The sequence below is a fragment of the Synechococcus sp. UW106 genome (assembly GCF_900474015.1).
In the GTDB taxonomy this organism is placed as follows: Bacteria; Cyanobacteriota; Cyanobacteriia; order PCC-6307; family Cyanobiaceae; genus Parasynechococcus.
Genome location: NZ_UCNV01000002.1, coordinates 1 through 57,671 on the forward strand (window position 1 = coordinate 1; position 57,671 = coordinate 57,671).

Consider the following 57,671-nt stretch of genomic DNA (forward strand, 5'->3'; position numbering starts at 1 on the left):
AAACCGAGCTGGCCATCCTCAAGGGTCGCGTTGACGGCCTCGAGGCCCGTGTTGGCGAACTGGAAGCAACTCAGTTCTCCACCACCACCAAACTGCGTGGTCAGGCTGACTTCTTCACTGGCGCAGTGAAGTATGCCGATCGCGACGAGTGCAACGAAAAATCGCCTGGTTCCTGCGAGAGCGATGGATTCAGCTTCTCCTATCGCTACACGCTGAACCTCGACACCTCCTTCACCGGCAAGGATCGCTTGTACACCCGTCTTCGCACGGGCAACATGAAGAACGTCTGGACCGAATCAGACTCTTATCTGGCTGATGCCAAGAGCGGCGACAACACCATCAAGGTGGACAAGCTCTGGTACAGCTTCCCGATCGGCAACGAGTTCAAGGTCACCGTTGGTGCGTTGATCGAGAACTACTACATGATCGAAACGCCAACCCGTTACAAGCCGATCCTCAAGGCATTCAAACTGGGTGGTTACGGCGCTGTTCTGGGTGCCAGCACAGGCCAAGGCTTTGGTGTGCAGTGGCGTCAGGATGTCGATCCTGGTGACGCAGCCTTCAACATTGCTGTGAACTACGTTGCCGACGGTGGTGACGGTGCGAAGAGCGGTTCTAAAAAGCAAATGTTCGGTGAAGACACCGATGCCTACCTGCTCAGCCAAGTTGGCTACGGCAACCGCAAGTGGCATGTTTCAGCGCTCTACGCTCTGAAGAATGCTCAGCAGGACAAGGTTTGTGTAACTGACGAGCTGGGTGTGAAAACCTGCACGATCAAGACAGAAGCCAAGGCGGCTATGGGTTACTCCACACCCACGGCAAAGGATCTGGCTCACCCCATCCACGCCGTTGGCCTTCGCGGCTACTGGTCACCTGAAGACAGCGGATTCATTCCCACCATCAGTGCGGGCCTGGACTTCGGTTGGGCTGATAGTGAATACCGCGGCAACTCTGAAGCCGTTAAGGGCTGGATGGTTGGCCTGAACTGGAATGACGCCTTCATGGAAGGCAACAAGCTGGGACTTGGCTTTGGTTCCTACTCCAGCTACGCCACCGAAGTTCAGGGGCAAAAGGCTGACGACCAGAACTTTGCAATCGAAGGTTATTACGACTTCCGTGTGACCGACAACATCACCATCACACCTGCTGTGTTCTGGGTTGATGATGCAAAGGGCAAAGATCAAGTGAATGGTGCCAACAAGTTTGGCGGTCTTGTCAAGACGACCTTCAAATTCTGATCCACATTTGATCAACAGACTGGCGCCCCTCGGGGCGCTTTTTTTTTTACATAAAAAAGAGGGGCGAATGCCCCTCAAATAATCTCAAAAGAATAGATTCACCAGCAGTTCTCGCCCTCACCGATGGGAACACAGACATCCTCTTGTTCTGCTTTTTTCTTTAAGGCGGCTGCATCAGAGTCCATGACGCTTTCTTCATCAACACCTTGGTCGGTATTCCATTCTTGAAGTCCACCAGCATTCTGAGCATGGACAACTGGAACAGCTGCAGAGGCAACGAGAAGCGAGGTGGCAGCTGCAAAAACAGAAATTGCGGATGGCTTGGCCATAAACAGACCCAAAATTCTATTATGCCAAATCTCAATCAGAAATAGTCATTAACGACGCAGCAAGCAAGATCAAAAGATACAAATCAGGAAGATAGGCGCCGGATAGCATTTGTATAACTTTGAAAAATCAAATCAAGTTCATCAGACCGACCATGACGGGCAAGCAAGCCGCGAGCACCAGCATCGAGATTAAAAAGCAAGGAACGGTCTTCCGCAGACTTCACATAGCTTTCAATCCAACCAACACAAACGAATCGTGTTCCAGCAATAACAGGTTGAACACAATGGAGAAGGGAGGAAGGATAGACAACAACATGGCCAGGAGACAACCTAAATTCTGTAGTCTTATCTCCACCACTTTGAATTGACAAAGAGCCTCCCTGGTAGGAGTCTTCATCACTTAAAAAGACTGTAAAAGACAGGTCACGTCGGCCATAACGAGAGAAAGGGTTATCGACATGCCAACCATAACCATCTCCAGAGTCAGATCTAGAAACCAGCAGGCTGTGAACCTTGCGAACAAGTGTAAAGCTCTTAATCAATGGATCGTTGGTAAGTGCTGTTGATATTCGGTTGGTAATCGAAAGAGTAAGGTCTGAATTTGGGTCAAGTTGATGATTCTTCTTGACTAACGATGCCTGATCGCCCGCTGTCAGACGACCATCGCGCCAAGGGAGGTTAGGGGCCAGGAGTCGTTGCTGAATATCTTGTATTTCATCAAAAGGCAACAATGGATGGGTAATAAATTCCATCGATCAAAGAGAAAACGACATTGAGTTGCACAGAGCTTTTGCTACATAAGCTGCGTTCATATAAGCTGACAATCCACAGGACCGCACTAATATAGAAGCGTATGTGATTCTAGACATGCTCAGATTCTTTGCCACCCTGCTTCTGGTGGCCCCGTTCGCCGCCATACCTTCAGCAGAGGCGAAAGAAGTAAGAGTTTACTCAGGCCGTCACTACAATACTGATAGAAACGCCTTCAAACAATTTAGCCAGCAAACTGGAATCAAAGTAAGACTGATCGAAGCGACAGGCATTTCACTTGTTGAAAGGCTTAAGAGAGAAGGCGCCAATTCAAAAGCAGATGTCATTTTATTGGTTGACTCGGCAAGAATCAACAACGCTGCTCAAGCAGGGCTGTTGCAACCAGTCAAGACGCAAAAGCTGATATCAAACGTCCCAGCACGTTTTCGAGATCCTTCCAATCGGTGGTTTGGTTTCACAAGACGCGTCAGAGCAATTATTGTTAATCCAAATATCGTCAATCCAAATACAATCAAGACCTATGCAGATTTATCGAATCCAGGCTTGAAAGGAAAGATTTGCCTACGTAAACGGAAGAATGTATATAACCAGTCGCTAGTGGCCGACAAAATTGTTCTAAAGGGCCAAGCGAAAGCAAGCGCATGGGTCAAGCAGATGGTCAGCAATGTAAGCCAGCCTTACTTCTCCGGTGATGTTTCACTAATTCGCGCAGTGGGGCAAGGGAAGTGTGGAGTTGCTCTAGTTAATCATTATTACTTGGCGAGAATGCAAGCAGGAGCTAGTGGAAAGAATGATCAGAAATTAACTTCAAACATAAAATTAATCATGCCAAATCCAGCGCATGTGAATATCAGTGCTGCTGGAGTCGCAAAATCAGCTAAAAACAAAAAAGAGGCGATTCAGTTTATTGAGTTCCTTTCATCTCCACAAGGAACTCGATTGATCGCAGGCCCAACGTATGAGTATCCTTTAAAAGGGTTTGGAACATCAAAAGAATTGAAAAAATTCGGTCGTTTCACACCTGACAATGTCTCAATAAGTGCTCTTGGTTCAACACAGAAAACTGCAATACAAGTGATGGCCAACGCTGGCTGGCGGTGATTTAGAATCAGGAGGTAGTCAAAAATATCAATCCAGCCTACATCTTTTGATAATGACTCTCATTTAACTTGGTGCATATGACACGCGCTGCCTGCAATTCGATTCGCCAGCGCGTATCATTTGATCAATTGCCCAATAGGAATGCTTTCAACATCACGTTCAAATGCCTCAGCTTCTATTGAAACTGGCCCTTCAGGTCGTGCAATCGCGGAAGCAATAAGTCCTGAACTTCTGAATGCCATCCAAGACCACCTCAACATGGAAAGGCAGGCACACGCCTCATATTTCGCCGCAGCGATCTGGTTTGCCGAAAGAACACTGAAGGGGTTTTCTCGGTTCTTCCGAGACGAATCAAGCAGTGAGCATGAGCATGCTGCACAATTCGCCGAATACATCATCGCTCGGGGGCAAAGCGTTGAACTGAAGACCGTTGAAGCTCCTTTGCAGAACTGGGAATCACCAGCCGATGTCATGGCATCAGCATTTCAAATGGAGGTTGATGTGACGGCCTCATTGCAACAGCTTTACTCCATGGCAGAGAGAGTAAGTGATACACGAACAACAGTATTTCTAGACCCAATGGTAGAGATGCAAACACAATCTGAATATGAATTCGCACACATGCTGGGGCGGGTCAAATTCGCTGATAATCAAGCGGCTGCCTTATTGCTCATCGACAGCGAGCTGGATCAAGGGAATAACAAACCAGCCTCTCTTCAGGCATAAGAGAAAAATTACTCCTAGAGATAGTATCAATTACGGACATCTTTTTCACGAAGATGCCCGTAATCCCTGTGGATCGATAATAAAACATTTTATGTCGCGCATCAGTGATTTGGGTGAGACCTCTAAATACTCAGCAATTAGCTTGTGCGTCCATCCTTGATTTCTTAGGGCCATAGCAATCTTCAGGCGTTTTTTCCGCCAACCGCTTGCATGTCCTAAATAATGAGAAATCTTCTCTGGTGATTGGTTGTCCATTTGTAAAATTTGCTTTTATAAAAAATACGCCATAGCCTTTCCTAAATTATTCCATAAAAATACCAACAAGAGTATTGCAAGGCTCATTGAATTAAACAAAAATGACACTACCCAAGAGGAGCCATACATGTAACCAATGAACATAACCATAGTAAAATTTAATCGAGCGATAAGCATACTAAAGTTATAGTGGATTTTATTTTCAAAGATGGCATCGTTCAAAATTGAATTGAGACTCCCTGATGGAACAAAACATTTTGAATGTCCCGATGATGAATATGTACTTGAGGCAGCAGAGCAAGCTGGGATTGATATGAGTTATTCCTGTAGAGCGGGAGCATGCAGCACTTGCGTGGGAAAAATCATTCAAGGAACAATTGACCAATCAGATCAGAGTTTTCTCGACGACGACCAAATGGAAAATGGTTATACACTGCTTTGCGTAGCATATGCAACATCAGATTTAGTCGTAAAGACAGATTGTGAAGACGAGCTTTGGTGAAGATAGAGATATTCATTTTATCGAGCAGACGAATGGGTAAAGTGCACAAAAACAAATCAAGTCTTGTGGAGCAATATCTACACATCGCATGTTTCAACAAAATCAGCGACAGTATCTTTAGAGATATGCTTGACTACGAAGCTAAAGCCGATCCCATCGAAAAAAAATTAATTAAGAGAATAAGGCATCAAGTAGAGCAAGGGAAAGTTTTGCTTTCTTAGCCCGATTCAAAAAAACTGTGACAACTCCACTTGTGATAAAGAATACAGTGATTTGTTTTTTCTGAGGAGGGGAGCAGGTCGATGTATAAGAGGATAACTAAAATAGAAACGCATGGAAAAAAGTAAAATAGTCTGGGTTGATCTTCAACCATCATTGTATTGTCTATTTAAACGTACGGCGCAGGCTTTAAGCCAACAATATGGTGTTAAGCGATGGTCATTCGAACATGACCTTGATGAATCATGTGATGTTGATATCATTCATGCTCTTTTAAAGCAAACGGTAGAGAATTCTTCTGAGCCAGTTCACCTTGTAGGCCATGGGATAAGTGGTTCAGTAGCCTATCTATACGCAAAAAAATATCCAAAGAATGTTTCCTCAGTTTCATTGTTGTCTGTAGATGCTCAATCAAGCAATCAATGGACATCCCACTATCAAGCGATGAGAAGTCAACTACCGTGCTCAAGATTTCATATATTGAGTCACTTAAGCCGTCTCCTCATAGACACCCATGCCGATCACGTACAAGTCATAATCGCAAGACTCTTGGCAAAATGCCTAGACAATGATTTCGTTAATGGATCAATTGTCGGACATACACAGATAGCAAATCTGGACCAAATCAAAATTCCAATTCTTATCATCAATGGCAGCAAGGATTTCGTAATTGATCAATGCAGCTACAAACGTTGGCAGCAGCATTTAAAACCAGGTGACTGTTATCAACAAATTAATAGTGGTCGACATTTTTTCCCATTCACAGAATGGAATCAAACCGCTAATATGATTGGATCTTTTATCGACATGGTACCCAACAAAAGTTCAGATATAGCTTCTGAAAATATTCAAGATCTGAGTATTATCAAAAGATTCTCATGACAGATATCAATAATGCAGATGTTGTAATCATCGGTGGGGGACCTGCAGGTTGTTCCTGTGCTTTGTATACAGCAAGATCAAATTTATCAACAATCATCCTGGATAAGAATCCAGCTGTTGGAGCACTAGCGATCACTCACAAAATTGCCAACTACCCTGGCGTTGCAGGTGATGCATCAGGAGAAGAGCTCCTGAAAACGATGAGAAATCAGGCAATCAGCTATGGGGCTGAATATAAACAAGCCCAAGTATATGGAATCAGTATGTCGGATACTGAAAAGGTCGTCTACACACCGGAGGGAACATTCGTCGGCAAGACCTTAGTGCTAGCGACGGGTGCGATGGGAAGAGCATCGACACTACCCGGGGAAAATGAGTTTCTCGGCAGAGGTGTTAGTTACTGCGCAACCTGTGATGGCGCATTCTACAAAAACCAAGAAGTTGTGGTCTATGGATCAAACCAAGAAGCAATCGATGAAGCACTTGTTCTAACAAAGTTCGCATCAACAGTACATTGGGTAACCAACAACAAGACAAACATAAATTCAGTTGAGGTTCAGATATTACTTGATTCCAGCAATGTCAAGCATTGGAAAAGAACACGATTAAGCTCTATTGAGGGGGACGAGAATGGAGTGTCTAGTGTCAAGGTTCAATCCTTTGGGCAGGATAATACTCAAGAAATATTTGTTCAAGGTGCATTTGTTTACTCCACTGGCTCATTACCGATCACCGACTACCTCCAAGAGCAAATACCAATCAATGCCAATGGTGGAGTTCGTGTCAACAATGACATGATGACGGATGTGGAAGGGGTTTGGGCAATCGGCGACATTCGCAACACTCCCTTCAAGCAGGCTGTTGTCGCTTGTTCAGATGGTTGCATTGCAGCGATGGCGATTGATAAGTATCTGAACCAGCGCAAGGACGTTCGTGTGGACTGGGTACACCGTTAAAGAAAAAGCGCCCTTAAGGGCGCTTTTGATTGAATTCAAATGCGAAACTTACGACTCGGCATTGATTTGCTGAACCCATGCCTGAAGTCGTTGGTCTGTTAACTCCGACTCATTATCTTCATCGATTGCGAGACCACAAAACTTACCATCAATTACACTTTTCGAATCATCATAGGTATAGCCTTCAGTAGGTACTTTACCAATCAATTTAGCTCCAGATTGAAGAAATGCTGTATACAGTTCTTCCATAGCATCACAGAAGAAATCTGAATAGCCAGAAGAGTCTCCCAAGCCGACAATGGCTACAGATTTCCCAGCAAAATCTTTGTCTGGGATTTCTTGAACCAAATCGTCCCAAGCCGTTCCAGAGCGTGCCTCGTCAGCACCAGTATTCCATGTCGGAACACAGCAAATCAACGACTCGGCAGAGACCAACTCATCAATTGAGTCAATGTTGTCGACATCCTTCGCTTCCGTTCCGGGGAGAAGCTCCTTCAGCCGATCAGCGACGTCTTCAGTTTTACCAGTTGACGTTGCAAAGAAGATTGTGAAAGCCATGCAATTCAAATCACCCCATAATTTTCTCAGAAGTTTTGCCAGCCAGTTTGAAGCTTGTTTCAGATCCAAGTGCTATCAGATACAACCAAGCAAATCATTGACCTTGATGTATCTGGCAAATGTTAGTCTCAAGCGTTTCTGAACAAATCAAACTTTCTCTATACTCTGAAAGTGCTTGATCAAAGCCTGACTCTCGGATGCGTTTAAGCCAACGCAAGCGAACGAAGTCATCTCGCTCAATGTGATCAATGAATTCTTCCAAAATCTGAGATCCAACAAGCATGATGGAAATAGCCTCGTTGTTCAAATTTAAAAAATCGTTCTAATGTTGAGCAAACAAATGATCAATGATCATTGATCATTGATCATTGATCATTGATCGAAAGGTGATACACATCCACTCAAACGGATGCAAACCAAGAGAAAAGCCCAGCCTGTAAGGCTGGGCATATCCAATAAACCTCCCCAATTTTGCCGATTCACCAACGACAAATTGGATTTAAATGAGGCTGTCGATCCCGTCCAAGGAAGACCCATTTATTATGGCCATACCAGACAACTAATTATGAACATTGCATGCTTGTCGTGGTGTCAAATGTAGCTCTAGAGGCACACTATTTGCCATGATCGGAATTCTGAAAATTGCAGACAAAAAATTGAGGCCAACACCTTATGTAGGCCTCATACAAGACAAGAGTTTTTATTCAATAGATTTGGTTCGCCGAGAGCCTATGCGATAAACATCGAAAGAGCAACTCCTCCAGTAAATATTTTTGAGCTGATTGAGGATCAAGATAATGTTTTATCTTTGCCAAGGAATCCTGTATCGCCAGACATCGATTGCGATGTAGGCATATCTCTGCGATAAGGCGCTCCTTGAGGCGCGGATGCTGACAGCGTTGAATGGAACGACTGACTGACTGCATGCGCTGCCATATCCACTCAGTTTCTTTGCAGAGGTCTCCAAGAACTCCGAATGTATTCACATTCACGGCGTTCAAAATTGCAGGGGTGATGAGTTGATGAGTTCAGGAGAGAGTCGCATCGTGACATCACCAGGTGCCATAGCAACCAAATCAGCTTGACGCCACTTCGAAAGAAGACGCGTAGTGGTGACGCGTGTTGCTCCAATCAGCTCACCAAAGCGATCGTGGGTGAGGCGAAAGGGAAGCTGATAGGTGTCGCTGCAACGGAGTCCGAGTCGGTTCACCAACAGGGCCAAAAGAGCATGAAGACGCTGCTCTGCTTGACCGAGATGACGCACACGCAGGAGCTGCAAGGTCCATTCATTCACTGCATCGATACCCATTTCGTCCGTGGAGACTGAATCACGACGAAACTTCAATGCCGTTAAGGCTTCGACGCAGGCACCTTCGCTGCACATGCGGTCGGTGCGGAGCCTGTCGCCAGACTGCAAAAACGCCAACGTCATCCCCTCGGTCTCTTCGCAAGGGCAATACACCCGACAGACGCCTTCCAAGACTTCAAGAACAGTGGCCTGATCTCGGCCAGCAGGATCCAACAAGACGGTCTGCAGCCTTGGCATCGACAAGGGTGCCGCCGGATCGTCCGGAAGGAAGCGGTAAGCGGAGGTCGTCACGAACTAACGCGAATGAGAATTACTCGCAAGAGTACAGAGACCTTGTCGATATTGCAAGTCATTCTCAACAAGGGGCTCGTATTGAGATCTTTTCTCAATACGCTCTGAGCAGGCCCTATCCGCATGAAGCAGCAATGAGCGGAGCAGCTGCGCATCCCCCTGAATCCGAAGCATTGGCGTGAGGTCTGGTCTGTGCACCAACTACAACGCGATCTTTGACTGCAGGTGAATCGGTTTCAACGGTGAGACGTTGTTATTGAGTGATTCCTCTGTATTTCCTTGTCATCACCACTCAGAAGACAAAGGTGGTTTTAATCAAGCCGCCCAGTTGTTGAAACGTTGAGCCATTGGGTGTGAGCTCACCGATGGGTCGTGAGAGATAGAACAGCGCAGGGGTGACGCTGATGTTGTCGGTGACCTGGAACTGATACCACCACTCCCAGATGAACTGACCATCGGCAGGGGCGTCACCTCCACGAAGATCCGTCGCGAAGACAGGCTGGCCCACAGCCATACCGGCGTTATTCCCCTCCATCAAGACATCGTTCCACTCCAGCCCCACAGTCCAGGACTGACTCGTGCTCACCTGGCCTTTGTACTGGGTCTCGGATTGATTGATGCCCCAACCGAGCGACAGAGAAGGAAGCCAGCCGCTCTCCAGCGGTTGCCAGAAACCACCAAGGGCATAGGCATGGGTCACACCCCGGGCACTGACGTGATCCTTGACGAAGGGTGTGGCGTAAACGATCAGGTCTTGACCGTTCTGAACCTTGGAATAGAGCGCAGCCACACCCCAGTTATCACCCTCCCAACCCAGCTGCAGCGTGCCGGTGCCCCCTGCCTTGTCGGTGGCGAAACCGCCAGTGCGAGTGTTGCTCGATGCACCATTGGCAGCCACGTAATTGGCCGACACACGGGCTCCGCTTTCCAGGGCCAAACTGATGCCCACACCCGCACCTTTGTTTTTGTTGTAGGCCCCCGGAGCTCCATTCACCGTGAGCACATCGAGAATCGGATCACTGGGATAGACACTCGGCCAGACCGCGAGCATGTCCTCCTGGCCAACAATCGGGCCCGTTGTGATGGTGATGTCGTTACCCAACGGGAAGGAATAAAACAGTTTGTCGATCGCCACCAGATTGGGGCGATCACCCTCCTGAAATGCTGTTTCCAGCGTTGCCAGACCCGAAGGCCCACCGCTACCGAAAACGTTGTCGTCGCCGTCGAAATTGCCGCCACGCAAAACCGTGGTCAACAAATCCTTTCCGCTGAAAGAGGTCGCCAACCCCAGCTGAAGGTCGTAATTGAACGTCGTTCCGCCGAATGTCTTGGTGCTCTCGGAACGAAGCCGTGAGGCGGATCCTTTGAAGCGGTTGGCTCCAAACACCCAGGTAGCTTGGCCCATGAGTTTGGTGGTGGTGGAGAACTGGGTTGCTTCCAGTTCGCCAACACGGGCCTCGAGGCCGTCAACGCGACCCTTGAGGATGGCCAGCTCGGTTTCGAATTCCTTGAGCAGGCGACGCAGCTCGTCGGTCACTTCAGTGATCCGGTCGAGGCAAGCGTTCAACAGGGCAGCCGCTTCGTAGCGGGTCATGGCCCGGTTGCCACGGAAGGTGCCGTTGGGGTAGCCGGCCACGCAGCCGTACTGCTCCACCAGGTTCGCCAGAGCCTGATAGGCCCAGTCGGTGGGGTAGACGTCGGAGAACTGGGTGACGCTGGTCACCTGATCAGCGGAAGAGGCGTAATCAGAAACGCCGTTGATGTTCAGCTCGGCGGCATTAGCGCCACTGGCCAGAAAGCCAAGGGCGGCAGGAGCCACCAGCAGTTGCTGGAGAAGCTTCATGGATAGGAAGAGACAAAAAAACCCCAGATGTGATCTCTGGGGTCAAAGGTTGCAAAAGGAATGCTTCCGATCAGTCGATCAGGGCCACCCAGGCAAAGGCCATGCCGATCCCCATCCAGATCCCAGCACCCAGCCGCTGGCCTTGGGAGCCAAGACGTTCCAGCAGCCCTTTGGACCATGCTGCCACCAGCAGAAGCAACGCTCCCTGCCCTAACAGCAGGCCAAGGAAATACGTCAGCAGAGGCGTGGCTTCAGCACCAACGATCGTGCTGCCCAGCAGAAAGCCATGGAGGGCGATCAATGGGCACAACCAGAATTGTGAGAGCACGGTGAGGGCAATCAATCCCTCCGCAACAAGGCTGAGAGACACCAGAGCTTCTGCCCAAGGCGCAATCGCATCAGGCAGCGGAATGAACTGCGAGAGCACACTGCCACCGAGGCCAAGGGCCAGAAGCGGTACCACCCAGGCCAGAGGGCGTTTCAGCCCGATCAAGGCGATCGCCAACAGGAACAACAGATGGTCAGGACCCAGCAGCGGGTGCCCGATGCCACTGATCAAGCCCTGCCAAGCAGTCAGTGCTGCGCTGTCACCCATGCCGAAGGGATGGTGCGCCAAAGCCGGACTGGCGATCAAGACAACTGCCATAAGTGACGTGGCAGCAATCTGAAATGACCTACGAAAGGCCAAGGGCAAAAAATTCAAAGTCGATCCTCGTCGGTGTTGTCCTGGCGGGCGTTCTGACTGACGTCGGCGGAGCCGGCGTTTCACAGCTGCGGGACAGCGACGGATTTTCACCGCTCTTTCCCCGTTTCCATCAGCGGCTGATCCCCGCTGATACCAGCATTTCACTATAAGGATGAGATTCGTGCTGAACAAAAAAATCCCCTGACCGGTCACCCAGCCAGGGGAAACATTTGAGTCGAGGGTTCTCAGCTCTGCAACGAGCTGGGGGGCAAGGCCTTCAGGACCAGCCTTTTACAGACTGGGATTCGACATAAGCAGCAACATCAGCAATTTCAGCTGCGCTCAGATTTGGGGCAAAAGCAGGCATACCGTTTTTGCCATTGGTCACCTGATAAGCGATGGCCTCTTCATGCCCATCGTTGTAGTTGGCGAGATAAGCCTTGAGGTCATCCTGTTGGAGGGTGCGCTGACCATTCACAACGTTTCCGCCGCCGATGTGACAGGCCGCGCAATTTGATGAGAACACTTGCTCACCATGGGCAGCATCTGCAGCCGATACCACGGACGGAGAGATCAATGCGATCAAAGCGGCCAGGGCCAAAGAAAGAAAGTGACGCATCGATGAGTGTTTTGACGCAAGTACCTTGATGCAGAGACCTCACCGGGGCACCAGACAAACACCGTTCTTCACGTTTTGTTCGTAGAGATACACAGATGAACTCTGCAGAATGGCGAATGCGTCCTGGGGCTCTTCAGCCATTGAGAGCACTTCTGATTGGCCTAATGGCAGTCTTTGTGGTGATCCTTCCTGGGCACCCGGCCTCAGCCTGCGTGGAGGGCTTGGCCTGGGGAATGCCTTTGGAGCAGGTGGATGCTCATTTGGGTCAGGCAAAACCCATCGGAGATCGTCCCCAGGAAAGATTTGAAGTTCAAGATGTGATGCTTGATCGGCTGCCTGTCTCCCGCGTCACGTTTGAGTTGAGCCAGTCCCAGGGCTTGCAATGGCTCGCCTACGAATTCGCGATCGATGACATGACGGAAGTGCTGGCCGGATTGCGGGCCCGCCATGGCTCACCGCTCAGCACGAGTGTTGAAGAAGCGGACCACAACGATCAGATTTGGGTCTGGAACACAGGGGAAGACCTGATCACAGCTGTCAAGCGGAAGGCCAATGAAGAGCAGAAATTCCTGCTCTCCTATCGCCCAAGTCGCCTGCATCCGCAGACGCTCTAAGGAACTCCTTACTGGACCACCTCTGCCGAATGAAAATTCCAGGAGTCACCGTCCTCGAGCCATAACTCCCAAGCCAATCGTCGGCCACGTTTCAGGCGAAGCTGACCACCAAAGCCAGCCGGTGAAGGCTGATACAACTCGGTGATGTCATCGACAGGATGACCATCCCGAGTGAACACCTCCTCCACCGCCTCTCCAAGCCGGGCCGTCAAGTCGCACCGCAGCTCATCAATCGTCACGCTTGCTGGCTCGAAAAATCGAGCACCAGATCGCCGACGTCATCGCGACTGATCTGAAACCCGAACCCATCAACTGTTCCTGACCACAGGCCTGCATCGAGATCAGCCTCGAGCCCCTGCAGCTGCTCCACCTTGTGATCAAAGAGGAGGCCGAAACAATGGGCGGCGACCTGGGCGGCCTGGGACGCATCCATCTCATCGAGTTCATGGGCCTCCACCGGACACCCGTCGAGCAGTTCGGCATCGATCACGTTGCCGGAACCGACATCCTCAACAAGAGCTCGCAATCCAGCCAGGTCGTTCATTGCAGCCGCCGTTGAACCAACACATCGCCCACCATCATCCCTGGGCCAGAGCGGTGGTGAGGGCCGTGTCCACACTCAATGTGCGCGATCCCAAATGCACCGGCTGCGCAATCACAGCTTGAGCCAACTCCAATTCGAAGGGAACAAAACCACCCTCGGGACCCACCATCACAACGGCATCCCCGGCAGGCGTGTCGCGTAGAGCCAGGGAGGCCCCCATCTGTGCGATCCAGCAAGGCCGCCCTGCACAAAGGTGCTTGAGCTGGTCTTCCACAAAAGGGCGAAAGCGCCTGTGCTGATGCACCTGTGGAGCCACGGTGTCGCTCGCGCGTTCCATCCCGGCCAGCAACGCGTCATGAACCTTGTCAGGTGCGAGTAAAGGGGACTGCCAATAGCTCTTTTCCACTCGGGCGCTGTGGATCAGATGAAGATTGGCCACCCCGTACTCCGCCACGGTGCGGAACAGACGGCGCAGCACCTTGGGCCTCGGCAACGACAGAACGACGTCGAACCGGTGTCGCGGCGGCGGTGGCTGACTCAATTCAACGCGTAATACCACTGAATCCGCATCGATCGCGCAGATGCGTCCCTGACCCAAATGGCCATTGAGCTCACCAACCCGAATGCTGTCGCCTACCGCAGCCCGCAGCACCGCACGAATGTGATCAGCCCGGCGATCAAAAAGACGAACATGCTCTTCATCACGCCAATCAGAACGATCTAAGACAACGATGTTCATATCTGAGGCAAGTCATATGAGCCACAGGCAGCTCCTGTTAAGGACGCCATGCCAAGCAGAGGGGCAACCGAACTGATGCTGACGGTGTTTACACCAAGGCAACGGTTGGAATCAGTGAAGTACTGCAGAACAATGCTGGTATGCAACAACCAACATCAAACTTCAGCAACAACAATCTCACACAACTTCTCAGCCAAAGACTAGATCTTTGGGATCAACAGGATGCCGCGCAACGGGATGGAGCATTCCATCGGGCGTTATCTCTGGAACAACAGATCCGGCAAATCAGCGATGAGATCCACAAAGCACTAGCACTTCAGCAGTGTTCAAACACCCCGGGGATCAACTCCTGCTGGCGACGCGCCTGATAGTCGGCATCGGCAGCGCGCAACGCTGCCGCATCCTCCTGGAACCAACAGCCATAAAGCAGGTTCAGGATCCGATCGACATCCAGATCTCGATCAGCCACGTCCTGCCAGAGGCGCTGGCTTAACTCAACGTCAGCGAACTGAAATTGAGCCTGAGCCAGACGTCGGGCTGCATCGAAATGAGCCTGCTGAAGCTGACGTGACGGCGAGTCGTACTGGAGCAGTCGTCCTTGAATTGTCTGAAGCAAACCCATGCCACAAACCTGACTGCACTCAATTTGAATCCGCAGCTGCCCTTCGACAATGGGTTGTCATGCTGATTTTCATTAACAGACCTAGGGTCAATTCAGACGCGCTGCTGCAATGTCCTCCAACCGCCAGAGGCAACTCGCAGCAGCGCTGCTGATTCTTGGGGCCGTAGCGGCAATCCTTCTCCCCTTCATTTCAGCGACGCTGCTGACACTGGCCTTAGGAGGCATCGCCTTTTCGGCAGGGGTGAGTCAGCTCCTGCGACTGGGGCAAGGCAATGCTCCGGGGAAGCTCTTCCGCGTGCTCTCGGCTCTTCTCTATATCGGTGGAGCGATCTTCATCTTGATCGACCCGATCGAAGGAGAGATCAGCCTGACCCTGTTCGCGGGAGTGGTTGTGCTGTTTGAGGGAATCATGGAGCTCGCTGCGGGCGCAACGTCGAAAGGCCCGATGGCTGCACTGGTGCTCCTCGATGGTCTGCTCTCCGCAGGCATCGGCCTGTTGTTAGTGCTCGAGTGGCCCAGTGACAGTGTCTGGGCCCTGGGAACACTGTTCGGCATCACCCTCCTGTCCTCAGCATTCAAGCTCCTGCAACAGCCCGGCGGGGAAGTCGCTTAACCAGGCAAATCCCCAACCAGACCCTGGGGCAATCAGGGAACGTTGTAGAAAGCAGAAAAAACCACAACCCATGGATCTTGCTCCGTGGATCTAGTTCTTTCAATGGGATAAACAGAGATAACTTGTGAGCAAAAAAGAAGCTTCGCGTCGCTTATTGACGACAAATCAAGCCTGAAGTTTTCCCATTATCGCAAATAAAAATACCGCAAGAACGTGTGATCAGCAGACATCAAATCCCAACAGAATTGTGTCTTGTAAGGCGGCGTGATTAAGGCTCGGGCGTTGTTGTTGCAGGGCGGGAAGAAGCTCCAACAACAGATTGTTAGCGCTGCGTGATTCATTGCACACGCCGACGCGATCTCCCACGGAACGGGCGAGGCGGATCTGATCAATCACCAGCTGCAGCTGGAACATCTGCTGGTCCAGGCTTTTGGCTTGGGCGCTCCCCGTCAGGCTGCAGCCCAGCAGAAGTGCCAACAACCAGACCGGAGATCGCAACGGCATCACAAACCCTCCAGGCATCCCACCTCAACCTCCCATGCCACCTCCCCCTGGAGTGAGCATGCGGATGGCCTCGCCAGCCTCGAGCTCCAGCTGAATAGAACCGGGTAGGGGATCCTCCGCCCCGTGACAGTCCAGGCGCAGATTCACACCACAAGATCCGCTTGACCCACCGTTGAGCCCGAACGGCGGCACCTGCCGGGATCCACTGATCAACGACACACGCATCGGTTCGAGGAAACGGATCGTGCGCTCCAAGCCGTCGCCCCCAGGCCAACGGCCTTTCCCACCACTGCCGCAGCGCACAGCGAAGGATTCCAGCCGCACGGGATAACGGCTTTCCAGCACTTCGGGATCCGTCAGCCTTGAGTTGGTCATGTGCGATTGCAGGCCCACGGAGCCGGGAAAGCCCTCACCGGCCCCACCGCCACCGGCCACAGTTTCGTAGTACTGACATCGCCCATTGCCGAAGCTGAAATTGTTCATCGTTCCCTGGCCGGCCGCTTGGACACCAAAGGCAGCGAACAACAGATTGCAGAGGGCCTGAGACACCTCCACATTGCCGGCCACTACAGCCGCTGGGTAACGCGGATTCAGCAGACAGCCCGGTGGCACCACCAGATTGAGCGGTGCGAAGCAGCCCTCGTTCAAGGGGATGTCGTTATCGAGGAGACAACGGATCACGTACAGCACAGCCGCGCGCGTCACCGCCAAGGGGGCATTGAAGTTGCCCGGCCGTTGGGGCGATGTTCCGGTGAAATCCAACCGCAGCCGTTGGCGTTGGCGGTCAAGGCTGACCTCCACCACCAGGCATGAGCCATCATCCATCACAAGCTGTTGACGGGCGTCCGTCAGGCGCGACAACAGATGCTGAACACTGCTAGCTGCATCCCTCTGCAGAAGAGTCATCTGGCGTTGCACCACGACCTCCCCCTCCCGCTCCACGAGATGTTGGAGCGCCGCAATTCCGGCCTGATTGGCCGCCACCTGCGCCTGCAGGTCGGCCAGCAGTTCTGACGGGTTGCGTGGCGGCGTTGCCATTCCGCTCCACGCCGTTTCCAAATCAGCGGCGAGGACCCGGCCCTCGCGAACAAACAGCAGGTTGCGCAGCAGCAGGCCCTCATCGGCCATCGTGCGGCTGAAGGACGGCATCGACCCGGGGGCAATTCCGCCCACATCGGCATGATGGCCACGACTGGCCACAAAGAAGCTGGGCTGATCCCCGTTGCAGAACACCGGCGATATGGCGGTGATATCGGGCAGGTGGGTGCCGCCGTGGAAGGGGTCGTTGCTGAGCAGCGTGTCGCCCGGCTGCAGCGGTGCAACATCGCCAGCGGATACCTGAGCCAGCAGGTCGCGCACGCTGTCTCCCATCGATCCCAGATGCACCGGGATGTGGGGGGCATTGGCCACCAGGGCACCCGAGGCATCGAACAACGCACAGGAGAAATCCAGGCGCTCGCGAATGTTCACGGATCTGCTGCTCTGCCGGAGTTGTTCCCCCATCTGTTCGGCGATTGCCATGAAACGGTGGCGAAACAGTTCCGCCTGCAGCGGATCGTCCGCATCACCCTCCGCCAGCGATGGCGAACCGGTCTGAGGCTGGCGGCGCTCCAATAACAACGTGTCCCCCTTCGCCACCCTTGCCTGCCAGCCCTCCTCCAGAACCGTGCATCCGGTGGATTCGGCGATCAGAGCTGGGCCTGAGATCCTTTGATCCAGCACCAAGGCGCTGCGCTCGTACAGGGGAACCTGGGTCCAGCCACTCTGCTCGAGGTGCATCGACACCTGCGGGGGTATCTCCACCACGGGCTGTCGGTCGGCCATCCCAGCCGGTGCGGTGGCATCGAACTGTTGCGGCGCTGTGACCTCAACATTGAGCTGTTCGACGATCAGAGCCTGATCGGCATCGATGCAGTAGCCAAAGCGCAATTGATGGCTCATCTGAAAGGCCGAGACCATGTCGTCAACAACTTGGTCCGGAGACCAGGTGAGCACCAACGTCTGTTCTGCAGCGGCATAACGCAGGGCAAGGTTGACCCAGACCTCCGGCGCCTCAGAGTCGGAGGCAGCACCATCGCCCTGCCGACGTAACTCCTCCTGCGCCTCATGGGTCAGCACCTCAACCTGATGAGGCATCTCAGCCAGCAGGGCGGAGGACAGCGGAGCGCCGAGATGCACTTGTCGCCGGCAGCGCTGGCGGGCCTGCCCCATCCCAAAGGCGGAGAGAACACCGGCCATGGGGTGCAACAGCACCGTGTTGAGTCCGAGTTCATCCGCCAGACGACAGGCATGCTGACCGCCGGCACCGCCGTAGGCCACCAACACCCCGCCACGGATGTCCTGACCCCGATGCAGCGAGACGCGGCGAATGGCTGCGGCCATGGTTTCCACCGCCAGTTGCAACGCCCCCGCCGCCAACCGCTCCGAGGTCTGCCCCAGCGTTGCAGCAAGATCTGCGAACGTACGCCGCACCACCTCAACATCCGGGGGCAAATCAGCGCAAGCGCCGAACACCGCCGGGAAGCACGCCACCTGCAGACGCCCCAGCAGCAGGTTGGCGTCGGTGATGGTGAGCGGTCCCCCTGCGCGGTAGCAAGCGGGCCCCGGACGCGCCCCCGCGGAGCGGGGACCCACCCGCAAGCGCTCCCCCTGCAGCTCCAGCACCGATCCGCCTCCGGCAGCCACCGTTTCAATCGGCAAGCGGGGGGCCAGCAACTGCAAGCCGGCGATCTCGGTCTGCTCCTTGACCTGCCGCAGCGCCTGCGCATCAGCGGAAGCCACGCAGAACACATCCGTCGACGTCCCCCCCATGTCGAAGCCCAGCACCGGTACCCCTTCAAAACCGGCCATCCGCGCCGCCGCGATCGCGCCCACCATCCCGGCCGCCGGCCCCGAAAGGATGGTGTCTTTGGCCTGCAAGGTGACCCGAGCCTGCAACGCTCCGCTGGAAGTCATCACCCGCAGTGGCGTAGCAGATCCCAGCGCCCCTCGCACTTGCTGCAGGTAGCCATCCAGCACCGGATGCACGGCCCCCTCCACCAACGCCGTCTGCCCCCGCGGCACCAGGCGGGGCATCACGCTCACCTGATGGGAGCAGACCACGGTGCGAAAGCCAACCTCGCGCAGCATTGCCGCACAACACTGCTCATGAACTGGATTGCGCTGGGCATGCAGCAACGCCACCACGGCGACGTCGAGACCGGAACGGTGCAGCTCCTCCAAACGCCGCCGCAGCGGCTGATCCAGCACCAAGGGCTCCACCTCATCACCCCGTGCATCGAGCCGACCGTCGACCTCCAGCACCGTTTCCGCCAAAAAGGGACGCTTGGGCTGCTCAAGAGCGAACAGATCGTCGCGATGTTGATCGCCGATCCACAGCTGATCCCTCAGGCCTGAATTGGTGAGCAAAAGCAATGGCGCTCCACAGCCCTCCAGCAGCGCATTGGTGGCGACAGTGGTGCCGAGGCGCACCTCATCGACGTCCCCCAGATCCACACGAGACGAGGCCGAATCCAGCACCGCGACCATGGCCGACACCGCAGGGTCTCCTGAACCGGCCGTCTCTGACAGCACCTTGCGCACATGCAGCCGCCCCTCTGGGTCGCGACCGATCAGATCGGTAAAGGTGCCCCCTCGATCAACCCAGAAGCACCATCCCATTCGAGGCCCTGGCCAACATCGTTCCAGCCTGCCGGGCAGGCCGATCAACAAACCGTATCGGCGCCCCCCTATTGATGGCCTGAGCTGGGAACGTTGAAAGGCCCTTGCCGCTCGAACGCTTGGACAAGCTCGCCACGGCCTGGGCGATCTTTCAGGGTTTGCTACTGGAAGCCATCCCTTTCCTGCTGCTCGGCGTCGCCATCGCGGGATTGGCCAGATGGGCCGTGCCGCCGGGCGCATGGATCGACAAGCTCCCGAAGAACCCCGTGCTGGCACCGATCATCGGCGCCTTGATGGGGTTTGCACTGCCGGCCTGCGAATGCGGCAATGTCCCGGTCGCCCGCCGTTTGCTGGCCAGCGGTGCACCGATGGGCACCGCGTTTGGCTTTCTGTTTGCTGCGCCGGTACTCAATCCCATCGTCCTGGCCAGCACCTGGGCGGCCTTTCCCGATCAGCCCTGGCTTCTGGTGGCCCGACCATTGGGGGCCTTTCTACTGGCGATCCTGCTGAGTCTGTTGCTGGTGCAATTGCCGGAGACTCAGCTGCTGGCAACAGCGCTTCTGGAGGAACGTCGCATGAGCCAGCCCCTAAGCAACGTGGGGCTACTCCAGCGCAGCAGTGGCCTGATTGGAGCTTCAACCACCACAACACGTCCAGCCACCAACCAACGGATCAAGGGCTGGCAGATGTTGGATCAAAGCTGCCGCGAGTTTCTCGATCTCCTGGCCCTGCTGGTGCTGGGGTGTGTGATCGCAGCTCTGGTGCAGACCTGGCTGCCGCGCAGTTGGCTCTTGGCCGTTGGGGGCGCACCGACGGCGTCGATCCTGGCCTTGATGCTGCTGGCCGTCGTGGTGTCGGTCTGCTCCAGCGTGGATGCCTTTCTCGCCCTCGGATTTGCAGCTCAGATCACGCCAGGAGCCCTTCTGGCGTTTCTGTTGCTGGGCCCCGTCGTTGATCTCAAACTGGCGGGACTGTTCACGGTGCTGATGCGCCCACGGGCCATCGTGATCACTGCGATCAGTGCGAGTCTTGGGGTACTGCTGATCGGTCAGTGGATCAACCTTTGGCAGCTGTGAGGGGCTGGTCGTGCTGAAGAGCGGATCCCTGATGGTGCTCTGGGGCCTCACACTTCTGTGGAGTTTCCACAGTGGCCGCCTCGACCTGCTGCTGCGGGGGGTCTTTCACAGCCTGGTGGGGGTCACCGGCCTGTTGTTGCTGATGGTGGGAGTGGCCCTTTTGCTGCAAAAGGGTGGTCGCCAGGAACGTTGGCGATGGCCCTGGCTCCTCAGCGGCTTGATGGGCGTGCTGGTTTTGATTGTACCGCCGACCCCCTCCTTTAGTGACCTGGCCAGCAACCGCCCCCAGGGCCTTCCAGATCCACCGGAATTGGCGTTTGTGCTGCCGCCGGAACAACGCAGCCTCACGGAATGGGTGCGTTACCTGCGCAGCCAGCCAGACCCCGATCTTGTCGCTGACAACCCTGTGCGAATTAGCGGCTTTGTCTGGAGGCAGCCGGAGGGTCCACCGCTGATCGCGAGGCTCACCGTTCGCTGTTGCCTTGCCGACGCCACACCCGCTGGCCTGGCAGTGGAGTGGCCTGAGTGGTTCACACCAAAAACCAACCAGTGGTTAGCCATAAGCGGGACGATGACAGTGCAACGCCGGAAGGATCGGCGCATCCCTGTCGTCGTTCCTTCCGGCATCACACCGATTGAGAGGCCCGAGCGGCCCCTGGAGCCATGAGGCAGCGGTTGTTGATACTCATGCTGATGGCCTGCACTGCGGTCCTGGCGCAGCAACAACTACTGCTGCGCCGAACTCCGCGACTGATGCACCTCAAGCCCCAACAGGTGCAGAGCGGCACCGCGGCACTGGATTTGCAGTTCAGTCGACCGATGAATCGGACCAGCGTCAGCGACGCCACCCGACTGGAACCGAACGTGGCCCATCAGTGGCTGGGGGAGACAACACCTCTGCGGATGGTGATCGATTCAAAGGTCGTGCTTAAGGCCCCGATCGAACTATCCCTCTCCGGCCAAGACCAACGCGAGCTGCTGCTGGATCGGCAGCAATGGTGGTGGGATCCGAGACCCTGGCTGATCGCGACGCGACCAGTGCCAGGCGGCGAGCAGGTTCAACTACAAACGCGATCAGGAGGCTGGATTCCCATCAGTCGGGTCTGGCCTGCCATCCCCAGCGTCGTGCCCTTAGGCAACGGCCGAGGCATCGCACTGGTGGGGCGTGATCAGAACGGCACCGAACAGGTGTGGTGGGACCAACTGACTCCCCGCAGCACCGCCATCAGCGTGGCGGCCTTAGGACCACCGACTGTGAGCAGCACACAGCCACTCTTAAAGGGGGAAGTGCTCTTCGCTCATCTCAGCAGCAATCTCAATGGCGATCTTCTGGTGCAAAGCGGAGGGTTCCGTCCTGGGAGCGATCAAGCCCTGCTGGTACAGGCCAATGGCAAACGGAAGCATTTGGCCTTGAAACCATCTGGGCCGATGCAGTTGCTTCCCGCCGGGGGTGGCGTCGTGATGCCCACCTATGACGGATTGACCCTTCGAGCGCTGGAAACAACGAACCAAAAGCCTCAGATCCTGCCTGGTAGCAGGGAGCTAGGTGCCTTCTGCGGCGCCTCCGGACGGGCTGTGCTGATCCGACATTGGCCGGATTACAGACGCTCGATCGAGCTGGTGATTCCTGGAACAGCACCGAAACAGCTTCACCTTGGCGATCAGGCCGTACTTGGGGTGGCCTGCGACAACCGCGGCGAAAGGATCTGGGCAATTCTTGGTCGCTGGGAACAGCAACGCGGGAATCACGAGCTGGTGCTGATCAATCAAGAGGGAAGGGTGTCACAACGCCGGGCCCTAGCCCCCTGGACGCTTAAGGCAGGAAGCCCCATCCAATGGAACCCAGTGACAAACCAATTGTTGATGACCCTGACGCAACCCAACCAAACCAATGCTCATGCCGGCTTGATTAACGCCGACAGCTTGCAGATCATCAAGGTCATCAACGACAGCATCAGCGAAGCGCAATGGCTCAACGCAGGCTGAACAGCAGCCTCAACGGATCAACATCACAACGAAGCAATCATTCAAGAGCACGCCCAAATAAGACACCAGGAGTGACAGCCAAGAACAAAAAAAAGGAGGGCAATTATGCCCTCCAGATCAACTAAAAATCAGCCGATTGCCGAAACCTAGAAGGCAAAGGTCACACCAGTACCGACATGGTGCTGCCACCCTTCACCCCAGCCCGGAGCATCTTCCCAACTGTAGGTTTGCTGCCAATGCAGGAACAAGGTCGCATCGCCGACGGGAACAGAGAGTTCGATTTCACCAGCAAAGTCTGTGCGCGGATCTAACCCTGCATAGCTGCCAGGAACATAAAAACGAGGGCCAGCCTCAATCATCAACGAGATTTCATCACCGCCAAATTTGAATCCCAAACCAACACGAGGATCGGTGTAATTACCGACGTACATCCCATCAGACTCCCAACCCTGACGGTGATCCAGAGAAAGGTAAACACCGTTCACCAGATCTTCAATTCCATCGCCTAGGCCAAAGTTGACATCTCCATCCCCAAGAGCCCAGGTTAGATTTGCCCCTAGCTCATTCTTAAGGCCCTGAATGTCTTCGCCTTGATCCTGAGTGACGTAATAAGGGTTCCAGGAGAGAGCAACACTTAAACGGTCATTCGGCGCATAACGGGCCTGAAGAAAGCCTCTGATATCCGTGCGCTTGAAGTCGGTATCATGAGCATGATCATCGTGGTCGTCATGATCGTCGTGATCATCATGATCGTCGTGGTCATCATGATCGTCGTGGTCATCATGATCGTCGTGGTCATCATGATCGTCGTGGTCATCATGATCGTCGTGGTCATCATGATCGTCGTGGTCATCATGATCGTCGTGGTCATCATGATCGCCGTGGTCATCATGATCGCCGTGGTCATCATGATCGCCGTGGTCATCATGATCGCCGTGGTCATCATGATCGCCGTGGTCATCATGATCGCCGTGGTCATCATGATCGCCGTGGTCATCATGATCGTCGTGGTCATCATGGACATGCACTTTTCCATAAAAGTGCTCAGCTTCTCCCCACACAAGTGCGGGACCTACAGCAGCCTCAATGACGATAGAGCCACCATTTTCGAGTCCCCACTCAAAAACACCACCAAACATGCCATCAATGGCGTAGTGCTTGGGATCTCCCTCGAGGTTGGTGTCAAATCCACCATGACCTTCGATGGTGAGGATCGGCGTGAAGTTGAATTCACCAGCTTCTAGAGATTCTTCCCCACCACCACCATGGGATCCATGGGCGTGGGCGGGCGAAATCGTCGCCAAGGGACTCAACAGAAGAGCCAGCAGCAGAAAACGTGAACGGAACATGAGATGAGACGAGACGGAAGAGAGTTGAAGACGGAAGTAAGAGTTACATCACCGGATCAATGACCACTGGGAATTCAACGAATTCGCTCCTGACTGATCACAGGAACCACCCTGACCATTAACGATCGTGCAGACGTTGAGCGTCGCTGTCGAAACGGCATTGCGACCTGCAGCAATCCCTTCTCCATAAAGAGGTGTTGTCGCGATCGGCAACCCCGTGTTCTTACTGATGCGCCTAAGGGTTTTGTTCGGAGTAGCCGAAGGTGAAAAGATCGTTTTGGCACCGGAAGATTTCACTTCCTGCGTGATCTTGCGAAGACTGGAAGGCCTCAAAACTCCACCGGTGGTGTGACTGTCCAACATCGAAATCTCAACAAGTCCAAAGCGATCGGCAAGATGGCTGTAAGTCTTGTGATCAGTTACAAGGACACGGTTCTGAGATGGCAGAGAACCGAACTGCTTGGCTTCCCAGACCCGAAGAGCCTCAAAAACAGCCACGGCGCGTGCGGCGCGCCGCTGCAAGGCAGAGCGCTCACTGGCCGGCAGAACAGGTGACAGAGAACTGGATACAACCCGCACCATCGCAGCGGAATTGGCAGGATCGTGCCAAACATGCGGGTCGCTGCCTCGATAAGACGGCAGGGCAACTTCACCAACAGCGACAACAGTGCCGGGCGTCTTGAGTTTTTTGGCGGAAGGCGTCAGGCCAAAACCGATATGAAGAACAAGATCGCTCTTGGCAATCTGACGGCGATCACTGGGCTTCAATCGATAAGAGTGTGGATCCCCGCCGGGAGGGATCAGGCAAGTCACCGAGGCGGCAGCGCCAGCCAAAGTTTTGGTGATGTCGCAAAGCGTGCCATCAACTGCAACCACTACAGGTTGAGCCGCATGGGCAGGAACAACGGCAGCGCCAAGGGCCAAGGCAACACCGACGCCAGCCGATCGAACCAAGACAGCTCGCATAGACGACAAGGATGAGAATGATTATCATTTTGCTGAACGCGTGGTTCCGCGCCAGCATGAGGTGTGCAAAACAACAAGAGGCCCAAGTCAGGTCGCTGAAGAGTTGATGAGCAATTCGTCGTGCGTACTGAGCACAACCGAACTGAGTTTCAGCTACGGGGGCCGCAAGACCGTTGACAGGGCCAACCTGCAGCTTCAGGCGGGAACACTGACCGCACTTGTGGGGCCAAATGGAGCAGGAAAGTCAACGTTGTTGCATCTTCTGGAGGGGCGGCTCAAGCCCAGCCAAGGATCAATCAATTGCAGCAAGCAAATCGGATTGATGCCCCAAAGAGCAGCCATTGACTGGTCGTTTCCAATCACCGCCCAAGACATGGTGCAGCTGGGCACGCCCAGCAACTGCAACACAACATCAGCAAACCACCCCAATCAACTTCTGGAACGCGTTGGCATGGGAGCCATGGGGTCCCGGCGCCTCAGCCATCTATCCGGCGGCCAGCAACAAAGAATTTTGCTGGCAAGAGCGTTGATGCAACAGACCGAGATCCTGCTGCTGGATGAACCCTGCAGCGCCATCGATCCGCCAACACGGGAACACTTGCTCAGAGTGATGCGAGAACAGGCCGAATCAGGCCAGACGCTTCTGGTCAGCAGCCACGACTGGGGCAGCGCCCTTAACGACTATGACCAGGTTGTTGTGATGGATGGACAGATCCTTGCCAACGGAACACCCGACGCAGTTCGCGAAAAGCTGAGCGACATGACCTGCATGATGGGGAGCCATTGCTGTGGTTGAGCTGGACATCTGGTGGCTTCTGCCCTTGGTGATCTCGTTGTTGATTGGAGCCATCTGTCCAGCCACTGGAGCTCTGCTGATCACCCAACGCCGGGTCCTTCTGGCCAATTTGATGGCCCATTCCGTTCTGCCCGGCCTGGTCATCGCCCTCGCCATCGGCATCGACCCAAGCATTGGCGGGCTGGTCAGTGGACTGCTGGGTGCCCTGTTAGCTGAACGCCTGAACCGACGTTTCAAAGGCCGGGAAGAAGGGGCGATGAACACTGTTCTGGCTGGCTTCACGGCACTAGGCGTTCTGCTGGTGCCACTGCTGGAAGCACGCGTTGATCTCGAGACAATTTTGTTCGGTGATCTACTGGCAGCCAACACAGCCGATCTGGTTCGAACAGCAATCTCAGCTAGCGCACTGTTGGCCATGGTGGTGTGGGGCTACCGGGACCTGGTGTTCATCGGCATCGATCCCGAAGGTGCCGCAGTTGCCAAACGACCTGTGATCTTGATTCGGCTGATCTGCAGCCTGATCACAGCCCTGGTTGTGATTAGTGCGATCACAGCCGTTGGCGTGATTCTTGTGATTGGTTTGCTCTGTGCTCCTGTTCTGATGCACGTCGACCGGAGCCGAAGCCTCAAAGAATTAATGCTCAGAAGCGCGAGTACAGGACTGCTGCTATGTGGCGGCGGAATGATGTTGGCTGTTGCCATTGATCTGCCGCCAGGACCACTCATTGGCACGCTGTGCTTAGGGCTCTTGTTCACCTACAAAATTGCAGATCAAAATTAATGTGATCATTCGCTCAAAGAACTTTCATTTAAGATCATCCGATCAAGGCGGCAGCTCATTCTTTTGATCAATGCGCGCTCTCGTTCCGAACGAAAAGTGCGCTGAAACCCAAAAAATACACAGTAAGATTGCTAGCCATACCCACACTAAATAACGAAACAGCTGTCGCTTCATCCATCGAGAAATTCATCCGCTCAACGAACAACAGCAAACCATGCGCCAGTGAAGGCCGCAATCAGACCACAGGCTAGAGCCTGAAGAACGAATTGACCTGAGTCGTCCTTCTCCCATCGATCGATGGTTTTCGAAGCCGTGACATAGGGCTCGTTGTTTCGGATCAATTTGGCGACATAGCTATCAACGAACTCATCGTCGAGAGTAAGCCTGCGGAACTTGGCACGAATCTGATTGACCTCAAACTGATTCATCAATTAAAAGCCCAAAGCTTATAACCCTGAACAAGTTATAAACTACTTAGCAAAATCGATTCAGACAAGGCAAACGTCAAAAAGGCCTCACAATGACGGCCAATATTAGTACGGGATTGCAGCGAAACTAGCACCTCAATAAGCCTCGCCCGAATGAAATCAGATCAGATGCTAACACACACCAAAGCTGGAAATACACACATAAACGAATATCAGTTTTTTTGCCTGTAAACAAGTAGGGCAAAACCATACAACTTAATCCTGGCTTGCAAGCTACATACTTACACCACTCCATTGGCAAGTGGGATCTGGCTCCTTAGTCATTGCTCTTGAAAAACAGAAGACGGCAGCTTACTTGGCTAGTTAACCATGATCCAAAGCAAATAAAGGTGTTTCAGGATGATCGCTTCCTACGTGATTGTCTGACCTTCCCTCGCCTCTGCTGGGTGCCGAGTTTGACGGTGAACAGAGTGTCTCTTGACAGGAGCTGATGGAAGAGTTACATCCAATTAAAATCCTTGGTTGATTTCTAGGATGCAATTAGAAGGGTCTCGACTGGGTCGATCCTATTGATAGCAGTTAGTCCAACTGAGATGGCTTTCATTGCCCGTCGCCGTTGGTCCTATAGTGAAGGAAAGAAAATTTCCCCGCATGGCTGAACCAGTTTCTTTTACCATAAAGGTAACCGTCCCGAGCAGGTGGGATGCTGAAAAACTGCTGAATGGAGGTGAAATCAATGGAATGGTGAAGTCAATAGCAAATAACTATCCAGATGCCAAGATTGAGATCGATATTCCTCCTGCGAAGTAGCTGTTCCTAAGACTTTTCATCAAAAACTAGTTGTAAATCATTGATTAGGGTCATTGTGAGCATGCAGCAGGGAAGGTTAATTAACAAGAAGAGATGTTTCCGCAAATGGCATTTATCCCTATATCAATAGCGTTATAAGGAATTCGTCAAAAGAGAGCTTCAATTGGTCAGCAAGCTTGATACAGTCGTAATTCATGACAGTTAGTTAATTTCCTTGGTTTGGGGATCTGCTTAAGGGAATGGACTAGGCATCAGGCATCGCGATGATATTCACAGTCCCCACAACCAATGAAAGACAAATCAGCTTGCGGTCCGTATCAAGCTGGAACACCCATGGTCATTTGGCTGAGCTGTTCCACACTGAGATTGTCGCCGGTATAAATCCCTTCAATGAATCCATCCGCGAAGATTCCAATTCCTGACCTTTGTCCAGACGGAGTCGCAATGTTGATCACCTCGTCAAAGGTGATTTGACTCGTCTTAACACCTTGGATCATAATTTGATCGAAGTTGTCAAAGCCTTCAAGGATGTCTACTTTCTGCCCATCTGAGTTATTAGCCGCTTTTTCATAAATGTAATTGTAGGCGAACTGATCACTCTTAAAAATTACTTGATCGACCACACCGTCTAATCCGTCTAAAAATGTATTGTGGCCAAATCCACCATACATCACATCAAATCCTGCTCCGCCACTTAGCGTGTCTCGGCCAGTACCGGCACGGAGGAGATCATTGCCATCGAAGCCACTAAGATAATCGCCACCTCTTAAACCAATTAGTTCATCATCTCCCTCTGCACCTAGTATTTCATCTTCTGCATTGTGGCCTCTACTAAAAATGTCTATTTCGGGCTGAGGTCCCGTCAGTTCATCGCGAATTATAAAATTGGTGCCGGAGTCAAATGCAGACGAAGGAAGATCTCCAAGGAAATGATATGGCAACTCTACTTGGAGCAAATCCGAATTACCTGAAAAGGCATTCTCCCCAATTGAAATTACTGAGTCTGGGATAAATGCTGATTTTAAATTATTATTGAGGAATGCTCCGGCTTTAATTTCGGAAACCGACCCAGGAATAAAAATACTCGTTAGTTGATTTTGGCTAAATGCATCAACTTCTATCTTGGTGACGCCATCTCCAATCGCGACAATTGTCAATTTATTTTGCTTGAATGCATAACTCCCAATTTTCTTGGCACTTCCAGGAATGACAGCATTCGTTAGTTGGTTATTGATGAATGCATTGGCGTCAATCATGGTCACACCTTCAGGAATCTCAATGCTGGTCAATTGATTGTTATCAAGTGCACCTCTACCGATCGTCGTGAGACCATCGCCAAGATTAATACTCGTTAATTGATTACCTCTAAAAGCTCCATTTGCAATCATGGTAACACTATCAGGAATATCAATACTTGTCAGTTGATTGCCTCTAAATGCGCCAAAGCCAATCGTAATGACACTGTCTCCAATTCGAACGCTCGTTAGTTGATTGTTCCCAAATGCACGAGGTCCAATATTAATGACATTATCAGGAATATCAACACTCCTTAGTTCATTACCGTATAAAGCAAGGTCTCCAATGGATATTACCGAATCCGGAATTGTTAGGCTAGAGATCCCTAGTCCCTGAAGGACAAAGCTTTCAATTTCGGTTGATCCCTCAGCAATAATTACATGCCGAAGCTCTGCTGTCTCATCAAGAGTATAATCGAACGTCATAAAAAATTGTGTATTTTTATACAGTTATGATAGCAGTGATTTTCTTGAAGTGTTTCATTTGTTTTGTCTGATATATACATATAATACTCAAGCCCCTTGAACCATCCCACTCAAGTCGGGGGTCACCTCCCCCATTTGTACCATCTTTGAAGACAGCACTCTCTCGTAAAGGAGTAGAAACACTTTGGAATCATCTGGCCGGTCAAAGGCAAGGGTGGCATGACCTGTTCAAGGTAATCAGCTTTCATCCAAAGGATGAATCTTGCATAGATATCGGAATTTGAGAGAGGGAGGGCACTTTTGTGACCCTGGCCCCCCTCAACCCGAAGGATCTGGCGCCTCCACCAGTCTTTGGCTTCTTTCCACACATAAGTGGGTTTGCCTCAAACAAGCACTACATCCTCTTAGTTGGCGTATAAGACGGAATGATCGCATATTAGAAGAACGACAATTCCAGCAACAGACGAATATTTCTCAGAACAAGTGCACTAAATGCAACTCTAATTTGGCCAACGGTCTCCCTCACTCACAATTCCGTTTGGCTGCGACTGGGATCTCAACAATGAGCAGCTCCGCCAAAGCAACTCAAAAAGCGCTAGATATGGTGGGTAAGCCGTATACAACCATATATTGCCAACACCAAAGCCCCACATATAGTGCCTGTGGGGGAGTCGCCTGGTTAAGGGTCGTTTCCTTGCGGCTCAATGCCCTATCAACTGGTCCTGGTCCTTGCTTGGACCAGGACTTTTTGCTGGTCAGACTGCTTAGTTCAATGGAGGCCTAGTGGCGAAGGATGGCTAAAAGTGGTGGGTCTGGTTTCGCGGAACACACTTGGGTAAGGCTGTAAATGAATGGGGGGCTGGAATGGGTCAGTCGCTCACCAAGGAGGTAAAAGTGTGAACACTTCGAATTCGTCCCCTGCAGGGTCAGACCACAGAGAGTCTGGGAGGTATACCCCATATCTCTGAGTATCTGACAAAGGCGAGGTCAGGGGTTTGCATGCACAATGTGTTTACGGCCTTACGAACTGGAGCAGATGATCCGAACTACCTTTGCTGCCATTGCTTCAGCAACTGCACTAGTTGCCGTGAGCGAGCCAATGGATCCACCCGTCGCCTCTGCGGACACGGTGAAGGATGCTCTATGCATTCTCACCAGGCATGACCACACAATTCCTCAGGAGGAATTCCGTTGCGACTTCACTCAAACGATGGGAGGGGCCTACGTAGACAGCAAGCGCTGGGCATTCATATTTCCCCACAGCGAACAGGACAAGACCTTTAAGAGGCAGAACACTGAGGACTTCATCCGCTGGAGACGAGAAGGGCAATACACTTTGACTCTGTTCCAGAGTGGAGAGAAGCCCTATGAACCTGGAGGGGTTTAGGTCAGCGGTCTGATGCTTCTTAGGTCAGTAGAGGCTATATCCACTCCGAGAGCAGATCTTCAATGGTTATTTCCCAGGGTCGTCAGGGAATGGTAGATCAAAAGGTCAGAGAGACTTCCTACTAATAAGTCACTGGAACACCTTCTGTTATCTGCTGAATCTGGTTAATGCTGAGATTGGAGCCTGTGTAGACCGCCTCGATGAATCCGTCAGCGTAGATGCCGATACCAGACATCAGACCTGACGGTGTCGCCAAGTTGGATACAGGATCGAAATCGAGATCCCTTGTAAGCACACCTTGGATCTTAATCTGATCGAAAATATCAAGACCTTCAATAATATCGACTTTCTGTCCATCAGCGTTATTGCCAGCTTTGTCATAAATGTAGTTATAGGCGTATTGATCGCTCTTGAAAATGAGTTCATCAATTTCTCCATCTAGAGAATCCTTAAATGTGTTGTGCCCAAATCCTCCATACATCACGTCTTCTCCAGACCCTCCAATGATCATGTCACGTCCATTTCCTGCACGAAGTAGGTCGTTTCCGTCGTATCCGTTTAAGTAGTCACGACCCCGAAGAGCAACGAGTTCATCATCACCATCTCCACCGTGCAGCTCATCGTCACCATTATTTCCACGTTCAATTATGGGTTGGCTGTAGTAAGAGGGATGCCTGCTTAACATTAACGCGGATTCAAGATCAAGAAAAGCAGAATCTTGAACAAGGTACTGAAGATCTCTTCTTTTTTGCGATGATTCAACTAATATATCTTCAATCTGGGATGGCGAGAGGCCTGGATTGTGTTCAATCAACAATGCAACTGCACCTGAAACAACTGGAGCAGCCATACTTGTTCCCTTCATATATCCATAGCCTGATGGAATTGTCGAAAAGATTTTATTTGCTTCACTGGGCTGTGTAGCAGTATTCCTGTCACCACCCGGAGCTCCAATAGTGACATTGCCGCTATAATTAGAATATGAAGCCTTCTGACCATCGTTAGCCACCGCTGCTACAGAAATAACGCCTTGAATTTCTGAACTCAAAAAGGCTGGGAGTGATATCCAACTATCTCCACTTAGATCTTGGTTATCGTTCCCTGCAGCAACGATAACCGTCACACCATTGTCTGTCGCACGTGTTAACGCCTCACGGTATCTTTCATAACTATTGTATGTGTCACCTTTTATATAATCATATATGCTTCCTTTAGATGCCGTCTCTAGTGACAAGTTGATCACATGAGCACCATTATTGATTGCATAATTAATTGCATCGAAAATTCCATTGTAAAGTTTTTCTTCATTTGCGCCCTTGCTGCCAAACCAATTTAAGTCCATTAGCTGCACATCCATCGTTACTCCGGTTATACCCTTTTCATTGTCACCAACTGCACCAATAATTCCTGCAACATGTGTGCCATGACTACCACCACCTGTTGAAGATACGTTGTCAATGAAGTTCCAGCCATGTACATCATCTATGTACCCATTCCCATCATCATCAATACCATTTCCACTTATCTCACCATCGTTTACCCAAAGATTATCTTTTAAATCTTCGTGATCCAAATCGATTCCTGTATCAATCACCGCTACCACAACATTTGGGCTTTCTCGACGTATTCTCCACGCTTCGGGTGCATAAATGTCAAGGTTTTCAGCGCCTTGTCCTTGTGCAGTGTTAAATAGATGCCATTGCTGTTCAAGTAGTGGGTCATCTGGAAACATTTCATCTTCCAGCCAATTTTTACAGATAACATCTAGTTTATAATTTGAAGTCTCACTATTGTCAAAGTCGTATGGGTCGCCATAATTTGCTATTTCAACGGCATAAATACCAGATGTCAAAATTTTGCTGATGTTTTCAGACTCATCTAAACCAAGACCGAACTCTCGATTTTGTATTGGATTTCTCCATTCACCCCACTGCCCATTTGTACGCTTATCGAGTTGTAACTCAAAATCATGCTCAAAATCATATAATTCAAACGACATGTGCAATCTTTCGCCTTCGGCAACTTCAAAATAAAAGTTTTTATATGTATGTTGAGCAAGATTCCCCACAATGAACATATCGCTGTCATTATTCAATAAAATTGGTAGATCTGTGCTCTCTGAAATATCAAAGTAAAATTGAAATTCTGTGCCATACTGATTTTCATGCCCTGGCTTTATGGATCCACTAAGACCTTTGAATATATATGAACTAGAGCTATCAATCTCATGTAATCTCCCTGACCAGCTGTCGAAATATCTATCAACTCGTAGAGAAGCACCAGTCCAAACTGCGAATGGATCAGTATATTCAATTGTACTTACATCTTGAATAAAGATGTAAGGCCGCATTCCTGTATTCTCGGGATCAATATCGAAGTCATATATATTTTCTTCGGACGGAAAGATGAACTGCCCTGGATACAGCGTTCCGCCTCCCCATGAATCTTGCAATAATCCGGAAAATTCAAAATAGTCTCCATTGCCGTAGTAAAATTTAGCGCTATGAATTTCTGATTGATAAAAAGACATAATTAGTGTATGCCACAATCCCGAGCCAATTCAATTTTAGCATTTCATGATCTTACCTTCTGTGAATTTAATTATGGCTTAATTTAATACTTATCCGCCCAACTTTTCCTTAGTTCCACCAGTAAAAATTGAGTTAGCTTGCAGTGACAACAGGAGCGCCTACGTTCCCTCTATTGAAGACGGTGTGAATGTTCTGTCGGGAGGTGGATAGCGACAACATCACGCCCCCTACTTTCTCCTTGCGGGTCTTGTATTGCTTTCAGCCGATAGGCATCAGGCTTCCCGACAAAGGGCTAATCAATAGCTCGAGCAGCGAGTGGTGCCGAAGCTATTGGTCCGGCAGGAGCCTGAGTATCTGTTGCCGTCAGAGTCAGTTCCGCTGAATTTCGTGCGTCCGAAGCTGTCCGTTCTTTATGTATAGCTGGAGCCGCCAGACCCTAAGCAGTGGAATCATGATCTTGTTCGTCTTAGACATAAACATCCCCTTAGAGCGTCCTTCTGGAATCACATAGTCCAAAACCATCCCCCTCTTACTGGCTGCCTTCTCCACTTCACCTGACTTCCAGGTCATGAATGGAATGGCCTTCACTTCATCACTACGATCCAGTCGGTAGATATTCACTTCTTCATCACTCAGTGCTTCTGCCACTAGTCCATCCACAATTCCATCGAGATGTGGTGTTAGGTCACTTGATACTTGCTTCAATAACTTCCCTTGCAAAACGAATTCCTCAATTGCTTTATTCCTTGCTGCCAACTTCTTAGCACTAATTTGATCTAACTTATTCTTACCTCTCTCGCAACCCATAGAAAACCTTCTGAAGATTAATTATATCACTAATTGATCAATATGTCAATCTATTAGTGATAACTTCCATACTTTTTTGTTGCTGTCACCAACACTCCACTCGCCATTGGTCTGACCTCTGGGTGGATATTTTCTAACCAACTTTTCACTAAAGACTCACAATCGGATTCTCGAACACCTTGTCGTTCACATATGACGACAACCCGGTCACTCAGTTTCTCTCTCCACGCTCTTTCTTCAGACATTTGATATCGGGTCTGGGCACTGGAAGTTCGTTTTATTTATCGAGATAATGGGTGGTTCTTCCCCTCCTGGCGGGGTGGTCAGCTGCCTCTAAGGGGTTGAAACCACCTCCTAGACGGTCAAAGAATCATTTAGCTGTGTCCAAACACAACTCCCTGTTTTCTTGTGACACCCTTGACACACCAACTAGCCGTTAACGTCAATCTATCAATAACTAGAACTCAGATCCCATTCGCTTAAAGGATTCTCGGCGAATTTGACGGTACTGTTCCAGTACATGTTTTCCCCATAAGCCCTCCCAATAGAAGAAAATCACGCCGTGACCACGATTGCGGGCCAGGCGTACTTTTTGCTCCAAAACGGCCATGGATGTGGTGCGTTTGCCAAATCCCGCCAACACGCCGATCTGAGACGGAATTCCCCAGCTGCGGGCTTTGCGCAGGGCGGGTTGATCCAGATCCTTCGCGAATCCTTGGACGGAATAGGCGTAGTTCTGCACCACCAACTCTTCAATCAGCCCCCCTAAAGCCCAGAGCTCCCAATCCTGAAGCCAGAGGTTGTAAGCCTGACGAAAGGGGCCGGGAGACAGGCTGATCCTTGTGGAGAGTTGCTCCTTCTTGAGACGCTGCCGCAACTCACGTAGGAGAGACGTGAGTTGGTTTCGACGCCATTTCATCCACTGTCGATTGCTGTGATCCCGCGGTGGTGCCATTCCCGTCTCTTGCTTGTAGAGCGCGACGGTGGTGGGGTCGTAGCCGAATTGAACCGGCCAGGCGAAGTGATCGTCCAGTTGCAGGCCATCCAACGAACAACGCTTCAGGGTCTCCACCACCAAACCGATAAAGCGAGCACGAACCTCCGGATGTGCAGGGTTGAGCCAAGCCATCCGATGGTTTCCGTGCATGGTCATCCAGCGTTGGCCATTCGCTTTGGCCAACACCCAGCTGGGATTCTCGCGGATAACGGCTGCATTCGCCGGCTCCATCAAGCCGTACTCAAACCAGGGCATCACCTTGATGCCGCGGCGCCGACCTTCAGCGGCCAGGGTGCAGATGGGATCAAGATCGAGGCCCACCTTCTGGAGCGGTGGCTCTACTGGAGCGAAACGGCTGCGATGAAAAGTAGTGCCTCGGCTCCAGACATTGGGCACCACACGATTGAATCCAGCCTCCTGAAGCTGCTGCATCGCTGCGCTGATGCGCTTTCGGTCGTAATAGAGCTTGCTGGGGCTGTTGGTCAGCCACACCCCCATGGTGCTGCGGGGCCGCAGCAGCCGGTCCAATCGAGACTCGGCCATTGATGGCGCTGGGAGTCCTGCCATCAGGCTGGCCAGCGCAACGCAGGCCAGTGACCTCCACCGCTGATCCACTGCTGTTAGAGCACCGCACCGCACCGCAAGAGTCGCTCGAATCAATCGCGATGCAGCCGCAGCAAGCCCGCTCGTTGAACAGTCCATTCCACCGAACCCAACATTCAGCGGAACATCGAGCTCACGGAGCTCTCTTCGTGGATGCGCCAGATGGCTTCCCCCAGCATGTTGGCCACAGAGAGCACCTTCAGCTGGGGGAAGACCCGGTCTTGAGGGATCGGAATGCTGTTGGTGACCACCACCTGTTCAAACAGGCCCTCGACGGAAAGGCGTTCACTGGCAGGAGGTGAGAACACAGCGTGGGTGGCGCAGGCCAGCACCCGTTCGGCTCCTTGCTCCCGCAACAACCGTGCACCTGCACAGATCGTGCCGCCGGTGTCGATCATGTCGTCAATCAAGATCGCCGTTCGGCCTGCCACATCACCGATCACCGTGAGGCTCTCAGCCATGTTGTGACCGGTGCGGCGCTTGTCGATGATGGCCAGCGGGGCATCGTTCATCTGCTTGGCGAACGCCCGGGCACGCGCCACACCCCCCACATCCGGAGACACCACGACGACATCTCCCAGATCCTGAGTGGAGAGATAGTCCACCAGCACGGGTGATCCGTAGATGTGGTCGCAGGGAATATCGAAATACCCCTGAATCTGGGCGGAGTGCAGATCCATGGCCAGCACACGATCAACGCCGGACTGCACCAGAAGGTTGGCCGTGAGCTTGGCCGTGATCGATTCACGACCGGCGGTTTTACGGTCCGCCCGGGCGTAGCCGTAATAAGGGACCACAGCAGTGATCTGCCGCGCTGATGCCCGTCGGCAGGCGTCCACCATGATCAGCAGTTCCATCAGGTGGTCGTTCACCGGCGCGCAGGTGGGCTGGATCAGGAACACATCGCAGCCCCGAATCGACTCCTGGATCTGCACATACAGCTCACCGTCCGCAAACCGCTTGCAGACACGGGGGCCATCTGGCACACCCAGATATGCAGAGATCTCCCGCGCCAGAGCGGGATTCGAGGTGCCGCTGAACAGACGCAGACGTCGGCTATCTGGAGCCATCTGCTCCTGTTCGGCACGGGCTGCTGTCAGGAAACTGGTCACGGCGCCCGCGTAACGAATTCTGCTGTAATCCGATGGTAGAGGTGAGCAGCACCCCCATGTCCAAAGGTTTCCCACTGCTCGTGGGTGCGGGCCCACTTCCAGAGCTCAAAATGCGCCAGGCCTGCGAGGCCCTTGCCAAGGCCTGCCAATGCCCGTTGACCACCGTCCCCAGCGGTGCAACACCCGCAGCAGTCCTGAAGAACAATCCAGCTGCAAAAGGGCTTGTGCGGCTAAGCGGTGACGCAGCACAGCCAACGCCGCAGGGTGATGTCAGCTGGTTGCATGCCCTGGCTGACTGGCGTCAGACGGTGCTGCTGCTGACGACAGCCGACAGTGATGGAACGATCCCTGGCACGGCCCCGGCCTACACCGCCCTCTGCCGAGAACTGCATGTCCCCCTTCTCGGCCTGGTTCAGATCCAGGGCCCCTGGAACGGCCCAGCACGACGCAGAGACGGCCTCAGCTGGCTGGGGTGGATTCCCGATGAGAACCATCCAGATCAGGCCGAATGCATCGTTGCTCTCGCCCGGAGACTGCAGCTCCGCAGTCCGGGTTAAGGCTGGGGCCAGAGGGGACGGCTCGCCTCGGGCTTGATTTGGCGGAGGGTCTGCTCACCGGCTCGGTTGGCCAATGGCAGGCGGGTGATTGCGGCAGGTTCAGGGCTGGCAATGATCGCCGCGGCCAAGCTCAACTGTTCCGAACGACTCAGGTTGGTCTCCACCTCAGCATCCAGTTGGTCCACCAGAGCAGGGATCAACTCAATGCTACTGGGAGCCTTGACCTGTTCGATCAAGGCCTCAACAAGAATGTCCTGGCGCTGGCGACGCTGGGAGACATCTTTGGGGTCTGGTAGGTGGCGCACCAGCTGTTCCGCCTGGACTCCGTTCAGGCTTTGGCGCCCAGCCTGGAGATTGACGCTGTAGCCCTGCGCCTTGTCTTTGCGCTGGTAAGACTGCCCAAGCACCACCTCCACTTCTCCAAGTCCGTCCACCAGACGACGTAAGGCCGCACGGGGCATCACCACATAGCGCTTCGGGTCGCCCTCCTCAAGGCCAACAATGTCGTGGATGGCATCACTGACAAGGCTGACGCCGCCCCGTCGCCACAACTCGGACAAGCGGCCTGGATCCTTCTGCCCAGGAAGCTGAACGCCAAGCTCGGTGGGGATCTGGAGCACCTGCAGAGGCTCCCTGGATGCAATACGAAGCATCAAAAGGGCATCGGCATTGGCAGGCCCCATGGGCGCGGCCTGATTCGTGGGGGCACCAAGACGATTCGCATCAAGACCAATTACCAGCACCGTTACAGGGCTCTCGGGGAAGGGAGCCAGGGTTTCTGGTTGATCTGCGCTGAGAGGAGCTCCCTGAGCAACACGATCGGGTTCAGGCCACAGAGTCGCCAGCAACCACCCGGTGACACCGAGACCCAGCAACGCTGAACCGACACGCAGCACGCCTCGAACTCGGGGTGGCGACAACCAGTTCATTTCGCTGGAACAAGCGCAATGGCGCTTAGTTTCGCCCAGATCTCCAGTTCTTAGCCTGGGCCCCGTGAAGCCGTCCTCGATGTCCCTCCGCCACGACTACCGCAACCGACCTCCCGAACAGGTGCGCGTGGTCGTGTTCGGAGCCACGGGGTACATCGGCCGTTTTGTGGTGAAGGAGCTGGTGGAGCGGGGCTATCAGGTGATTGCCTTTGCCCGAGAGCGCAGTGGTGTGGGCGGACGTCAGAGCAGAGAAGAGGTCATCGCCGATTTCCCTGGGGCAGAGGTGCGCTTTGGGGATGTCAGTGATCCAGCCTCGATCACGGCCGAGGCCTTCGATCAACCGACGGATGTGGTGGTGAGCTGCCTGGCTTCCCGCACCGGCGGCCGCAAGGATTCCTGGGCCATCGACCACGCAGCGACCCTCAACACCTACGAACAGGGACGGGCTGCCGGGGTGGCCCATTACGTGCTCCTCTCGGCCATCTGCGTGCAGAAGCCACTGCTGGAGTTTCAGAAAGCCAAGCTGGCCTTTGAGGCCGTGCTGCAGGCGGACGAAGAGATGACCCATTCCATCGTTCGCCCCACCGCCTTCTTCAAGAGCCTGGGCGGACAGGTGGAAAGCTGCCGCAAAGGTGGCCCCTATGTGATGTTCGGCGGCGGCACCCTGGCCAGCTGCAAGCCGATCAGCGAAGCAGACCTGGCCCGGTTCATGGCGGACTGCATCCAGGACGATGCCAAATGCAACCAGGTGCTTCCCATCGGCGGTCCCGGTCCGGCGCTGAGTGCTCGGGAGCAGGGAGAAATGCTCTTCCGCGCCCTAAACCGCCCCCAGCGGATGCTCTCCGTCCCCATTGCTCTGATGGATGGTCCGATCGCCCTTCTGGACGGTTTGGCTCGGCTGTTCCCAGGCATCAAAGACACGGCGGAATTCGGGCGCATCGGTCGCTATTACGCCAGCGAATCCATGCTCGTCTGGGATGAGCAAAAGCAGCGCTACGACGCCGATGCCACGCCGTCCTATGGAACCGACACCCTGGAGCAATTTTTCGAGCGCGTGGCTCGGGACGGCATGGCCGGGCAGGACCTAGGAGATGCCGCCCTGTTCTGAAGTGGCCATCCTTGGGAGACCGAAGGGCTCCCATGGATCAGTCCACTGTTGAACCAGCCAAGGCTGAACGGGGGCGCTGCACCGGGGTGCTGCTTCATCCGACCGCACTACCAGGGAGTCCCGTCTGCGGCAGCTTCGGTGAACCATGCCGCCGTTGGCTCAACCTCCTCGCTGCCCACGACATCGGGGTCTGGCAGATGCTGCCCCTGGCCCCGCCGGATCCCACAGGCTCGCCCTACAGCTCGCCGTCATGCAATGCCTTGAACCCCTGGTTCCTGGATGGACAGGACTTGGCCAACGAGGGGTTCATCCATGAGGCCGCGCTCAGGGAAGCTCCGGGCGCTGATAAACCGCCGGAGGGCGAAGAGCGTGTGGATTTCAGCCTGGCCCAGCAACGGGCCGATGCCCTGGGGAATGCACTGCTCGAGGCCTGGAGTGACCAGGATCCGGCGCGACACACCGACTTCGGCAACTGGGTGCTGCAACAGCGCGCCTGGCTGGAAGACCATGCCCGTTTTCAGGTTCTGCATGATCAGCACAGGACGGCTTGGTGGGACTGGCCACTCCAGCTGGCACGGCATAACAAAAAAGCGCTGTCGACTTGGGCGCAGCAACACCAAGAGGCCTTGCTACGCGAACAGCTGATCCAATGGCATCTCGACCGTCAGTGGCAGGCGATCCGTCGACAGGCGGCAGACCTGGGCATCCAGCTGTTTGGCGACCTGCCCTTTTACGTCAGCAGTGACAGCGCTGATGTATGGAGCAACCGTTCGCTGTTCACGGTCAAAGAGAACGGCCAACTCACCACCCAGAGCGGCGTGCCACCCGATTACTTTTCGGAAACAGGGCAACTGTGGGGCTCACCGGTTTACCGCTGGGGACAACATCGGATCACGCGATTCCACTGGTGGCGGCAAAGAATCGCTCGCCAGCGAGAGTTTGTTGATCTTCTACGCCTGGATCACTTCCGGGCCCTTGCCGCCTTCTGGGCCGTCCCCGGTGCCGACTGCACCGCAGAAAACGGGCAGTGGCAGGCCTCGCCAGGCCACACTCTGCTGCGCTACCTCCGCAGGGACGCTGGTGGCGCCCTCCCCTTGATTGCCGAGGATCTCGGCGTGATCACACCGGATGTGGAGGCACTCCGTGATGCATTCCGACTGCCGGGAATGAAGGTTCTGCAATTTGCTTTTGATGGTCATCGCGACAATCCCTATCTGCCTGAAAACACCAATGGGCATGGCTGGGTCGTCTACACCGGCACCCACGACAACCCCACGACCCTGGGCTGGTGGAACAATTTGGATGCCGACAGCAGAGCCCGCATTGCCACGCGGGTGAATGGTGAGATCTCGGCACCCGCCTGGCATCTGCTTGATATGGCCTTTGCCACGACCGCAGGACTGGTCGTCGCCCCACTTCAAGACCTCATGCATCTGGATGACCGGGCCAGATTCAACACACCTGGCACCTGTGAAGGCAACTGGAGCTGGAGGCTTCGCAGCTTTGATGCTGATCTGGAGAATGCCCTTCGCGGCTACGGCAAGAGGGGAGCGGTCTGGGGACGATCGCTCTCAGGAGCAGGCAGCTTGTTGACCCGGTAGATCCCCGGCCGCTCTAGATCCACAGGCAGGGGTTCTCCGTTCCAGAGCACCTGATCGCCAGCACCAGCGGGGGGATCCAGGCGGACCTGAATCGGGGCCTGCAACTGGAGCATCAACGTGCCGGCACCGACCGTGAATTCAAACCTATCTCCACCACCGCTCGAGAGCTGCAGTGCTCTGGGCTCAGCAACAACAACTTCGAGAACCCCCTGAGACTGCGTCAGAGAGCCACTCACCAGCTCAAGCCATTCCTGAGGTGTGCGTTGCTGAACCTGTTCCAGGGGCCGCAAGGCGGCGATGCGGTTATCAGAGCCAGCCAGGTTCTGGCGACGGTTGATCGCCTCCACATCAGCACGCACCGGCTCGAGAGTCAGGCTGTTGCGCAGGGCCAGATCCTGCTGTTGTCGATTGATAGCAAGCAGGCTGAGCGCAATCACGACGGTGTAAACCAACGTGCCCTGCCAGGTGGTGAACACATCGATGTTGCCGAGGGTGAAGCGACGCAGACCCTCTTTGGCAGATCCGCGGCGGAGCAACACCGGCTGGGGAAGCAAGGGGTCGAGGCATCCACTGGGAAGAGCCAGGCGGATCTCGATCTGAGGGAGCATCGAGGCGAGATAAGCCCGCTCGGGCAATCGATCACGCCAGCCACGCTCCAGCGCTTCGATGACGGGTGTTGTGATCCGGGTCTCATTGGCCAGGTCCCGTAGCGAGAGGCCAAGTTCCTCCCGCCGCCGCCGCAGCATCAGTCCCAGATCCTGACTTTGCTGATCCTGGGTCTCAACAGAACCAGCATCAGCGCTTGCCCCACTGCGGGCACGGCGCCACCAAAGTCCTGGACGCTTCAGTCGCATGGGCGATGCAGATCCAAGGGGACAGCCCGGTCGAGCATTGGCTTCCATTCTCCCTCGCTCAACCACATCCAGCACCCCTCAGCCAGATCACCAAGCGGCAACCCCGCAATGACCGTGCGCCGGAGGTCAAGCACCGGATGGCCAAGGGCCTCCGCCATCCGGCGAATCTGTCGGTTACGACCTTCCCGCAGCTCGATCTCCAATAACGAGCGCACGCCCCTGGTCTGCAGTCGGCGCACCTGTGCGGGTCGGGTCGGTCGCCCATCCAAGGGAAAACCCCGACACCAGCTGTCTAGAACCGCTTCCGACGGCACACCCTCCACCCAAACCCTGTAGGTCTTGGCATGGCTGTAGCGCGGGTGGGTGAGTTTCAACGTGAGCTCACCCAGATCGGTGAGCAGCAGAGCCCCACGACTGTCGGCATCGAGACGGCCAACAGGATGCAGTCCTGCCCGATGCTCCGGTGGCAGCAGGTCGAGCACCGTTCGGCGGCCCTGAGGGTCATCGCAGCTGCAGATCACCCCCACGGGCTTGTTAAGCAACAGCACCCGCGCCGCGCCACGGCTGGGCAAGGCCCTGCCATCCACGCAAATCGTCTGCTGTTGCGGATCGGCCTGGTCCCCAACGCGGGCGACCTGGCCATCCACCGTGATACGGCCCGCCTGAATCCATTCCTCAGCCCGGCGCCTGGAACAGAGACCAGCAGCAGCAATCAATTTTTGGAGACGCTGGCGCGTCATCCAACAGGCTCCCTGGGGAGAAGGAGGTCCATGCAGGCGCCCCCAGCAGGGTGGTTGCGCGCTTCGATGCGACCACCATGATTCACGGAGATCTGCTGCACGATGGCCAGCCCGAGGCCGCTGCCACTACGGCTGGAGCGTGCCCGCGAGGGATCCCCCCGGTAAAAGCGTTGAAACATGCGGCTTAGATCGGTCTCACTCAACCCGGGGCCGTGATCACGGATGCTGAGCAGCCACCAGCCGCCGCTCTGGCGCACGGTCACATCGACGCTGCTGTCCTCTGGGGAGTAACGCAGCGCATTGTCGAGAAGGTTGAGCACCGCGCGGTGCAGACGGCGTTGATCCCCAAGCAAGGGCCCGGATTCAGAGCGATCCAACTGCAGCGTGACCCGCCGCCCCTCCGCGATCGGGCGAATGGTTCCCCAAGCGCTGTCGACCAGATCCTCCAGAGTGATCGGCACGTAGTCGCTGTATTCCTGGGGCAGGCTGTTCTCCAGTCGTGAGAGCTCCAGCAGATCCTCCACAAGCAGCTGAAGACGCCGGAGTTCCTTCTGCAGCCGTTGCACCAGAGCCGTGTCCTCTGAATTCACGGCCAGCTCCAGCCGATCGCTCACCAGCATCAGGGCGGTCAAAGGGGTCTTGAGCTCATGGGCCACATCACTGACCCAGCGCTCCTGCTGCTGTTGCTGGGCTTCGAGGGACTGTCGGCTCTGGATCAACACCAACAAGCATTCATCGCTGCCCGGCAGAACGATGGCCTCCAGCGGATCCCCCTGTTGCTCCCATTCACATCGCTGGGGGCGCTGCTGATAGCGGCTGCTGAGGATCACCTCCTCAAGTGAGGGAATGTCCAGGGCATCCGTGAGGTTCATGCCACGAACCAGACGATTGCGAGAAATGTGCAACAAGCGTTCGGCCCGAACGTTGATGTAAGCGATGGAGTGATCCGGAGCCAGAATCATCCAGCCCTGGGTGGCCGCATCAATCCAGGCCAGAAGCTGAGGTGCGTTCAAGGCAAAAGGCCGCTCCTCCTCCTCTCGCAAGGACGTCAGGAAGCGTCGTCGACGCTGCAACAGAAGCGTGATCCCGATGCCGACCGCAAAGCCCAGTACCCAAGAGATCAACACAACAAGATCAGCCGAAGCGGTAACCGAAGCCGCGGACCGTGAGGATCAACTGGGGAGATGAGGGCTCATCTTCGACCTTTTCCCGTAACCAACGGATGTGAACATCCACGGTTTTGGTGTCGCCGACAAAATCAACACCCCAGATTTTCTCCAGCAACTGATCGCGACTCCAGACGCGCTTGGGGTTCTGAATGAACAACTCCAGGATTTTGTATTCCTTCGGGGAGAGGGTCAGATCAGTGCCATCCCGGGTGACCCGGCACTCATTGGAGAACAGGCAAAGATTGGCGTAAGTGTGTGATTCAGAGGGCAACGACTCGATTTGACGGGATCGCCGCAGCAACGCTCTGCAGCGGGCCACCAACTCACGCAGCCCAAAGGGTTTAACCAGATAATCATCAGCGCCAACCTCCAGCCCAAGCACCCGATCGGTTTCACTGTCGCGGGCACTGATCACAAGGATGGGAGTGGTGTTCTTGAAGCGGCGGAGTTCGCGACAGAAATCAAGCCCGCCCAGGCCCGGAAGCATCAGGTCAAGAACAATCAAATCAACCGGATCAGAGGATGTGCCCACGACCAGTTCGAGAGCCTCTGAGCCATTTGAGCTTGTGAGCACTTCATAGCCCTCCAACCTCAGGGCCTCACCAACTGTCTCCCGGATGCTGTCGTCGTCTTCCACAACGAGCAAACGGCATGTGGAAACAGCCCCAGACAAGGTCGTCACATCCAAGAGGGGGAGAACATATCAATTTTGATGGGTGTCTCACCCAGAAGGACGAGATCAGCGGCTTCGCTTAAGAGGTCAGAAGACAAGATCAGAAGAATTCGTCGAAATTGTCGAAATCAACCGCTTTGAAATTGCCCTCTTCCACTTGCAGCATCAGGCGCTCAAGCTGAGCAAACAAGGCTCCACCCGTCAGTAGAGACAGCAAAAGAGCCACCAAAAGGGCAGCACCGGCGGCGAAACCGAAGATCTGAAGGCAGCAGCCAATGAACAAGGTCACACCGATCAGAGTGCCGCCGTAACTGAGGTTGATCTCAACTGTCCCCAGAGGCAACAGGGGGAGCCGGTCCTGCTTCCAGCCATCCAGTTTGTTCTGGACCTGACGACCGAAAGTCAAGCCGCAGAGCACAGCCATCAACAGGCCGATACCTGCCAGCAGGTAAGGGGGCTGGGGCAGGGTCATCATCCGAAGCAGCTGCTCAAGCTCCTGGGCGCTGATCTCCTCAGGCATCGACGCCGATCTCAAAGAGCTGCGACCTTAGCGATCTCAGCTCAAGGTTCCCAGCTTTGGGAGCCGAGAAAGGTGAGTTCGACAAAGTCGCTGGCGTTGTGATCGTCCCTCCCCATCTGAATTCGGAAGCCCCCCAGATCAAGATCATTGATTGACTCAAGAGCCTGGACAAGGGATTGACGCGTTGGGTTCTTCCCAGCCCGTGCCAGCGCCTCGGTGATCATCCGCGCCGCGAGATACCCCTCAAAACTGGTGAAGCCAAAACCCGATGACTCATCACTCAGCCGCAGGCAGCGCTGATAGTCAGCGACAACGGGGATCCAACGATTCCACGGGAACGGCACCACCTGGGCCACGCCGATGCCATTGGCTTCGCCCACCGGCATCGCCCTCTGCAGAGCTTGGGTGCCCACAAACGACACATTCATGATCTGAGCGCTGCTGCCTCGTTCGCGCAGCGAGGTGGCGAGGGCAGCCGAACTCACATAGGCAGAAACGAGCACGACTCCGTTGGGATTGACCGCCATAAGGTCGTCCAATGCATCCCCCACCTGAGCTGAATTGCGTTGCACCGTCGTGACCGCCACAGGTTTGAGCCCATGGCTGGTGAGGGCAGCCATGGCGCCGTCAAGGCCATCCTGACCAAAGGCGTCGTCTTGATAAACGATCGCAATGCGATGGTGCGCATCGCGCACCAGCTCGTCGACCATCGCCGCAATCTCCCGGCGATAGCTGGTTCGCATGTTGAACACCATGCGCAGCTCGGGCCGTCGAAGCAGACTTGCCCCCGTCATCGGCGCCACCAGCGGCACCTCCGCAGCCTCGATTAACGGCAACGCCACTTTTGTGGTGGGCGTGCCCACATAACCGAACAACGCCAGCAGATCATTGCGTTTCAACAATTGGCGCGTGTTGATCAGCGTCTGCGACGGCTCGTATTTGTCATCAAGACTGACCAACTCGATTCTGCGCCCGTGAATCCCGCCTTCACGGTTCACAGACTTAAACCAGGCCAAGGCCCCGCGTCGATAATCCAGACCGAGTTGTGCCGAAGGGCCCGAGAGCGGTAGGGACTGGCCAAGTACCAGAGCATTGGGATCTTGCCCACTGCCAGGGGGCTGAGAAGCAACAGGGCGAGGTTGAAGCAGCGTGAGCAGTCCACTGCTCAGTAAGGCCCAGCACGTCAGAGTGACTCCAGAGCTGCGCCGCAAATGGCCTCCAAGAAACAGAAGCACTGGAACTTCCTTGCCGTTGTTTCAATTCTGCTTGCCGGTCTTCTTGCGTTCACCGGCATCAACAGGCTTGATGTCGGTCGTGTCCCTAGCCGTGATGCGCTGCGCTTGTCATCGGCATCACGAGCCCTGACAACAGACAGTCAACGGATACCCGGGGACGGCTGGACCTCCCTGCGGGGCGAAAAGCTGTCGGGCCAGGAGATGGTCCTGGATCAACAGGGGCTGGAGGACGCCTCGTACCACGTTCAGGTGGGGATCTACGCCACCAGCACCTACGACCTGGATCTGAGCATCCCCAGTTATTCATCCAACGGTTACGTCTGGATGCGCTGGGGAGAGGAGCTGCAGCGCTATCTGAGTGAACGGGATCAAACCATTGAACAGGGAATCACCCTGGTGAACGGATTGCTCTCCGATGCCGATCCAGTGCTGACGCCGATGTCCTCAGCCCCAGTGCACAACGACGACGGAACGTACTACCAACTGTTCAGCTATATCGGCCGCTTCTACATCGACAAAGCCAGCTTCAGGCACTTTCCCTTTGTGACCGTGAGCCTGCCTCTTGTCCTTGAAATGGAGGATGTGAATGGTTCCCTCGACTATCCCCATTTCCGCTTCGAGCCCGACATTCAAAACAGCGGAATGGGCCTGTTCGCAGGAATCATCGGCTGGCTAAACCGAGGCTGGTCCATTGCCGAATACCGGCATAACTACGCCACCAATTTCGGGCTGGGGGGCAGCGCGGATGACTACAGCCTGGTCATCTTCGATATCACGTTCGGCACCTCCTCCTGGTCTGCGTTCTGGCGATTGATGCTGCCCCTGCTGGTGGTGATGGCCATGGTTCTTCTCGTGTTCAAAGTCCGAGCGGATGAACAGGATGCCCGCGCAGGAATCCCCGTCACCGTGCTTTTGACCCTGGTGTTCCTCCAACAGACCTACCGGGAGGAACTGCCCGACCTGCCGTATCTCACCTTTCTGGATCAGGTCTATGTGATTGCCTATGTGGTCACCCTGCTGGCCTTCATCCTGGTGATCTTCATCGGACGGCGTTACGGAGAGCTGGAGGCAATGCCGGAAGGCGACGCCAAAACTCGCAAAGAGCATCGGCTGGAGCAACTGGACGAAATCTGGCCACTCACCGTTGTGGTCTTCAGTTCCGTCAGCATCTTCGGCTGCTGGATCACGCTGCCGCCAGGGGGTTGAGACGTTGCAGCAGCCCACCGGCCAGCCGCCCGGGGCCGAAAGTTCGTCTAAGCAGGCCAACCAGGGCACGCACGTCGTCGGTGTGCAGGCGATCGTCACGGATCAGCGTCATCAGCAGACGCCGGCGCAGGTCGGCACCATCGCGGCTGAACAGCAACCGCAAGCCGGCACCGGCGACAGGAATCAGTTCCTTACCGGGCGCGGGTGCGTCCTGGCCCACCACCGCCAGAAGGCTTTCCAGCCGATCCAGGCGCAAGCGGCCTGACTCATCAAAAATCACCTCAAGCAACTTCTCGCGCATCTCGCTCGTGTCTCCCGCGAGCAGTCGACGGGCCACGTAGGGATAAGCGATGGCGATGATCTTGAAGTCGGGATCGAGACGCAGGGCCAGACCCTCCTGGCTAACGACCGCACGGATAATCAGCGCGAAGCGAGCCGGCACCCGGAAGGGGTAATCAAACATCAGCTCCGAGAAACGGTCGGTGATCGCCTTGAAGTTGAACGAACCGACCGAGTCACCAAGGCTGCCGCCGAGCACCTCCTCAAGAGCAGGAATAATCGGGGTGAGATCAGCGGTGGGGCTGAGAAAACCAAGGGATTGGAAATCCTTGGCCAAACCGGGGAAATCACGATTAATCAGATGCACGACTGCACCCGTCAGGGTGAGACGGTCGCTGTCGCTGATGGAATCCATCATGCCGAAATCGACATAGCCCACATGGCCGAGGTCCCCCGTTCGACCCCGCATGGCGAACAGGTTGCCGGGATGGGGATCGGCGTGGAAGTAGCCGAACTCCAGCAGTTGCTGCAGACCGCAGATCACACCCGTGCGGATCAATGCCGTTGGATCGAGTTGCTGGGAGCGCAGCTCTTCGCTGTCGCGCATCTTGGCTCCATCAATCCAGGTGGTGGTGAGCACACGGGTGGAGCTGAGCATCCGCTCCACCTTCGGGACATAGACGGCATCGTTTTGAGCAAAGAGAGCCGAGAACCTCTCAGCATTGGCCGCTTCAAGGCCGTAGTCGATCTCCTCGAACAGGCTGCGGCCAAACTCATCGATGATTCCGCCCAGACCGAAGCCAAGATTGAGTGGCAGGAGAGGAGCCGTCATCACACCGAGCGCCCGGATCAGAACCAGATCCCGCCTCAGGATGAAGGTGAGATTGGGTCGCTGAACCTTCACCGCAACCCAGTGCTGGCCCTGTAAACGAGCTTTGTAGACCTGCCCGAGGCTGGCGGCGGCGATTGGCGTGTCGGGGAACTCCTCAAACAACTCTTCAGCTGGTGCACCCAGCTCTTCGCGGATGCACGCCAGGGCGACAGCATGGGAAAACGCCGGCAGGTCGTCCTGCAGGCGCGTCAATTCCTCGAGCCAATCCCGACGCACGAGATCGGGACGTGTTGACAGGGCCTGACCCAATTTGATGAAACAGGGACCCAGACCGGTGAGGGTGTTGAGGATGCGACGCGCCAAGCCCTGCTGCACAGCGGCGTTACTACTGCCTCCACGCAGCAGCAACACCAAGACCAGGCCAGCCAGGGACCAGAGCACCTGCACCAGCCGCGGGATAGCGACCCAGGGACGCAGCAGCAACCAGCCCAGATCCCGCCGGGGGTCGTAACGCATCGCATCGAGCTGAGTACAGAGGGAGACTTTAAGGAGATCAGGCGGATTCGATGGCGCTTCTGCCCCAGCTCACCCGTCGGCTCGGTGAGCCTCTGTTTCTGCCGGCCCATGGCCGGGGGGCCGCGCTTCCGGATGGATTGCGTCAATTGCTGCGACAACGCGCTGGCATCTGGGACCTACCGGAACTCCCTGAACTCGGTGGTCCACTGGAACCGGACGGCGCCATCGCCGCAAGCCAACGCTGCGCCGCAGCTCAGATGGGTGTGGCGCGGTGCTGGTACGGGGTGAACGGGGCCACGGGATTGCTCCAGGCCGCTCTACTGGCGATGGTCAGGCCTGGGGAGCGGGTGCTTCTCCCTCGCAATGTCCATCGCAGCCTGATTCAGGCCTGCATTCTCGGGGATCTGCAGCCGGTGCTGTTCGATCTTCCGTTTCAAAGCGACCGGGGCCAGCCTGCGCCGGTGGATTCCGCCTGGATCGAACGGGTGCTGGCGGCTTTGCCGTCCGATGGGGCACCCATCCGCGCCGCGGTTCTGGTGCATCCCACTTACCAGGGCTATGCCAACGACCCCACGGAGGTGATCAAACGATTACAAGAGCGAGGCTGTTGCGTGCTGGTGGATGAAGCCCACGGCTGTCATTTCGCCGCAGGCGTGAATCATCCCCTGCCTCCCAGTGCCGTGCACTGCGGCGCCGATCTCGTGGTGCATTCCCTGCAGAAATCAGCTGCAGCCCTCGCGCAAACGGCAGTGCTCTGGCTGCAGGGGGAGCGTCTGGATCCAGTGCGTGTCGAACGAAGTCTGGGATTGCTGCAGACGACGAGCCCCAGTGCGCTGCTGCTGGCCTCCTGCGAAGAAGCCCTTCAACACTGGCAGCGCCGCAGGGGACGCCGACAACTGCTGCAGCGTCTGCAGGAGGCTGAAGAGCTCGCCGATGTCTTGCGCCGTAGCGGAGTCCCTCTGCTCAACAACCAGGACCCGCTGCGCCTGATCCTGCACACGGGCCAGGCGGGGATCACCGGCCTAGAGGCCGACGCCTGGTTCCTGCCCAAAGGCCTCGTGGGCGAACTGCCGGAACCAGCAACGCTGACCTTTTGCCTAGGCCTAGCCCGACACCGCGGGCTCGGGCGCCGGATCAGGCACCACTGGCAGGACCTCCGGCGGACCTATCCCGATCGCGATCCACTGCCGCCGTTCGAAGCTCCGCCTCTGCCACTAGTCACCACCACAGACCATTCACCGTCGCAGGCCTGGCACGCAAAACGTCTCCGCGTGTCGTTAGACGAAGCGGGCGGATGCTTGGCGGCTGAATTGCTGTGTCCGTACCCCCCTGGCATCCCACTGCTGATTCCCGGTGAACGATTGGATCGCAACCGGCAAGCCTGGCTGAAACGCCAGCAGCTGTTCTGGGGTGAACAGATTCCCGACGGTCTGTTTGTCGTCAGCAGGGGGTGAAATCCAGCCCCACAGCCGCTTCAATCCATGCATTCGGCAGTGGTGGATGCAACCTCTGACCTGGCTGGTGCTGGCACTGCTGATCTGCCTCTCCGTTGGGGCCAGCCCCAATGGCGAGGAATTCCTTTTTGAAGACATCCAGAAGAGCAAGGAGATCACAGAAATCAAGGGGATCAAGGATGTCGACACGATCAACGCTTTGCCACTCCCTCCCCCGAGCCCCCTGGCCGAAAAGACTCCGGTACCAAGCAAGCTCATCCAGGTGGTTCAAGGAGCAGCAAGCTGGTACGGGCCAGGGTTCTACGGCCGAACAACCGCAAATGGTGAGCGCTTCCGCAAGGGCACGCTGACGGCAGCCCATCGGACACTGCCCTTTGGAACCCAGGTGCGCGTCACCAATCTGAGCAATGGACGCAGCGTTGTAGTGCGTATCAATGACCGTGGGCCTTTCAAGGAGCACCGGGTGATCGATCTCGCCCATGGCGCCGCATCACAACTCAAGATGATGCAGGCGGGTCAAGTGCCAGTGAAACTCGAGATCCTCAAGTCGTCGCAATAAAGCAGCTTCAGGCTCGCCAGACGAAGCCAACAATGAGCGATTGATAGCCTGAACCAACGAAGCCTCCAATCAGCGTGATCCGTGAGGTTGTCTTCGATCAAAGCCAAGCGCCAGCCGCGCGTGCGGTGCTGCGCAAGCGGCTGATCAGTGGCCTCGGTGTCGGCGGATTTGGCCTACTGGTGGTTGGACTCGGGGGCTGGTGGTTCACCGCTGCGCTGGGGGGAATGGTGCACCTCGGCCTGCTGGAGTTCTTCCGAATGGCCCAGTTCAAGGGGATCCGCCCAGCCACCAAAACAACCCTGGTGGCCTGTCAACTGCTGTTATTCACCACCCAATGGTCGATGCAGGGAGGGCTGCCGGAAGCGGTGGCGTCCGCGGTGTTGCCCCTATCTGGAGCTGCCATCTGCGGCTGGCTGCTCCTGCAACCGGTGACGGGCTCCATCGCCGATATCGCAGCATCGATTTTCGGCTTGTTCTACCTCGGGTTTCTACCCAGCCACTGGTTGAGTCTGCGTGGTCTGGAAGACGGGCTGGCGATCACCCTTTCCGCCTGTCTCATGATCGTGGCCACCGACATCGGCTCCTGGGCCGTAGGCCGGCGTTACGGCAAGCGCCCCCTCTCGCCGATCTCTCCTGGGAAAACCATCGAAGGCGCCATTGGCGGCTTCCTCTCGGCGATGTTGATGGGCCTGATCTGCGGTCAGCTGATGGGGTGGGTCCTGCATGGTCTGCCAGGCCTGCTGCTGGGAGCGCTGATCGCTCTGTTCGCGTTGGTGGGAGACCTAACGGAATCGATGATGAAACGAGATGCGGGCGTAAAGGATTCCGGTGACGTCCTACCGGGCCATGGCGGGATCCTGGACCGCATTGACAGCTATCTATTCACCCCAGCGGTGGTGTACTACGCGATCGCCCTGTGCCAACCGCTGCTTTCGAAGTAGCGCCGGGTCAACAACAGACCGGCACTAAGGGGTGACGATGGAATGGCCTTTCAGAACCAACTGGCCAGCAAACAGCTGGGCATGCTCGATCCGGATGGCCGGATCCATTGGAAGCAGGATGCAGGGTTCATCGGCTGTCTCAGGCCGGAAGCACAAGGTGCCTTGCTCAGCGTTAAGGCGGAAGCGACGGCGAGCCGGGTCTTGATGTGCAGCGACAACTGCATGCAACTCGATCAGATTCTCTTCAATGATTAAGGCGCCCAAGGGGCTGAGACCCATCAGCTGCTCAGCCATCCAGTCACCGAGCCAGCGCCAGGGCTCGGCAAGCACAGCGCTATTGAGCTGACGGCCGTTGAAGCTGACTTCACCCTCCACCTGAAATGGCTGCTGCAACGCCAGCATCTGGCCTGGAGTCAGCAGCTTCATATCCACCGCAATCGGACCGCTGCACAACGCCACGCTCTGCAGAGGCAGCCCCTGAAAACAAACGTCCCGCGCATTGAGCGACACGCCGTCCAGACGTCCCCGCAGCAGAGACCAACTGGAACCGTTCAGATGCAGTTCGAGGCTTCCGAGGCGTTCGCAGCGGCTGCGAATCCAAAGACGCAGAGCCCCGGCGAGCACAGTGAGAAGGGGATCAGCCACAGGCCAAAAGCGAATAACAACGCTCAGCCACCCTGTGGGGCTGATCGATGTGCGGGAGGTGCCCGCAACAGGGGAACGTTTCTACAGGCCGATCCAGCAACGCCTGAAGCGCCTGTTTTTGCGGGGCGCGCAGAATGCGATCATCCGCACCCCAGATCACATGCAGTGACTGGGATGGCAGGGGTTCTCCACATCCTGCGAAACCACCACTGCGGGCAAATGCCGCCAAGGCTTCAGCCCAGCCGGGGCATTGCAGGTGCAACGAGGCAATTTGTTCTTCCGGAGCTCCCACATCAGCATCGGGATCGGCGAAGGCCTGGCGACACAGCCCCCACCGCACGCCGGGGCGACCCAGAAACCAGGCACCAAAACGATCCAGCAGGGGCGGCACAGGCATGGGACGCCCCGTCAAACCTGCTGGAGCGAGCAGCACAAGAGGACCCACCCGCTCGGGGTGACGCCGGGCCAACTCCACGGCCACGGAGCCACCCATCGAGGCACCGATCACCCCAACAGGAGCCTCAGCGGGAAGCCGCTCAAGCAGGGCATCGAGATGACGCAAAACAGCGTCCGGCCCGTAGGTCAGGCCCAAGGGACGAGGTGAAAAGCCAAAACCGAACAGGTCGGGGATGAACAGCTGAAAGCGATCGGCCAGGAGGGGAGCCAGGCGCCGGAATTCCAGAAAACTGCTGTCGAAACCATGCAGCAACAGCAAAGGAGAGCCTTGGCCGAGCACCGCCACCGGGAAGGGATCATCCAGACCCAGGCCAGGCAAATTCCACCACTGCACATCAGCGGCCAGGGTCTCGGCCTGCGGGTCAAGCAGAGCCGGCCGCAATTGATCCAGAAGCGTCTTCAAAGGCTGATAGGGCTGAGTTCAGCGGCACCCACAAGGGCCTCCAGCAAAGCACCGGGCGTCACAGCGAAGGGCAAATGATGCAGATCGGAACCTTCGAGACAGGCGAAGCGACACACCTCCTGCAATTCACTGAGGCTGGCCTGCGACAGACCCAGATCATCAAGGCTGACAGGCAGAGCCAGCTGCCGCAGCAGCGGCAGCAATTGGCGGTGCGCCTGCCCGGCGAGCCGGTTGCCGCCCAGACGTTCCTCCAATCGAAGCTGCACAAGGATTCCGAAACCCACCTTCTCGCCATGGAGGACGTGGTGACAGGCCACCAGCTGGGTGAGGCCGTTGTGAACAGCATGGGCCGCGACGGTGCGGCAACGGGCACCACCAAGCCCCCCCATCACTCCGGCAGTCAGCGCGCAGGCTTCGGCGGTGCGCACCCACGCCGCGCTGTCTGGATCCTCTAGCGCCGTGAGGCTGTCGATCAGCAGTTGATCGCGGAGAACCCGTGCCATCTGCACGGCCTGCTGCACCAGACCATCGCTGCTGTCGCCACTGCTCACGGAGGCTTCGTACCACTTGGCCAGGGCATCAGCGACACCACTGGCCAGAGTGCGAGGCGGAGCTTGGCGCACCAAGCCGTGATCAAAGACGAGAAGATCAGGGCAGCGATCCAGCGCCACATCCCTTTCGAAGGCACCTTGAGGGGAATAGATGTTGGCGAGAGCCGTCCAGCCCGCGCAAGTAGAGGCACTCAGCGGAACGGTGATGCAGGGAAGAGAAAGACGATGGGCCAGCAGCTTGCCGGCATCCATAACCTTTCCACCCCCGGCTGCCAGAACGGCGTCACAGCCGTCGGCTTCAGAAAACACTCTCTGGAGGTCTTGCTCACAGCAGTCGAACTGAAGCTGAGCTTGAAGAGGCTTGAGTCCTTGGGCCTGCAAATCCGCGACGAAGCGCTGACGCTGCCTCGCGGTTGAGACACTGCGTCCGAGCACCAGCGGACGCGAACACAGCGCTTTGATCTGAGGCAAGGCCTCATCCCATGCTCCATCACCCCGCAACACGCTGGCGGGGGCAATGGAGTGGGACGAGATGGATCGAACCATCAGAGGCTTGCACCTGCCAGTTGCGGTGCCGCTTCCACCTGACCTTTGTGACGCACAACCACCTTCTTGTTCTCGTCGACATCAACCTCGGCATGGTCGCCGTCCTTGATCCGACCTGACAGCACCTCTTCTGCGAGGGAGTCTTCGAGAAGACGCATGACGGCACGACGCAGGGGACGTGCGCCATAGGCAGGGTTGTATCCCTCCTCAACAAGACGTTCCTTGAACGCATCGGACACGGTGAGGGTGATGCCCTTTTCGCCCATGCGACCAAAGACTTCCTTGAGCATGATCTCGGCGATCTGCTTGACCTCCTCGCGGTTGAGCTGACGGAAGACAATGATCTCGTCGAGACGATTGAGAAATTCAGGACGGAAGTACTGCTTGAGCTCCTCATTCACCAAGGAGCGAATCCTGGTGTATTGAGAATCTTCAGCGCTTTCACCGGAGAACTCGAAGCCAAGGCCGCCACCCCCTTTCTCGATGACCTTCGAACCGATGTTCGACGTCATGATGATCAGGGTGTTCTTGAAGTCAACTGTGCGGCCCTTGGAGTCGGTGAGACGACCATCTTCCAGGAGTTGCAGCAGCAGGTTGAACACATCGGGGTGTGCTTTTTCGATTTCATCGAAGAGCACCACGGTGTAAGGGCGCCGACGCACCGCCTCAGTGAGCTGTCCGCCTTCGTTGAAGCCCACGTAGCCAGGAGGCGAGCCGATCAGCTTGCTGACCGTGTGGCGCTCCATGAATTCCGACATATCGAGGCGGATCATGGCCTCTTCGCTGCCGAAGAAATAGGTGGCCAGAGCTTTGGTGAGCTCGGTTTTACCAACACCCGTGGGGCCGGAGAAGATGAAACTTGCAATCGGTCGGTTGGGGTTCTTCAAACCAACCCGGGCCCGGCGGATGGCCTTGGACACGGCTTTCACCGCTTCGTCCTGACCGATTAGGCGTTTGTGGAGGGTTTCCTCCATGTTGAGCAGCTTGACCGACTCGCTCTCAGTCAGCTTCTGCACCGGGACACCGGTCCAGGAGGCAACGATCTGAGCGATGTCCTCCTCATTCACCATGGGGGAACTGTCTGAAGCAACCGACTCGGCAGCCGTCGTTTCACCGGGCTCTGAAGAAGTGTCAGCTTTGACCTCGTCCTTGTTGGCTTGCAGCAGGGAACGAATCTGCTCCCGCAGCTCTACTTCCTTCTCACGCAACTCACCCGCCTTGGTGAAGTCCTGATCGCGGACAGCATCCTCTTTGTCCTTCTGGACGGAGCGCAGTTCCTTATCAACCTCCTTTGCAGCAGGAGGCAACTTCGAATTGAGCAGGCGGACCCTGGAGCCAGCTTCATCGATCAGGTCGATGGCCTTGTCGGGCAGGAAGCGATCAGAGATGTAGCGATCACCAAGGGTTGCCGCCGCGACAAGCGCTTCATCGGTGATTTTGAGGCGGTGATGCTGCTCATAACGCTCTCGAAGACCGTGAAGGATTTCGATGGTGTCATCGATGGAGGGCTCACCGACATTGACCGGCTGAAAACGCCGTTCCAACGCAGCATCCCGTTCGATGTGCTTGCGGTACTCGTCGAGGGTGGTGGCGCCAATGCACTGCAGCTCACCACGAGCAAGTGCCGGCTTGAGAATGTTTGCAGCGTCGATGGCACCTTCAGCAGCACCGGCACCGATCAAGGTGTGAACTTCGTCGATCACGAGGATGACGTTTCCGGCCGACTTGATCTCCTCCATGATCTTTTTGAGACGCTCCTCAAACTCACCCCGGTACTTGGTACCAGCAACCAACAAGCCGATATCAAGGGTCAGGACGCGCTTGTCTTCGAGGATGTCGGGAATATCTCCCTGCTGAATGCGCTGGGCCAGGCCTTCAGCGATGGCCGTCTTACCGACGCCGGGCTCACCGATCAGAACTGGATTGTTCTTGGTGCGGCGCCCAAGGATTTGGATGACGCGATCGATTTCGTTGTGACGGCCCACAACTGGATCGAGTTTCGCCTCTGTCGCGAGCTGCGTGAGGTTATTACCGAACTCATCGAGGGTGGGAGTCTTGGTGGAGCCCTTTCCACCACCGCCGCCACCGGCAGACACTTCGGCCGTTTCACCCAGCATGCGAATCACTTGGGTTCGCACCTTGGCCAGGTCGACACCGAGGTTCTCCAGAACCCGGGCCGCTACACCTTCGCCCTCTCGTATGAGACCGAGCAACAGGTGCTCCGTACCGATGTAGTTGTGACCAAGCTGACGAGCCTCTTCAAGAGAGAGCTCAAGAACACGCTTTGCGCGGGGAGTGAACGGAATTTCAACGGCAACGAAACCGGACCCACGCCCAATGATTTTCTCTACTTCCACCCGGGCATCCTTGAGGTTGACGCCCATGGACTTGAGGACCTTGGCAGCTACACCCGTTCCTTCGCCAATGAGACCGAGGAGTATCTGTTCGGTTCCAACAAAGTTGTGACCAAGCCTGCGAGCCTCTTCTTGGGCCAGCATGATCACTTTGATGGCCTTCTCGGTGAAACGTTCGAACATCGCTGGGCCAATGCAGTGATGTAACCAAGCTATCAGGGTTGAGGGACCGCTGCGAGTGTTCGGTTTGTACGGTCACTTTCCAGTCTGAGACTGGCCTTGAGCGCGCAAAAAATAACAATGAATCCCACAAGATTCACTGCTTATTTTTGTTTCCCAGGGACGGGAAACCGAACAACATCAATCCGACGTTGGAGATGTCGGTGGTGGGATGCGACACCACTGAATGAGGGCATCGCGACCATCGGAGTAGTACCCGGAACGGGTGCCTGCGGTGCGGAAACCGTTCCGGGCGTAAAGCGCCAGAGCGGCAACGTTGTTACTGGCCACCTCGAGCGTGGCGTGCACCGCACCAACCCGACGTGCCCGTTGCAACAGTGCTTGTAAAAGAAGACCTCCAAAGCCGCTGCGGCGACTGGCCGGATCCACAGCC

The 57,671-nt window shown here is 55.3% G+C and carries 55 protein-coding genes and 1 riboswitch (1 of these 56 running past the window's edge); of the genes, 21 read left to right on the top strand and 34 right to left on the bottom strand.

From position 1 onward, the window contains the following. The coding region (locus DXY30_RS00770; protein WP_115092965.1) for an iron uptake porin at positions 1–1,238 on the top strand (1,238 nt) is incomplete at its 5' end. A gap of 98 nt (positions 1,239–1,336) precedes the next feature. On the opposite strand, the gene DXY30_RS00775 is transcribed toward DXY30_RS00770, so the two are convergent. Continuing rightward, entirely contained in the window at positions 1,337–1,567 is a 231-nt protein-coding gene (locus DXY30_RS00775) for a hypothetical protein (protein WP_115092966.1), read from the bottom strand. Between the two features lie 83 nt (positions 1,568–1,650). Next, complete coding sequence (locus DXY30_RS00780; protein ID WP_115092967.1) at positions 1,651–2,319, bottom strand: Fe2+-dependent dioxygenase; 669 nt, start codon at positions 2,317–2,319, stop codon at positions 1,651–1,653. Positions 2,320–2,434: 115 nt separating this feature from the next. On the opposite strand from DXY30_RS00780, the gene DXY30_RS00785 reads away from it, so the two are divergent. From DXY30_RS00785 to DXY30_RS00815, 5 genes are all read left to right on the top strand, one after another. Next, a complete protein-coding gene (locus tag DXY30_RS00785; RefSeq protein ID WP_115093048.1) occupies positions 2,435–3,439 on the top strand; it encodes an extracellular solute-binding protein in 1,005 nt (334 codons plus the stop codon). A gap of 141 nt (positions 3,440–3,580) precedes the next feature. After that, complete coding sequence (locus DXY30_RS00790; protein ID WP_115092968.1) at positions 3,581–4,165, top strand: ferritin; 585 nt, start codon at positions 3,581–3,583, stop codon at positions 4,163–4,165. Positions 4,166–4,628: 463 nt separating this feature from the next. After that, positions 4,629–4,922 (top strand): 2Fe-2S iron-sulfur cluster-binding protein, encoded by a 294-nt coding sequence (locus DXY30_RS00800; RefSeq protein ID WP_115092970.1) that lies wholly within the window; start codon positions 4,629–4,631, stop codon positions 4,920–4,922. A gap of 333 nt (positions 4,923–5,255) precedes the next feature. Beyond that, a complete protein-coding gene (locus DXY30_RS00810; RefSeq protein WP_115092972.1) occupies positions 5,256–6,023 on the top strand; it encodes an alpha/beta hydrolase in 768 nt (255 codons plus the stop codon). Further along, positions 6,020–6,979 carry an NAD(P)/FAD-dependent oxidoreductase gene (locus tag DXY30_RS00815; RefSeq protein ID WP_115092973.1) on the top strand — a complete coding sequence of 320 codons (960 nt, stop codon included), beginning with the start codon at positions 6,020–6,022 and terminating at the stop codon, positions 6,977–6,979. The genes DXY30_RS00810 and DXY30_RS00815 overlap by 4 nt, the downstream gene beginning before the upstream one ends. A gap of 48 nt (positions 6,980–7,027) precedes the next feature. Here DXY30_RS00815 and fldA read toward each other — a convergent pair whose 3' ends face one another. The 5 genes from fldA to DXY30_RS00840 form a co-directional block, all read right to left on the bottom strand. Next, complete coding sequence (gene fldA / locus DXY30_RS00820; RefSeq protein WP_115025444.1) at positions 7,028–7,537, bottom strand: flavodoxin FldA; 510 nt, start codon at positions 7,535–7,537, stop codon at positions 7,028–7,030. Between the two features lie 997 nt (positions 7,538–8,534). After that, positions 8,535–9,083 (bottom strand): Crp/Fnr family transcriptional regulator, encoded by a 549-nt coding sequence (locus tag DXY30_RS00825; RefSeq protein WP_115025453.1) that lies wholly within the window; start codon positions 9,081–9,083, stop codon positions 8,535–8,537. 346 nt (positions 9,084–9,429) lie between these two features. Then, positions 9,430–10,980, bottom strand: a complete 1,551-nt coding sequence (locus tag DXY30_RS00830) for an iron uptake porin (RefSeq protein ID WP_115092974.1) — start codon at positions 10,978–10,980, stop codon at positions 9,430–9,432. A gap of 70 nt (positions 10,981–11,050) precedes the next feature. After that, positions 11,051–11,626 carry a HupE/UreJ family protein gene (locus tag DXY30_RS00835; protein ID WP_115092975.1) on the bottom strand — a complete coding sequence of 192 codons (576 nt, stop codon included), beginning with the start codon at positions 11,624–11,626 and terminating at the stop codon, positions 11,051–11,053. 64 nt (positions 11,627–11,690) lie between these two features. Beyond that, positions 11,691–11,838: riboswitch (cobalamin riboswitch) on the bottom strand. A gap of 104 nt (positions 11,839–11,942) precedes the next feature. Continuing rightward, positions 11,943–12,284 carry a c-type cytochrome gene (locus DXY30_RS00840; RefSeq protein ID WP_115092976.1) on the bottom strand — a complete coding sequence of 114 codons (342 nt, stop codon included), beginning with the start codon at positions 12,282–12,284 and terminating at the stop codon, positions 11,943–11,945. Between the two features lie 164 nt (positions 12,285–12,448). Between DXY30_RS00840 and DXY30_RS00845 the strand changes: the two genes are divergently transcribed. After that, positions 12,449–12,898: a hypothetical protein gene (locus tag DXY30_RS00845; protein ID WP_226422472.1), complete on the top strand. Its 450-nt coding sequence runs from the start codon at positions 12,449–12,451 to the stop codon at positions 12,896–12,898. An 8-nt stretch (positions 12,899–12,906) separates the two neighbouring features. Here the strand turns inward: DXY30_RS00845 and DXY30_RS00850 are convergent, their stop codons facing one another. The 4 genes from DXY30_RS00850 to DXY30_RS00865 all read right to left on the bottom strand — a co-directional run bounded on the left by DXY30_RS00850 (position 12,907) and on the right by DXY30_RS00865 (position 14,803). Beyond that, entirely contained in the window at positions 12,907–13,137 is a 231-nt protein-coding gene (locus DXY30_RS00850; protein WP_115092978.1) for a hypothetical protein, read from the bottom strand. Further along, on the bottom strand, positions 13,134–13,442 hold the full coding sequence (locus DXY30_RS00855) for a hypothetical protein (RefSeq protein WP_115092979.1): 309 nt from the start codon (positions 13,440–13,442) through the stop codon (positions 13,134–13,136). Before DXY30_RS00855 ends, DXY30_RS00850 begins: the two co-directional genes overlap by 4 nt. A gap of 34 nt (positions 13,443–13,476) precedes the next feature. Further along, positions 13,477–14,181 (bottom strand): 16S rRNA (uracil(1498)-N(3))-methyltransferase, encoded by a 705-nt coding sequence (locus DXY30_RS00860; protein WP_115092980.1) that lies wholly within the window; start codon positions 14,179–14,181, stop codon positions 13,477–13,479. A gap of 316 nt (positions 14,182–14,497) precedes the next feature. Continuing rightward, on the bottom strand, positions 14,498–14,803 hold the full coding sequence (locus DXY30_RS00865) for a hypothetical protein (RefSeq protein ID WP_115025071.1): 306 nt from the start codon (positions 14,801–14,803) through the stop codon (positions 14,498–14,500). A 109-nt stretch (positions 14,804–14,912) separates the two neighbouring features. Between DXY30_RS00865 and DXY30_RS00870 the strand changes: the two genes are divergently transcribed. Further along, entirely contained in the window at positions 14,913–15,416 is a 504-nt protein-coding gene (locus DXY30_RS00870; protein WP_115092981.1) for an HdeD family acid-resistance protein, read from the top strand. Positions 15,417–15,635: 219 nt separating this feature from the next. Here the strand turns inward: DXY30_RS00870 and DXY30_RS00875 are convergent, their stop codons facing one another. Continuing rightward, complete coding sequence (locus tag DXY30_RS00875; protein WP_244281183.1) at positions 15,636–15,920, bottom strand: hypothetical protein; 285 nt, start codon at positions 15,918–15,920, stop codon at positions 15,636–15,638. A gap of 24 nt (positions 15,921–15,944) precedes the next feature. Further along, the gene (locus DXY30_RS00880; RefSeq protein ID WP_115093049.1) at positions 15,945–19,580 is read right to left on the bottom strand and encodes a hydantoinase B/oxoprolinase family protein; all 3,636 of its coding nucleotides are present in this window, start codon (positions 19,578–19,580) and stop codon (positions 15,945–15,947) included. Positions 19,581–19,699: 119 nt separating this feature from the next. Here DXY30_RS00880 and DXY30_RS00885 point away from each other — a divergent pair, with 119 nt between their 5' ends. From DXY30_RS00885 to DXY30_RS00895, 3 genes are read left to right on the top strand one after another with little or no spacing between them, the layout of a single operon-like run. Next, on the top strand, positions 19,700–20,656 hold the full coding sequence (locus DXY30_RS00885) for a permease (RefSeq protein ID WP_115093050.1): 957 nt from the start codon (positions 19,700–19,702) through the stop codon (positions 20,654–20,656). A gap of 13 nt (positions 20,657–20,669) precedes the next feature. After that, complete coding sequence (locus DXY30_RS00890) at positions 20,670–21,323, top strand: TIGR03943 family protein (RefSeq protein ID WP_115093051.1); 654 nt, start codon at positions 20,670–20,672, stop codon at positions 21,321–21,323. A gap of 26 nt (positions 21,324–21,349) precedes the next feature. Beyond that, positions 21,350–22,642, top strand: a complete 1,293-nt coding sequence (locus tag DXY30_RS00895) for a hypothetical protein (protein WP_371638468.1) — start codon at positions 21,350–21,352, stop codon at positions 22,640–22,642. Between the two features lie 146 nt (positions 22,643–22,788). On the opposite strand, the gene DXY30_RS00900 is transcribed toward DXY30_RS00895, so the two are convergent. Both DXY30_RS00900 and DXY30_RS00905 read right to left on the bottom strand, forming a co-directional pair. Next, the gene (locus tag DXY30_RS00900) at positions 22,789–23,991 is read right to left on the bottom strand and encodes a hypothetical protein (RefSeq protein ID WP_115092984.1); all 1,203 of its coding nucleotides are present in this window, start codon (positions 23,989–23,991) and stop codon (positions 22,789–22,791) included. A 48-nt stretch (positions 23,992–24,039) separates the two neighbouring features. Further along, complete coding sequence (locus DXY30_RS00905) at positions 24,040–24,945, bottom strand: metal ABC transporter substrate-binding protein (RefSeq protein WP_244281185.1); 906 nt, start codon at positions 24,943–24,945, stop codon at positions 24,040–24,042. Between the two features lie 118 nt (positions 24,946–25,063). Here DXY30_RS00905 and DXY30_RS00910 point away from each other — a divergent pair, with 118 nt between their 5' ends. Continuing rightward, positions 25,064–25,753 carry a metal ABC transporter ATP-binding protein gene (locus DXY30_RS00910; protein ID WP_115093052.1) on the top strand — a complete coding sequence of 230 codons (690 nt, stop codon included), beginning with the start codon at positions 25,064–25,066 and terminating at the stop codon, positions 25,751–25,753. Further along, on the top strand, positions 25,746–26,534 hold the full coding sequence (locus tag DXY30_RS00915; protein ID WP_115092986.1) for a metal ABC transporter permease: 789 nt from the start codon (positions 25,746–25,748) through the stop codon (positions 26,532–26,534). Before DXY30_RS00910 ends, DXY30_RS00915 begins: the two co-directional genes overlap by 8 nt. 194 nt (positions 26,535–26,728) lie before the next feature. On the opposite strand, the gene DXY30_RS00920 is transcribed toward DXY30_RS00915, so the two are convergent. Further along, positions 26,729–26,962, bottom strand: coding sequence for a hypothetical protein (locus DXY30_RS00920; protein WP_115092987.1), 234 nt, complete (start codon positions 26,960–26,962; stop codon positions 26,729–26,731). A 603-nt stretch (positions 26,963–27,565) separates the two neighbouring features. On the opposite strand from DXY30_RS00920, the gene DXY30_RS13775 reads away from it, so the two are divergent. Beyond that, positions 27,566–27,772, top strand: a complete 207-nt coding sequence (locus DXY30_RS13775; protein ID WP_170951074.1) for a hypothetical protein — start codon at positions 27,566–27,568, stop codon at positions 27,770–27,772. Between the two features lie 317 nt (positions 27,773–28,089). Here DXY30_RS13775 and DXY30_RS00925 read toward each other — a convergent pair whose 3' ends face one another. The 5 genes from DXY30_RS00925 to DXY30_RS00950 all read right to left on the bottom strand — a co-directional run bounded on the left by DXY30_RS00925 (position 28,090) and on the right by DXY30_RS00950 (position 36,930). Continuing rightward, entirely contained in the window at positions 28,090–29,493 is a 1,404-nt protein-coding gene (locus DXY30_RS00925; protein ID WP_115092988.1) for a leucine-rich repeat protein, read from the bottom strand. Between the two features lie 1,508 nt (positions 29,494–31,001). Continuing rightward, positions 31,002–33,410 (bottom strand): S8 family serine peptidase, encoded by a 2,409-nt coding sequence (locus tag DXY30_RS00935; protein ID WP_115092990.1) that lies wholly within the window; start codon positions 33,408–33,410, stop codon positions 31,002–31,004. 370 nt (positions 33,411–33,780) lie between these two features. Next, positions 33,781–34,218: a hypothetical protein gene (locus DXY30_RS00940; protein ID WP_115092991.1), complete on the bottom strand. Its 438-nt coding sequence runs from the start codon at positions 34,216–34,218 to the stop codon at positions 33,781–33,783. Positions 34,219–34,675: 457 nt separating this feature from the next. Continuing rightward, on the bottom strand, positions 34,676–35,782 hold the full coding sequence (locus DXY30_RS00945) for a glycoside hydrolase family 10 protein (protein WP_244281193.1): 1,107 nt from the start codon (positions 35,780–35,782) through the stop codon (positions 34,676–34,678). A 152-nt stretch (positions 35,783–35,934) separates the two neighbouring features. Further along, on the bottom strand, positions 35,935–36,930 hold the full coding sequence (locus DXY30_RS00950) for a ribose-phosphate pyrophosphokinase (protein WP_115092993.1): 996 nt from the start codon (positions 36,928–36,930) through the stop codon (positions 35,935–35,937). 56 nt (positions 36,931–36,986) lie between these two features. Between DXY30_RS00950 and DXY30_RS00955 the strand changes: the two genes are divergently transcribed. Continuing rightward, complete coding sequence (locus DXY30_RS00955) at positions 36,987–37,487, top strand: hypothetical protein (protein WP_115092994.1); 501 nt, start codon at positions 36,987–36,989, stop codon at positions 37,485–37,487. On the opposite strand, the gene DXY30_RS00960 is transcribed toward DXY30_RS00955, so the two are convergent. Next, positions 37,484–38,416 carry an LCP family protein gene (locus DXY30_RS00960; RefSeq protein ID WP_115092995.1) on the bottom strand — a complete coding sequence of 311 codons (933 nt, stop codon included), beginning with the start codon at positions 38,414–38,416 and terminating at the stop codon, positions 37,484–37,486. The genes DXY30_RS00955 and DXY30_RS00960 overlap by 4 nt on opposite strands. 79 nt (positions 38,417–38,495) lie before the next feature. On the opposite strand from DXY30_RS00960, the gene DXY30_RS00965 reads away from it, so the two are divergent. Together DXY30_RS00965 and malQ are read left to right on the top strand one after the other, a co-directional pair. Next, positions 38,496–39,524, top strand: a complete 1,029-nt coding sequence (locus DXY30_RS00965) for an NAD(P)-dependent oxidoreductase (protein ID WP_115092996.1) — start codon at positions 38,496–38,498, stop codon at positions 39,522–39,524. A gap of 32 nt (positions 39,525–39,556) precedes the next feature. Continuing rightward, entirely contained in the window at positions 39,557–41,125 is a 1,569-nt protein-coding gene (gene malQ, locus DXY30_RS00970) for a 4-alpha-glucanotransferase (RefSeq protein ID WP_115092997.1), read from the top strand. On the opposite strand, the gene DXY30_RS00975 is transcribed toward malQ, so the two are convergent. The 6 genes from DXY30_RS00975 to DXY30_RS01000 all read right to left on the bottom strand — a co-directional run bounded on the left by DXY30_RS00975 (position 41,059) and on the right by DXY30_RS01000 (position 46,316). Further along, a complete protein-coding gene (locus tag DXY30_RS00975) occupies positions 41,059–41,979 on the bottom strand; it encodes a RodZ family helix-turn-helix domain-containing protein (RefSeq protein ID WP_115092998.1) in 921 nt (306 codons plus the stop codon). The two genes, malQ and DXY30_RS00975, sit on opposite strands and share 67 nt — an antisense overlap. After that, a complete protein-coding gene (locus DXY30_RS00980) occupies positions 41,970–42,719 on the bottom strand; it encodes a pseudouridine synthase (protein ID WP_115092999.1) in 750 nt (249 codons plus the stop codon). Before DXY30_RS00980 ends, DXY30_RS00975 begins: the two co-directional genes overlap by 10 nt. After that, positions 42,716–43,846, bottom strand: coding sequence for a sensor histidine kinase KdpD (locus DXY30_RS00985; protein ID WP_115093000.1), 1,131 nt, complete (start codon positions 43,844–43,846; stop codon positions 42,716–42,718). Before DXY30_RS00985 ends, DXY30_RS00980 begins: the two co-directional genes overlap by 4 nt. A gap of 7 nt (positions 43,847–43,853) precedes the next feature. After that, on the bottom strand, positions 43,854–44,576 hold the full coding sequence (locus tag DXY30_RS00990; RefSeq protein ID WP_115093001.1) for a response regulator transcription factor: 723 nt from the start codon (positions 44,574–44,576) through the stop codon (positions 43,854–43,856). Between the two features lie 85 nt (positions 44,577–44,661). Further along, a complete protein-coding gene (locus DXY30_RS00995; protein ID WP_115093002.1) occupies positions 44,662–45,081 on the bottom strand; it encodes a hypothetical protein in 420 nt (139 codons plus the stop codon). A gap of 41 nt (positions 45,082–45,122) precedes the next feature. Next, positions 45,123–46,316: an ABC transporter substrate-binding protein gene (locus tag DXY30_RS01000; protein WP_115093003.1), complete on the bottom strand. Its 1,194-nt coding sequence runs from the start codon at positions 46,314–46,316 to the stop codon at positions 45,123–45,125. Between DXY30_RS01000 and DXY30_RS01005 the strand changes: the two genes are divergently transcribed. Next, positions 46,293–47,522: a hypothetical protein gene (locus DXY30_RS01005; RefSeq protein WP_115025094.1), complete on the top strand. Its 1,230-nt coding sequence runs from the start codon at positions 46,293–46,295 to the stop codon at positions 47,520–47,522. The genes DXY30_RS01000 and DXY30_RS01005 overlap by 24 nt on opposite strands. Here DXY30_RS01005 and DXY30_RS01010 read toward each other — a convergent pair. Beyond that, a complete protein-coding gene (locus tag DXY30_RS01010; RefSeq protein ID WP_115093004.1) occupies positions 47,500–49,149 on the bottom strand; it encodes an AarF/ABC1/UbiB kinase family protein in 1,650 nt (549 codons plus the stop codon). The two genes, DXY30_RS01005 and DXY30_RS01010, sit on opposite strands and share 23 nt — an antisense overlap. A 50-nt stretch (positions 49,150–49,199) precedes the next feature. Here DXY30_RS01010 and DXY30_RS01015 point away from each other — a divergent pair, with 50 nt between their 5' ends. The 3 genes from DXY30_RS01015 to DXY30_RS01025 all read left to right on the top strand — a co-directional run bounded on the left by DXY30_RS01015 (position 49,200) and on the right by DXY30_RS01025 (position 52,103). Next, positions 49,200–50,603 (top strand): aminotransferase class I/II-fold pyridoxal phosphate-dependent enzyme, encoded by a 1,404-nt coding sequence (locus tag DXY30_RS01015; protein ID WP_115093005.1) that lies wholly within the window; start codon positions 49,200–49,202, stop codon positions 50,601–50,603. Between the two features lie 46 nt (positions 50,604–50,649). Further along, positions 50,650–51,162 (top strand): septal ring lytic transglycosylase RlpA family protein, encoded by a 513-nt coding sequence (locus DXY30_RS01020; protein ID WP_115093053.1) that lies wholly within the window; start codon positions 50,650–50,652, stop codon positions 51,160–51,162. A 74-nt stretch (positions 51,163–51,236) separates the two neighbouring features. Continuing rightward, on the top strand, positions 51,237–52,103 hold the full coding sequence (locus DXY30_RS01025) for a phosphatidate cytidylyltransferase (RefSeq protein ID WP_115025098.1): 867 nt from the start codon (positions 51,237–51,239) through the stop codon (positions 52,101–52,103). 24 nt (positions 52,104–52,127) lie between these two features. Here DXY30_RS01025 and DXY30_RS01030 read toward each other — a convergent pair whose 3' ends face one another. The 5 genes from DXY30_RS01030 to DXY30_RS01050 form a co-directional block, all read right to left on the bottom strand. Continuing rightward, complete coding sequence (locus DXY30_RS01030) at positions 52,128–52,748, bottom strand: LmeA family phospholipid-binding protein (RefSeq protein ID WP_115093006.1); 621 nt, start codon at positions 52,746–52,748, stop codon at positions 52,128–52,130. Continuing rightward, positions 52,741–53,607: an alpha/beta fold hydrolase gene (locus tag DXY30_RS01035; RefSeq protein ID WP_115093007.1), complete on the bottom strand. Its 867-nt coding sequence runs from the start codon at positions 53,605–53,607 to the stop codon at positions 52,741–52,743. Before DXY30_RS01035 ends, DXY30_RS01030 begins: the two co-directional genes overlap by 8 nt. Beyond that, entirely contained in the window at positions 53,604–54,704 is a 1,101-nt protein-coding gene (locus DXY30_RS01040) for an iron-containing alcohol dehydrogenase family protein (protein WP_115093008.1), read from the bottom strand. Before DXY30_RS01040 ends, DXY30_RS01035 begins: the two co-directional genes overlap by 4 nt. Beyond that, the gene (locus tag DXY30_RS01045; RefSeq protein WP_115093009.1) at positions 54,704–57,241 is read right to left on the bottom strand and encodes an ATP-dependent Clp protease ATP-binding subunit; all 2,538 of its coding nucleotides are present in this window, start codon (positions 57,239–57,241) and stop codon (positions 54,704–54,706) included. The genes DXY30_RS01040 and DXY30_RS01045 overlap by 1 nt, the downstream gene beginning before the upstream one ends. Positions 57,242–57,418: 177 nt before the next feature. Further along, positions 57,419–57,671, bottom strand: the 3' portion of a protein-coding gene (locus DXY30_RS01050; protein WP_115093010.1) for a GNAT family N-acetyltransferase. The gene runs 260 nt beyond the window's last position; only the last 253 of its 513 coding nucleotides appear in the window; its start codon lies off the right edge, out of view — the gene reads right to left on this strand; the stop codon is at positions 57,419–57,421.

Excerpts from the sequence above, each read along its gene's own strand:
- DXY30_RS00860 (WP_115092980.1), bottom strand. The coding sequence starts at position 14,181 with ATGAACATCGTTGTCTTAGATCGTTCTGATTGGCGTGATGAAGAGCAT.
- DXY30_RS00880 (WP_115093049.1), bottom strand. The coding sequence starts at position 19,580 with ATGGGATGGTGCTTCTGGGTTGATCGAGGGGGCACCTTTACCGATCTG.
- DXY30_RS00830 (WP_115092974.1), bottom strand. The coding sequence starts at position 10,980 with ATGAAGCTTCTCCAGCAACTGCTGGTGGCTCCTGCCGCCCTTGGCTTT.
- DXY30_RS00775 (WP_115092966.1), bottom strand. The coding sequence starts at position 1,567 with ATGGCCAAGCCATCCGCAATTTCTGTTTTTGCAGCTGCCACCTCGCTT.
- DXY30_RS00815 (WP_115092973.1), top strand. The coding sequence starts at position 6,020 with ATGACAGATATCAATAATGCAGATGTTGTAATCATCGGTGGGGGACCT.
- DXY30_RS00875 (WP_244281183.1), bottom strand. The coding sequence starts at position 15,920 with ATGCCGTTGCGATCTCCGGTCTGGTTGTTGGCACTTCTGCTGGGCTGC.
- DXY30_RS01045 (WP_115093009.1), bottom strand. The coding sequence starts at position 57,241 with ATGTTCGAACGTTTCACCGAGAAGGCCATCAAAGTGATCATGCTGGCC.
- DXY30_RS01015 (WP_115093005.1), top strand. The coding sequence starts at position 49,200 with ATGGCGCTTCTGCCCCAGCTCACCCGTCGGCTCGGTGAGCCTCTGTTT.
- DXY30_RS00855 (WP_115092979.1), bottom strand. The coding sequence starts at position 13,442 with ATGAACGACCTGGCTGGATTGCGAGCTCTTGTTGAGGATGTCGGTTCC.
- DXY30_RS00790 (WP_115092968.1), top strand. The coding sequence starts at position 3,581 with ATGCTTTCAACATCACGTTCAAATGCCTCAGCTTCTATTGAAACTGGC.
- DXY30_RS00910 (WP_115093052.1), top strand. The coding sequence starts at position 25,064 with ATGAGCAATTCGTCGTGCGTACTGAGCACAACCGAACTGAGTTTCAGC.
- DXY30_RS00785 (WP_115093048.1), top strand. The coding sequence starts at position 2,435 with ATGCTCAGATTCTTTGCCACCCTGCTTCTGGTGGCCCCGTTCGCCGCC.
- DXY30_RS00895 (WP_371638468.1), top strand. The coding sequence starts at position 21,350 with ATGGCCTGCACTGCGGTCCTGGCGCAGCAACAACTACTGCTGCGCCGA.
- DXY30_RS00870 (WP_115092981.1), top strand. The coding sequence starts at position 14,913 with ATGTCCTCCAACCGCCAGAGGCAACTCGCAGCAGCGCTGCTGATTCTT.
- DXY30_RS00960 (WP_115092995.1), bottom strand. The coding sequence starts at position 38,416 with ATGAACTGGTTGTCGCCACCCCGAGTTCGAGGCGTGCTGCGTGTCGGT.
- DXY30_RS00995 (WP_115093002.1), bottom strand. The coding sequence starts at position 45,081 with ATGCCTGAGGAGATCAGCGCCCAGGAGCTTGAGCAGCTGCTTCGGATG.
- fldA (WP_115025444.1), bottom strand. The coding sequence starts at position 7,537 with ATGGCTTTCACAATCTTCTTTGCAACGTCAACTGGTAAAACTGAAGAC.
- DXY30_RS00975 (WP_115092998.1), bottom strand. The coding sequence starts at position 41,979 with ATGCGACTGAAGCGTCCAGGACTTTGGTGGCGCCGTGCCCGCAGTGGG.
- DXY30_RS00920 (WP_115092987.1), bottom strand. The coding sequence starts at position 26,962 with ATGAATCAGTTTGAGGTCAATCAGATTCGTGCCAAGTTCCGCAGGCTT.
- DXY30_RS00935 (WP_115092990.1), bottom strand. The coding sequence starts at position 33,410 with ATGTCTTTTTATCAATCAGAAATTCATAGCGCTAAATTTTACTACGGC.
- DXY30_RS00845 (WP_226422472.1), top strand. The coding sequence starts at position 12,449 with ATGGCAGTCTTTGTGGTGATCCTTCCTGGGCACCCGGCCTCAGCCTGC.
- DXY30_RS00865 (WP_115025071.1), bottom strand. The coding sequence starts at position 14,803 with ATGGGTTTGCTTCAGACAATTCAAGGACGACTGCTCCAGTACGACTCG.
- DXY30_RS01040 (WP_115093008.1), bottom strand. The coding sequence starts at position 54,704 with ATGGTTCGATCCATCTCGTCCCACTCCATTGCCCCCGCCAGCGTGTTG.
- DXY30_RS00955 (WP_115092994.1), top strand. The coding sequence starts at position 36,987 with ATGTCCAAAGGTTTCCCACTGCTCGTGGGTGCGGGCCCACTTCCAGAG.
- DXY30_RS00900 (WP_115092984.1), bottom strand. The coding sequence starts at position 23,991 with ATGTTCCGTTCACGTTTTCTGCTGCTGGCTCTTCTGTTGAGTCCCTTG.
- DXY30_RS01005 (WP_115025094.1), top strand. The coding sequence starts at position 46,293 with ATGGCCTCCAAGAAACAGAAGCACTGGAACTTCCTTGCCGTTGTTTCA.
- DXY30_RS00965 (WP_115092996.1), top strand. The coding sequence starts at position 38,496 with ATGTCCCTCCGCCACGACTACCGCAACCGACCTCCCGAACAGGTGCGC.
- DXY30_RS00810 (WP_115092972.1), top strand. The coding sequence starts at position 5,256 with ATGGAAAAAAGTAAAATAGTCTGGGTTGATCTTCAACCATCATTGTAT.
- DXY30_RS00940 (WP_115092991.1), bottom strand. The coding sequence starts at position 34,218 with ATGGGTTGCGAGAGAGGTAAGAATAAGTTAGATCAAATTAGTGCTAAG.
- malQ (WP_115092997.1), top strand. The coding sequence starts at position 39,557 with ATGGATCAGTCCACTGTTGAACCAGCCAAGGCTGAACGGGGGCGCTGC.
- DXY30_RS00780 (WP_115092967.1), bottom strand. The coding sequence starts at position 2,319 with ATGGAATTTATTACCCATCCATTGTTGCCTTTTGATGAAATACAAGAT.
- DXY30_RS00980 (WP_115092999.1), bottom strand. The coding sequence starts at position 42,719 with ATGACGCGCCAGCGTCTCCAAAAATTGATTGCTGCTGCTGGTCTCTGT.
- DXY30_RS01020 (WP_115093053.1), top strand. The coding sequence starts at position 50,650 with ATGCAACCTCTGACCTGGCTGGTGCTGGCACTGCTGATCTGCCTCTCC.
- DXY30_RS00925 (WP_115092988.1), bottom strand. The coding sequence starts at position 29,493 with ATGACGTTCGATTATACTCTTGATGAGACAGCAGAGCTTCGGCATGTA.
- DXY30_RS00825 (WP_115025453.1), bottom strand. The coding sequence starts at position 9,083 with ATGCCAAGGCTGCAGACCGTCTTGTTGGATCCTGCTGGCCGAGATCAG.
- DXY30_RS00945 (WP_244281193.1), bottom strand. The coding sequence starts at position 35,782 with ATGGCAGGACTCCCAGCGCCATCAATGGCCGAGTCTCGATTGGACCGG.
- DXY30_RS00835 (WP_115092975.1), bottom strand. The coding sequence starts at position 11,626 with ATGGCAGTTGTCTTGATCGCCAGTCCGGCTTTGGCGCACCATCCCTTC.
- DXY30_RS00840 (WP_115092976.1), bottom strand. The coding sequence starts at position 12,284 with ATGCGTCACTTTCTTTCTTTGGCCCTGGCCGCTTTGATCGCATTGATC.
- DXY30_RS00800 (WP_115092970.1), top strand. The coding sequence starts at position 4,629 with ATGGCATCGTTCAAAATTGAATTGAGACTCCCTGATGGAACAAAACAT.
- DXY30_RS01010 (WP_115093004.1), bottom strand. The coding sequence starts at position 49,149 with ATGCGTTACGACCCCCGGCGGGATCTGGGCTGGTTGCTGCTGCGTCCC.